Genomic DNA, 50,672 nt, shown 5'->3' with positions numbered 1-50,672 from the left:
ATTGTTGATAGTTGAACCAATCGGGCTTTTACGGTCAGTTGATGTCCGCTTTTCTTATCTTGATCTTGAGGCGGGCGGCTTACTGACCGTTATAGCAGGATAAAGTGAAACTTCTATCGATGGGCCGCATTTTCCCCATTGTTGATAGTTGAACCAATCGGGCTTTTACGGTCAGTTGATGTCCGCTTTTCTTATCTTGATCTTGAGGCGGGCGGCTTACTGACCGTTATAGCGGGATAAAAAAAAACTGGTATTCACCAGTTCTATAACTCTATATTAAAATCTCCATAATTCGTTTTCATAAAATCAAAATCTAATTTATGTTTGAGTATAGAATAACTTACATACTTATTATCTTTGTTCGCATAACCGGTATCATATTTATTTGCAACTTTTTCTAATAGCTCTTTGTCTAGGGTTTTCACATCATTATCTTTTAGCATTTCCCACAAATACCACATCATACCTGAAATCTGTATCGTACTAGCTATTAAATTACTATTGTCAAAGATTGTTTTGGCTAAATCCAATGCTCTATTCCCGAAAGAAGCTCTCAGTTGAATATCACTACTTTTTGAATTTGCTTTCTTAAATATATAGGTATTGTCAGTAAAGTATTTTTGACCTTGTTTCGGTGTCAAACTAGTAGATGATATTTTGTCCAATTTTTCAAGCTTCCAATAAAGATCTTCGGTTATTTCTATTTTTCTTCGAGATCCTTTATTATTTGTCAATCTAGCAAAGCAAACCCCATTGTCATTACTCAAATCATTCATTTTTAAATTCAAAATTTCGCTGTAGCCTTCTCCTTTTATCCCCTCAAATAAACATAATAAGAAAACAGCATGCCGTTGATCATCAAACAACCGCATATAAGTTATCAATTGTTCTCTTGTATACCTGACGATTGACGCTTTATAAATAAATCTACTACAATATTCAATATCAATTATACTCGGTAACCTTTGTGAACGATTTTCTGTATAACCATTCATAATTGCCCAATCTATATACCTTGAGATAAAACCAATGGAGGCACTTATAGGTTGTGGACTAGGTGATTTTAAACTATAAAATAATTCTTCCAGTTCCACTTTATTCATATCAAAAATATCCTTATTTTTTTGATTTTCTATCATAGTTGCTTTATTAAAGAGTGATAAATATGTAGTTAAACTATTATCTTTTACATCTAAAGATTTTAAATACCACTCTTTTATATCCTTATTAAATACATTATCTTTAAGCATCAATTGTACACCTCATTATTTAATGAAATCTTCAAATACTTTTTGAAGTTTTTTTCTATTTCGTGTGCTTAGTCCGCCATACTGTAAAATACCAAGCTCCTCCCATAACGAATTATGGATTGAGAAGTCAATGTGATCTAAATAATTATTTAAAATTACAAAAGGAATATTTTTTTCATGCATCCTTGCAGCTAATTCAATATGGCCAACAAACATTCTATTTTTAAACATTAATGAATTTTTATCCGTTAAATTATCCTTGTAATAAGCGAAAAGATACATCATATATTCGTTAATCACTTTTACAACCTGACCTACTTGTAAACGACTCTCTATTTTAAAACTGTTATCTATGGCATTGGATAATTCCGAAAAAGTAACTACTTCCCCAAATGAATATTTAACATTGGAACTAGAAGTAATCTTTCCTTTTAATTCCCCATCAACCTTTAACTCAATAACAACCTCATCTGACAATTTATCTTTAGCTAATTCCTGCAGTCTTGGCTTAGGGATGGGGTTAGCTTTTGCCATATCTACTTGCACGCGTTTACATTGAGCCTCTGTCATATTTGAAAATATAACGATCATATTACCTTGCAGATCCGTTTTTTTCATGTAAGCATTATAAATAGAAAAAGTACGATGTGCCCCATCTAAAACATCTAGTGTAGTTCCTTCTAATACAGTAAGGGATTGTTCTTTTTCATCATAATATAATTCTAAACCGTCATTACCCGTACCAACTTTTGCATTGTATCTTAAAGTTGATGTGATTAAATCTCCATTTAATGTTTGTTTTTCAATTTCACGTAATGATTTTGGATTTAAATTCATCACTTCTATAATTTCATTTCTTAGTTTCTTCTTTTTTGCTTGTCGCTGTATATTTGGGTTATACATAGAAATACCACTCATCCAAAGCTTGCCGATAGTTGCATTGGGAAGCACAGCTGCAAACTCATGATGCCCTGTTTTTACAACATGTTCAAAAGTATATGGCAACGTTATAATGTCTTCATATGGAGATTCTCTTTTATAAAATCTTAATTCTTTGATTTCAGAAGGATTTAACCATTCATTCATCCACTCAATATTATTCTCATCAAATTTTATATTAAGTTGTTCACCTAATAATAATAATTCACTTAAATTTGCTTCTCTTAGCACATCTTTATCATTAATCATCTCTAAAATATTGCCTATATTAATGTTATATCTATTCAGTTGGATCGATATCTCATCTAAAATTAAATCATGTTGAACTAACAATGGAATTTTAGCTTTAATATCTTCAATTAATAATTCTCGGGTTTTACCAATTTTCAAACTTTCCACTCCCTTGTTTTTCCATTAAAAATATGATTATTTCAATAGTACCATACGGTAAATTAAAATGTAACTATTATAAATGAATTAATGATATGTACAATTTGATTTTGGTGTGGAAATATTCTCTTTAGAAAGAAATATTAAATTGGTTATTAAATAGGAAGAAACAATAAATAAAAGTATATGAACGAAGATTAATAAATGAATTAATGAAAAATATATTGATTTATAAATTCTACCAATTATAATAGGGTTAAGTGTAATCGAATATTTACATACAAGGAGATGACAGTTAATGGCCTTTCAAACAGTTAAAGATACAAAATATCAACATTTAGTATTATCAGATGAAACTGTAATTAAAGAATTATTGACGTTTAGAGGTTCAATAGATGATACGATGTTAAATGGCAGTCATGGTGTGTGTGCAACAAATACTTTAAAAATGAATACGGATGTAATTAGTTTATTTGCAGATTTAGATGAATTAATGAAAAAATGTTTAAATGAGGAACAGCTGAAATTACTTGAATATATTGCTAAAGACTTTACTAATTATAACATTGGACAACTTTTAGGGATTCCAGTAAAAACAGTGGGACGAAGGTTTCATACAATTTGTCTTCAAATAAAACAAGAAAATGATAGGCAATGGAGAAAGGTAGTATATACAAAGAAGTTGAACTTAAAAACCAAAAGATGTAGTAAATGTAAAGAACAACTACCTGCTACCGACGAGTTTTTCAGTTTAAATAATAGCAGTAAAGATTTATATCATTCACAGTGTAAGAAATGTAAAAAGTAGCTTCAAAAAATCACTTGGGCGGAAATAGTAGCTTTTTAGATACACTAGTCAACCTAATAAGTAGAAGGAGCAATAATATGAAACTACAATTACCTCACAGAATGGTAGAATTGAAGTTAGACCTCCCAATAGAGGAAAGAGTTCAAACTATAAGATTTATGCTTGAAAATGAAAAAATTGTTTATCAAGGTGAAGAGATACCTTTAGAATTATATTTCAGTATAACCTCACATGCATACAATACGATTATTTTATTAGATATGATAGGTTATTATATGACAAAAGGTTATTTTACTAAAGCCGAATTGTTATTAGAAGAAGAGAATTTAAAATTCATTAAGGAAGCTAAAAAACGTAATAACAGACGTAGAGAAATTACAAAATTACTTAGAAATCAAAGTGCACAGCATCAATTGCAAGATAACTATGTTTTATCTCATCATAAACAAAAAGAAATCAAAAAAGGTTCAATCAGACATAACACATTTTCAAATACTTCTTATTTAGAAGCGATCACCTTCGGAATTGAAGAAGTCGAATAAGATCATATTTAATAAATGAATTAATCTAAAAATACATAATTTAAATGAAATTTTCTAATGTATCTATGCGGAGGCATGGATACATCATGAAGGTTTCATGTACTTCAAAAGAGGTTTATAAAGGGAATACATAATATGAGAACAGTCTGGGACTTTAATCGCAAACTGCAATTAACTGTAAGTGCTTGTTTCTCAAATCGAAAATATAGTAGGTGATGACAATTGGATGTATAAAGTGAAACTCAGTCATTGGGGATTTTCTTCATCCCCAATGATTGTTAGTTGAAGCAATCGGGCTTTTACGGTCAGTTGATCGCCCTCTTCTTTCAACTTAAGGTGAGCGTCTTACTGACCGTTAATGCGGGATAAAGTGAAACTCAATCACTAGGGATTTTCTTCATCCCCAATGATTGTTAGTTGAAGCAATCGGAATTATAGATGAATTAATGTAAAAAATATTATAATACCCTCTTTTATATCATGAAAGCAAAACCTTCAAAAATGCAACCTTCTTTAGGAAGTGAGGACAAAGGAGAATGAAAATTGTAAATAATTTAGCCAAGTTTTATAAGTCATTGAAAGATGATGAGAAATTACTTCGATTACTGTATTACATGCCAAAAGATCATTTAGATGATCCTTTGGATGAGTCAAAATTGGATATTTCTAAGTTACCTGAAAAAGACCTTATTATGAATAATATATTAGTAATTGGGGATAAAACAAGCGATTTAAAAATGGATGCCAATTTTTCTCGCATTTGTTTATATACTGGTTCTCGAACGCCTCAAAAGCATTATCTCAAAAACACAAATCAATTTACTGATAATCCTTACTCTAGCACACAACAATATATCTTTGATATATACACGCCGCATGCTATCAATAATGTAGATTTTCGACTCGATTGGCTAGGTGAAGTGCTAAATGAAGTACTATTTCACGAGGATATTGAAGAATTTGGAGATTTGAGATTCCACAGTGGGATCCCTATTTTAAATACACCTGAAGGATTTGTAGGGTATCGCTGGATTTATATTATTCCTTCGGGTCAAGGGGCAAGAGGTTTTAAATCATGAGCTTTTCAACTAAAAAAGCATTTGGCAAGTCTACTCCTTATAAAGGATTGAATATTTTCCCTGTTCGCATGGTTGATGCAGATGAATTTTATGATTATGTGCAATGCTTATTATTGCCTAAAAGTGATTTTCAAGAACCCGAAGTCATTAGAATGTCTTATTTCATGTTTTTGCTTGCCCTCTCTCAAAACAAAGATGGCCCTGATTTATTAGCAAAATTAATCGCTTTATATCGTTTGATTTTCAAAACGGAAGACATCCAATTCACAATCAATGAAAAAGGTATGGCGTTTATCATCATCGATGGTATTTCACTGCATGAACGTGATTTCGATAAAATTAAAACCATCATCAGTGAGCAAAATCTCATCGATTTAGATGATGAATTTATCGATCCAGGCACTAAAAAGGCCATTCAAGAAGCACGAGCATTTATGGCAAAAAGAAAAACGAAACAAGCAAATTTAGAACAGCAAATTGTCGCTTATCATTGCAAATCTGGACTTCCCTACCATGAGATTGAAAATTTAACGCTTTATCAATTTCATAAAGGTTTAATTCGTATGGATTATATAGTCAGCAGTGATGCCATTCTGAATGCACGTTACTCTGGAATGGTTGAATTTAAAAATGAGCAAGACCTTCCTCATTGGCTTGGCCATATTGACGAGCCACAGAAAAATGAGGATGTCATTATGACAAAGTCAGCATTTGACAAACAAATGAAACAGCTAGGACTTGATTCTAGTTCAATTAAAAAACAATAACTTAAAAGGATGGTAATTTATTATGACACAACAAAATCAATTTTTAACTTCAGTAGCAAACGTACGTTTATTTGATCGTTTAACGGATGAATTAATTCTTAACGGTAAAACTTTATTGAATTCTTCGATGACACAAGCAATCCAAACGCAAGCAATTCATGCAGGTAAAGGCTCGAAAAAAGTATATGAACTTAACTACCAAAAAGAATTAACGTTCTCAATTGAAGATGCTGCATTCGATACAGCTTATATTGCATTACAAAATGGTACAGAAATCAATCACCAATTAGCTGAATTCTATACGGATGAAATCATTTTACTTGATGCGAGTGGTAAAGGAACATTAGCTGACACGCCTATTGGCAAAGTGCATGTGGAACAAGTAAATGGTACATTCTCACAATACGCTCCTACTGGCAAAGAAATTTCTGTTCCAGCATTAGCGGGCAAAGAAGTACAAGTTGTCTATGCTGTTCAGGAAATGATGGATACAATTGAAATCTCTGCTGATTCATTCCCAAAAGCTGTTCGTATGGAATTAAATGTTGATATTCGCTCTAATAACGGAAAAACTGGCGAAGTGATTATCGAGGTACCTAACTTTAAACCAAATGGTGCAGTAGAAATTTCTATGACACATGAAGGTGTTGCCTCTTCTTCTCTTGCAGGTAGCTCACTAGCCGACAAAAAAGGAAACTATGCTTACATTAAACTTCGTAATCTAGCTGATGAAAAAGTACAAGTTACAGCATTAGCTTCAAATCCATCTCGTCTCGTGCTTGATTCTGCTGTTGCAGGTGATGCTCAACGCATCGCAGTACTAGGTATCCGAGGTGCAGGGTACAGCAATGTACTTTTACAAAATAGTGATTTAACTTGGACTTCTAAGAACCCAACAATCGCAAGTGTTGATGCAAATGGTGTCATTACTTTAGGTGCCTCTGCAGCAGCCAATGACCAAACAATCATTGAAGTAACTGATGGTACATACCTTGAAACAATTGTTGTTGATGTAATTTAAATGAATTAATTTAAAATGAGGCTGTCTAAAAAGTTCTTCAAACAATAACGCCTGTCTTCCTATATGGTAAAAATCCGCTTCGCTTTCCGTAGGCAAGGCATGAGCCGCATCGCTCGCTAACGCTCCCTGCTGGGTCTCATGCTCTTGCTTTTCCCACAGGAGTCTACGCGGATTCTTACCTTTATATCAGGAAGAGTATCTCTAAGCTTATTGTTTTTACTTTTAGGACAGCCCATCTTTAATTAAAAAAAGGAGTCTAAAAATGGCTAAACGTGAAACGAAACTAACATTAGCAGATATTCAACAAAATGCGGATGAGCTCAATAAAAAACAAAAATTTCACATTGATAAAGACCAGGGTAAATTCATTTATTACTATCCAAAATTCAGTAAACGCAAAGTAACGATATTAATAAATGACTTAGCAAGCACTATCGACTATGTTCAGCAAAATAACTTAGATTTCTTTAAGAATGACCATGAACTACAACACTATGTCCTCTTTTTAGTAATCAAGCATTTTACCGATTTAAAATCAGAATTAAAAGATAAACCTATTGAAAGTCATTTTGCTACGATGAATAATCTAGTAGAGATTGGATGGTATGACCTATTCTTAACGGAAATGTTTACGATGCAGGAAATCTCAAATGTGCTAGAAGAAATTAGTAAACGACTAAATTTAAGTATGCAGTTTTTAGAACTCGAAAAAGAGCTAATCCATAAAATCGAGTCTACTGACAAAGACAAACTAGTAATAGAGCCTTCACTTATCAATCGTTAAAATTTTGAACTACTCCCCTACCTTTTTAGGTGGGTACTTGAACATTTTAGGATATTCAACCATATTCGAAAAAATAAAACGATAAACTGATGATTACAGCTACTGTTAAAGTTGCTGTTTTTTTATGTTTATCTATAAATTAGGAGGGAAAATCGATTGAGTACTGGTGGTGGACAATCAAAAAAACCAATGGACTTATTAGTCGCTCTAGGAGTCAATGACGAGGTTTCAAGAAAAAATATACATACATACATAAAGAGATTAAAAAACTTAGATGCTCTAACGATAAATTTAGATGTAAAAGGTCACAATACGCAACTATTCATGGAATACGAAAAGCAAATTCATACACTCCAACAACATTTAGACGCGTTAAACCAAAAATTACAGGATGTTGGAACTGGATCATCCCCTCCCCTGTCACTATTCGATGAATTCAAACAGCAAGTGACCACTTCAGTAAAATCAATAGACCAGCTAAATGAAGCAATCGGTGATGCAAATCTAAATGTAAAATCATTTTACAAGCGTTTAGCAAGCATTCCCAGCGGCGACTTACAATCACTAGAGCAGCTATTGACACAACTGAAAACAGAAATAGAAACAATTAATTTCAACCAATTTAAACTAAATGGTATTCAAGAAACCCAACAAAACCTGCAAGCACTCGAAGCAAATTTATATAATATTTACGAGTTAAATAAAGCCTACGCAAACAACACCGATTTCGAACAATTAACCTACCAAATTTCAGATTTAAATACTCAAATCAACAATATTCAATTTGGTGAAGGGTTAACTATTGCAGGCATCTCCGACATCCCAAGCCAACTAGAAAACATTAATCAAGCTATTGTGGAGTTTAGCAAGAATACTAAAGAAGCCTCACAAAGTTCAACGTCTCTTATTGATAACTTAGTGAACATGTTTGAGTTATCAAAAACAGCGAAGGAAGCATTTAAAGGCATTGCTGAGGCTGGAACAGGTATTGCAGCATTCGGGAAAGGTCTGCTTTCAACGATTGGACCTGGCTTAGCTCTAGCAGGTATCGATTTTGTGATTGGAAAAATAATTGAAAGCAGCGAGAAAGCAAAACAAAAAACAGCAGAATTAGCGGCTGAACAAAAGAATATTTTGGATACTTTTACTTCAAATGCTACAGAAATTGATACATTATCTACTAGATACGCTGAATTAGAAAATGCCATGGCATTAGGCAATACAGACTCCTCTGTACTTGCCGAATATCGTGAAATTTCTAATCAACTGGGCGAGATTTTACCAAACATTGTTACAGGTGAAGACGAATTCGGAAATAAAATCATTGGTTCATCGGAAGCATTAAAGATAAAAATAGGTCTACTTAAAGAACAACAGGCATTAGAAGCACAGAGTGCTGAACAAGTCGCACAAGAAGAACGTGACGACAATATTAAAACACGAAAAAAAACAATTTCTAGCCTTGAAAAAGAACAAAAAAATATAGCGCATAATGCTGCCGTCACCTTAACCCATAGTACAGACATGAGCCAAAGCATTAAAGATAAAGTTACTTTTTGGGATAACAAAGGAAATCCTTTACTTAAATCAACAGAGGATTATGAAAATAAAATAAAAGAATTAAATAAACTTCAATCTAGTGCTGAGAAAAGTGGCAATAGTGATTTAGCAGATTACTATGAGAGACTAAGTAATAACGTCAAACACTTCAAAGAGGAAATTGTTAAAAATGAGAGAGAACTTAATCAGGAAGTTTTAGCACAAAAATCTGACTATATCTCTAATATTGCCCATATAATAGGCGAAAATGATAAATTAACTGATAGTGTAAAAAACAATGCGGCAGGTTTTGCTGCACAATTAATTGACGTAACAGATGCAAGTGATTTAGATACTTTACAAGAATCGTTAACATCATTATTTTCAAACGATAACGCCGATACATTAATAAATGATATGATAGCTTCTTTCCAAAACATGGAGAATGCTACCTCTGACACTTTTGACTCAATGGCTAATGAAACAAAAGATAAAATATCAAATATGACTGCTGAACTGACAAAGTTAGGATTAAGCGAAGATGAAGTAAGTAGTATTATGAAGTCTTTAAAACAACAATTCGATGATACTACTAAAACTCAAAAAGAAGTATCAATTGAAATGAAGGCTAATAACTTAACATTCGCTGAAGCAAAAGCAAAAGTTTTTGACTATAAGGAAGAAGTAGAAAAACTTACAACTACTTATGAACAACTAGCAGGGGTATCACAGAAAAAAGTAAATGATACTTCGGATTTATTATTCCACTATGAAATGTTAACGAATCAATTGAAGGGATATACAGAAGAAGAGCTACGGAACCTTAGTCAAAAAAGTAATTTAACAGCGGAAGAACAGCAACTTGTAGATACTTTAAATTCTCGTGATTTGATCATGAATAGCCTGAATACACTCTACCCTTTTCTTCTTGATAATGACGGTAAAGCAATAGCCTTAAGTGAAGAAAAAATTAATGCTATTCAAGCAGAAAACCATGCAAATGAAACACTATTAAAAGCATATAAATTAGCTCGCGAAGGAAAATTATCTGTTGAACAACAAATGACAGTAGATTCTGCAAAAGCTATTAAAGAACGAATTGAACTAAAGAGAGCTGAAATCCAGTCTCTCCTAACATTAAATTTAGCTTTACAAGAAGTAATTGATAAACAGAACAAAGGTTCTGAAATGACTAATGGTGAAGGTCTTGCAGCAATGAGGGCTTCAATGATTCAATCCTCTAATAACGATAAAATTACAGATCTTACTAGTGTATTAAATGACTACCAAAAACAATTAGATGGTAATATATCAACCATCGATAAATTTATATCAGCTAAAGATAATTCAAAAAAGTCATCAAAAGCTGATAATAAAACAACCAAAGATTCAATCTATATTACAAATAAATACAAACAGACCCTAGAAGATTTAAATCTTGAGATTGAAAAGCAAGTTAAAGTTCAATCTTCCCTACCAAAGCATTCCGAAGAGTATCGAAAATCACTTCAAGCACAAATCGAACTCGAAAAGAGAAAGCTTACTTTAATTGAGGATCAAGAAAAATCTATAAAATCTCAAATTGCTGCAGGAAAGATTAATAAAACAGGGACTGTTTCAGGTAATAATGCAACAACTTCCGCGACCTCTTCTAAATTAAATGGTTGGAATGGTCCAATTACAAGCAATTACGGCAATCGTACACTAAATGGAAAAAAGGATTTTCATCTAGGCGTAGATATCGATGGCTCCATGGGGCAACGATTAGACTCCCCTATCAATGGAAAAGTTATTAAAAGTGGTGACGCAGTTAAAAACGGAGAGCATGAATCATATGGAAATATTGTCATGATTCAGGATGACAATGGCATAAAGCACCTATTCGCTCATATGAATGAAACTCTCGTAAAAATCGGAGACAATATTACAGCAGGAACCAAAATTGGAACAATTGGTAATTCGGGGAATGTTTATAAAGGTTCAAGTGATGGCTCTCATTTACATTACGAAGTCAGAAAGAACGATAAAACTATTAATCCTACTGACTACTTGAACAATGCAAAATCAGGAATTATTAGCTCTAGCAGCTCGACTGCTGTAGAAACAACGCAACAAGCAATCGACCAAGCAAAATCCGAGTTGCTCAAAATACAAAGTGACATTCTTAATCAAAAAGAGCTAATTGCTAAAATTGAAAAAGACATTATAGACTCTCAGTTATCTCATTTTGATTGGAAGCGAGGAAATATACAATCTAATTTAGATTATGAGGATTCCAAGCTAAAATTGGTTGATAAAAGTTCGAGTCGATATACAAAAACAATCGATCTACAAACGAAATATTTAGAGCAAAAGCAAACCGTAAATAATCAGGAACTTGTCTATTTAGAAGGATTAATTAAAAATGGCTCTCTTTCAGCTATCACGCTAGATGAAATGAAAAGTAGATTATTGGAATTGAAAACCGAAATGTTAGACACCAATAATGCCATTTCACAATTGGCATTGAACAAACTCGATACGTTTGACTATCAACGCAGCATGCCAGAATCACAGCTAGAATATGAAAATGCTAAAATACAAGAATTAGATACCAATTCCGCTAGATATGCAAAGACATTGCAGTTGATGACCATTTACATGAATCAAAAACAAAAGGTCAATCGAAGCGAGTTACAATATTTACAACAGCAGATTGCAGGCGGCAAGCATTCGGGCGAAGTTTTAGAGCAACTCAAAGAGCGATATGCACAGCTAACAACTGAAATAAAATTGCTAGATATTGAAATTCGTGAAAAGAATTATGAAATATTGATTAATATTAAGACTCGATATGATGAGAAAAATAATAATATTGAGTTTTCAATCGAGAGAAGCAAAATTATCCAATCCATGTTTGACAAAGGCTCCGATGAAGATATTCGTGAAAGTAAATTCCAAAAAGAACAGCAAAAAAATTTAATAAAAAATTATAAAGACGAAATAAACACCACCCAAAATAATATATTACAACTCAGTTTGCTTCCTGAGGATTTAAAAAAAGCAGAGGCAAACCTTGAAGCTTTGGCTCTTAAAAAGGCTAGTTTAATAGCGGAACTTGCAGAAGACGAAAAGAAAAAACAAGAAGAATTAGCAAATAAATTAATTGATGCCTATAAAGAATACATACAAGAAAAACGGGATGCACATATAAAAAGTATCGATGACGAGATAAAGCGGGAAAATGATCGTCACGACACTGTCATGGACAATTATAAAGATGAAATGGATTTATTTAGAAAAAATATCCAAGATAAATTAAAGCTAATTGACCAGCAAGAATCCCAGCGTGATTATGATCAGGATATTACTAAACTTGAAAAAGAGCGCAATGATATCCAAGGACAATACAATTTATTGCTGCTAGATAATTCTCACGAGGCTAAATCTAAACGAAAAAATTTACAAGAGCAACTTGCTCAAATTGACGAGGAAATTTCAGAGAAACGCCATGACCGTGAAATAGAATTACGGAAAGAATCATTAAATGAGCAATTAGAAGCAAAAGAAACTGAAATGAGTCAAAAGGAAGAGCTGGAAAATGAATATCACGAAAAAGAATTAAACTTAATAGATGAGAAAAAGAAATATTGGGAACAGTTCTATACTGATAGACTAAATGATGAACGTAAATTCGAAGAAATAAGAAAGAAAATTCGAGATGGAGAATTCGCTTCATTAAAACAGGAATTTGGCGATTTTAAAAATTGGTTAGACAAAAGCATGCCCGATTTAGAGCTGACACTAACAGGAACCTTCGAAAATGTTGGAACCTCTATCAGACAAAATATTATTGAGAAATTAGAAAAAGCATTAGATTTAATGAATCAGGTTGAAAATTCATCAAAAATAGAAAATGGTGAGTATGGTTCTTCGAATGATATTAGCAATAATAAAAACAAATCTTCACTGATTGAAGGTGATATGCAAGTACTTTTAGGGAAGTTTATGACCGATGTTCTTGCTGAGAATGAACCAAACACTGTACGTAAAGCAAGTATTAGAGAAAAGGCTCACAATCTGGCCCAAGAAGGCAGAAAAAATAATTCTGAGATTCCCACAGATATCGATTTTACTAATTACATAAAAACAAAACTATCTGATGATGATCTACTTAAATTAAGTAACTATTTTATGGAGCAAGCGAAGCATGTAGTCATAACTCCCCAACTTCAGGACCTTATCATAGAAAAAGCAAATGCCTTAAGAATAGCCGGGACTCAGTACAGTTTTAATAACTCTGCTTCTGCCTTACAAGGAGGTATGACAAATTTTTCCGGTCAAGGTATTGACGGTTTAGGTGGGAAAGCGATGATTGTCCATCCAAATGAATTAATTCATTCCCCTATCGACACTAAAAACTTACTTTCAATGGCCAATATAATGGATAGAGCTAGCTTATTCTTCCGACCAATATTAGATAGAATCCCGCAATTTAGCAATACCTTCCGTACAGTTCAAGCCGCTTCTGCTTCAACATACGGAGACATCAACATCGAATTTAACATCGATAAAATGAATGGTGATATGAATGATCTCAATAAATTTAGCAAAATGATTAACGATGACTTATTACGTAAGAAAGGGATGAGAAATTAGTGTTAGAATCTATTCATTTTATGTATGATAATATCTCATCAAAGGATATGGGCGTTACGATAGGATGGTCTTCAGGTAATTTATTTGAAGAGAATTTTTTACCGCCACGGCGAATAATCGAAAAGAAAATCGCAAATAATGAAACACCTTACTTTCAGAGAGTGGAACATGAGCCACTCTCTTTTAAATTGTCCTTTTATCTAGATGATTGGGTAAACGATAGTGATTTAAGAAAAATTGCACGCTGGCTCTTCCAACCCTATTATAAACCACTAGTATTTGATCATAATCCTAATAGAGTCATGTATGCACTTGTAGAAGGTGATTCAACATTCATACATAATGGGCTCAAACAGGGTTATGTAGAATTAAAGATTCGATGCGACTCACCTTATACCTATTCGCACGAACATATACTAGATAAGATAGAGTTCCGAGAATCGAATAAAAGTTACTTATTAAAGGATGATATCACTACATTTGCGGAAGGAGAATGCCATAATATGAAAATTACTTCAAATGGATTGACAATTGATGCACTGAATAACACATGGGGCATATTGTATGCCAACACTACGAAATGGGGTGACAATTGAAATGGAAACTACAAATAAACTAAGCTTAAAAATTGTAACTGAAACAACATTTGAGCAGGATGACATCAAGGAAACTATTGTCAAATATGGTGAAAATTTCAGTAAACTTGAAAAATACTTATCATCGTCTGCACAATCTATTGAAGAATTGAATGATAACACGATTTATCCGATTGGTTATATTGTATGGAACAAAACACCTGCCATTAGCGGCCATATTGGTTGGGTTGCCACAAGAGAAGGCATCCACGCTAAAACCTGGAAACCAAACAAGAATTATGTCGTAGGAGATTTAGTAAAGGCTGTGCCTGATAATGGTGGTTTATATGAATGTGTAGTGGATGGAAAAAGTTCGACTAGCTCCCCTACCTTCCTTACAGGATTACATCAAGAATTTTATGATGCTAATGGTAGTAATTGGCGCAAGGAGTATAACTATGAAGTTGGGGATATTGTTTATCCTACTAATGGTAGCAAACAATACTACTACATTTGTGAAACAGCCGGATTGTCTTCAGTAAATGAACCCGTATGGTCTTCCATTCAAAATGAAACTGCCTCCATTGATAACTCTGTCGTTTGGCGAAAAGCGAAGACCATTAAATGGAAACGCATTGGAAACAGCTGTGAATTTAGGCCATTTGGCAAAATAGAATAGAGGTGCTTAAATGACAAATTGGGGTTCCATTTCAACGGTAAAAGGCTCGTATATCTCCAACATACATTCTATTTCTACTAATGCCCAAAAATATTTGACAACGATGGCAGCTAATATTGTAAATGTATATGCTAAACAAGTCGAATTCTATTATTCAGTATCCTACGATACGCTTAAGTGGACCGCATGGCAGCCAATAAATTTCAATGATACTGGTCTATTAGATCAATATAGTCTCAAAGGAATGTCCTTTAGATATAAAATCGTCATGAGTGCTACTAAAGAGCATGAAAAACCTTATATCCAAACATTCTCTATTAGTTTTGATCCATGTGCTGTTTTAGAAAACTTAGGTGATTTTACGATAAAGCCTAAAGTATGGATTAGAAAAAAGAACGGCAATGGAAACGTAGAAATAACGAATACTATGACAAATCAAAAGATGCAATTACATAATTTAATTGATAACGAAGAAGTTTTTATTCATTGTCAGAAAGAAGAAATAGTATCAAATCGACAAAATTTAGGCGTCTATCGCTATGATGATCACAATGATGAATTTTTGGAACTAATGATTGGGAACAACTACATCCAGGCAAATGGAGATTTTGATATGCATGTTAGATACCAACATGTATTTATTCAACAATAAATTTCAGCGAAAGGGGGTGATAAAGTGAAATTAGGTGACATTAATTATGATTTAAAAGCTGCACAACCGAGAATTTTCCTTTGTAAACCCGATAAAAAAACAATTGCACTTCTTAGTGAAGCTTATGATATTAGCTATAATACGAAGTTAAATGTATTAAATGAATTATCTTTCAAGATACCGACAGTTATTTTGCAAGATGGTGTTGCAACTGACAACCCCAATATACAAACGATTAAAAATCGATATTTATTTAAGCTGAAGTTCGGTCCTGTAACGGAATACTTCTTATTGAATGAATCCACCAAATCTTATAGCGATGATGAATATATTCAATACTCTGCCCTATCGTTGGGTGTGCAACTGAGCGATAAAAATATTAGAGATTTCGAAGTAGTCAGTAAAACGCTCGCACAAATTACAAACGAAATATTATCCTCAGCAAATACTAATTGGAAAATTGGTTATGTCGATAGCTTTTTCGAGACCTATCGTAGCTATGAAGTATCCTCAAATAATATTCTAGAAATTATTTATGATTTAGCAAACCTATGGAATGCTCTAATTGTTTGGGACACGCTTAAATGTGAAATAAACTACTATAGACCTGATAACATCGGCAACAATAAAGGATTTTATATCCGTGATGGCAAATATTTAGAAAGCTTTAATTTGTCTACTAACACGATTGATACGATCACTCGATTAAAGGTTTATGGTCAAGATGGACTGACAATACATAGATTGAATCCTACAGGTCAGGCTTATTTAGAAGATTTTAGATTCTACCTCTACCCCTTTAAACGTGAAAATGGGGTCGTCATTAGCCATTCGGAGTACTTAAGTGATGACTTATGTATTGCATTAGAAAATTATCATGCTTTAGTAGAGTCATTAGCAGAAAAATTCACTCATTTAACGAGTTCTATCACTACGCAGAATTCCATTATTCAAACTGAAGAACAGCGTCTTAGCAGTCTACAAACACAAAGAATTATCATAGAAGATGAATTAGATTTATCCAATGCTAATTTTCAATCGAACTCCCCTTCTCACCTGGATATCATTAACCGACTAGAAGCAAAAAGAGCTGAGATTGCCAATCAAGAAGCCTTTATTCGGGACTTAAACTATCAATTAAGCAATTATCAAGATGAGTTAGAACGATTAAGAAGTAAATTACTTAGAGAGAATAATTTCTCAAAAGAACAGTTAGCTGAATTATCCAATTTCGAAATCGACAAAGAATATACAAATGACTCGATTGTCGATGATCAAGATTTGTTAGAAGAAGCACAAGAAATTTTCAAACAATACTTACAACCTAAAATAAAATTAGACATGAATATGATTGATTTTTTAGCAGTCGTGGAATGTCAAAATGATTGGGACAAACTCAATTTAGGTGATATCGTCAGTGTTCGTTATGACCGATTGCAGGTAGATATTAAAGCTAAAATAACGGAAATTACATATGATTTTGAAAGAGAAAGTATTTCAGTTATTATCACCAACGAAATTGATGAAAAAAATACCTGGTTAGAGCAGCTTAGTAAGGCTGGCAATACCTCTACCCTCGTCCAAATGGAAAAATGGAAATGGAATCTTTCCGAAAAAAACAATGGGGCCATCAACGACATCATTAACAATAAATGGGACTCATTGAAAAATGCTGTAATGGCTGGATATAACCAGCAAATTGAGATCAATGAGCGCGGCATTACAGTAAAAGATTTAACCGACCCTTTAAGCTGGCTAGTGATTCAAAATGGATTTTTAGCTATCACAAACGATAACGGCAACTCATGGAAGCACGCCATTTCGAAAGATGGCATTTTTGGCGAGAGAATTTTCGGTAAAATAATTTCGGGTGTGAATTTAATCATTGAAGACGAATCAGGTGTTTGGCTGACACAAGGCTCACGGACCACTATTTATAATCGTAATGGTGATGAAGTCATGCGGTTAGGGCTTGTATCAGACAATGAAAAAGATAAAGACGGAAATTTAATTCCTCAAGAATCTGAATGTTTTGGTCTTGTTTCATGGAATACGATAACAAAAGTAGCGTTGACAACTTGTGAAGGTTTTTCAGTCAGTAAAAAAGACGGCGACGATTGGAAAAAAGTACTATGGGCTAATACAGATGGGACGCTGTATTCTCGAAATATGGTGGCTGAAAATATTAAAATCGTAAATAACCTAGACCAATTAATTTTAGATGCTGAAAATAATTACTTTGATATTGGCTTATTTGACAAGATTGTGGCAGACGGAAAGTTGACTACGCTTGAAAAATTAGAGCTTATTAAAGAATTATATAAAATACATTCAGACTATAAACTCCTTCTTCAACAAGCGCAAAAGTATATTAGAAGTGAACGAGATAATAAGACAGATGTTGATGGCGAATTTTATACAGATACTCAAACGTTCCGTACTGTCTATTCTATTACTGACAGATACTCCACAAATGCTTTAAAAGGTGCTTATTTAGCACTCATGAATTATATTTCAAGCTATATTAGGATTCTTAATAACGGCTATTCGGAAGCACAAAATTTGAATATTGATATGACTGACCCACTGACAGAATCCACGAGTCCGATTGAGAATCGTGGTATTTTTGTGCAAAGATTTAAAGATTATTATGATGAGGCTACTCGCCTTCGACAAGCTATTGAAGACTCCTTGTTCTATTCAGGTATTCACATGGGTGCGTATAATAATAATTTAATTATGAATGAGTTTGGTTTTATAGCTGTGCGCAGTGATGGCAAATATCGAGCTTTCCTGAATGCTACTAATGGTCTTGCTCTGCAAAAGTGGGAGAATGATAAATGGGTCAGTAAATTATTTGCTACATTAAATGACGATAAATGGGAAGATGGCACACTGTATGCTGAAGGTTTAGTCACAAAAAACTTACGCATTGTAGATGGCAACTTAGGCGACGCCATTATTCTTGATTGGGAAGATGGCATCACTATCTTTGGTAGAAATGGCGAAGAGATAAGGCTAAACGCAAACGAAGCCATTTCAATTTATGTTAACGGCAATAGAAAATTCTACGTTGACACAGATGGTAGGCTTTATGCCAAAGATATTACTACCCATAATTTAAAAATTGTTGACGGTTTTTTAGGAGAGAAAATAACTTTCGACCACGATAAAGGTATTACGATTAACGGCAACAAGGGCGAACAAATACGCCTAAATGCCAATGAAGGCATCGCCATTGATGCTAATGGTGAAAAGCGTATTTGGATTGGGAAAGATGGCCTTATCTACGCTAAAAAACTTCTTATTATGGGTAATGATAGTGAAGAAATGATAAAAGATGTGGATGGAAGTTATATTTCCGATTTGACGGTCAATAAATTAAAGACACTGAATTCCAACCAACCACAAGATTTTATTCATATTAAGGATAATTTCTTTAAGATCAAAACAAATTATGGCGGTTCTGAAAAAGACAAGCTCACAATCACAGTGAAAGAAACTGGAGATGCTGCTTACCCCCATATGACTTGGGGCGCAGGCGGTGATGCAGGCGCAGGAAACAATGTCGGATACCAGTACAAAAAAAGTGATGGCTTCTATTTTGACTATGTGGGCACGGATGGTCAAAAACGAGAATTTGCTCTTAAAAATGGCGATGAATCCATTTTAATGAAAACACCTCACTCCATGAACTTCGATGGCAAAAATATTAATTTCAAAGCTTCCAATGCCATTACTTTAGCTGTAGGAGAAAATAAAATTGTCATCAGCACTTCGGGAGTTAAGGTAAATGGGTCTCGAATCGACCTCAACTAAGGAGGAAATAACATGCCTGAAGTATCAGTGAAAGGAAATAAAATTCAAAATAGCACAGCAACGGGGCATATCAAGGTAAAAAAACCAAATGAATATACTTGTGAAGCAGGTTATATGAACGGTGAGTTTTATTCAGGATATTGGTCAGGTGGAATATGCTACGGTGTTCTAACTCCCCCTTCATCCTCTCACTCATACGATTACATTAGTGCAACGATTGAAGGGCAAATAAACGAAGGTAGCTCCAATGTATTCGTCAATGGAAAAGAAGCGGTGTATTCAGGAGCAAAAACGTCAGAAAAAGACACCTACTCAGTTCCGAGTGGTTGGTCTTATGACAGTGGTTCTCATACAAGTGCCACTGGTTCTGTTACTGGAGGAAGTTCGACTGTGTTCGTTAATGGCAAGCCACTAGCCAGAAAAAGCGACAAAGTGACTACTCATGGAGGCTCTACACCTACAATAAGTGAAGGTTCCAGCAACGTATTCTCAGGTTGAAGAAAAATGAAGAAAGAAGGTGAGTAATTGTCATTACCTATTAATTATTTAGAATTTAATAATCCTATCCATATTGTTTGGAGAAAAGGAACGCCCAACGACCCTTTTATCGATAGACTTGATATTGCACGAGTAGTAAATCAACGAATATTCTTATTAGAAATTCCTGACGAGATGTTTAAAGTACGCATTGCAGGCATGTTTGAGATAAACTACGAAGCCTTTATAAAACACAACCTCGATAAAAATGAATTTTATGTTGACTATACGAACGGCTTTGTTTATGTCCATGAATCTAAAGAAGCGGAGACGCTTTCCATTATATATAAAGGAAGAGGCCTTATCCTCTACCCTTCTAGTCGTATCATTCATTATGATGGAACAACCGCTACTGAATCTTTGCATGAAATCATTGAAAAAAGTAAATCGCAAGTACAAGAATTAATAGATAGAACAGATACTTATGAAGAATATTTAAAACGTCTTGTCATTGCTATTAACAATTCCAATATCGCCACAGACCAGGCTTTAATTGCTACACAGCAAGCAAAAGATGCTACCGAATTAGTAAAAGACGCATATGAAACAACCGTTCTAATTTATCAGCCTTTTGTCAATACATATAACGATATTGCGAAAAAGTTCCCTTACCCTGAAGTTGGATGGACTACGCAAGTTTTTGATACAGGCATTCGCTATAGATGGAACGGCAAAGACTGGATTCCTATCGATGCATTAGGGGGCAACATTCCTCTAGCAAGTGAGCTTTTAAACGGATTAATGAGCAAAGAGCATTATATGAAACTTAAAGGCATTACTGAATTTGTTAATGAGAAAACAATTGTATTCATCATTCCAAAAGATATCTTAGAAGGCGTTCAAGACCCTCACGTTGTCTTTGATTACGAAGGTGAAATTGTAGAAGTAAAAGCTTCTGTCACATCAAAAGGCGCACAACCAACTCCCGTTAAAATTCAAAAATCTGCTAATTTTACGGACTGGCTCGATATCACGGATAACCCAATTATGATTGGCGAAAACCACTATCTTGATGACAATACACATGCTTTAACAGAACGTAAAGTGAAGAAAGGTGATATTTTCAGATTAACTATCCCCTCTTTTTCTGTCGATGCACAAAACTTATCGGTCAATATAAAAATAGTGTTAAACGACTCTCTAAATCTTCATTGATTCGGAGAGTTTTTTACTATAAAAAATCAAAATTAACTAGGAAGAAGGAATTTAATAATGACAAACCCACCTGTAGTATCATGGTATGAAGAAACAAACGAAAAATCAAAACTAGTACAAACGACAATAAATTACGGAACGGTTGACGCAGATTCAGAGTCTCCACATAAAACATTCTATATTTGGAATAATAGAGAGGGTAAATCTGATTGTTCAAAAATGGAGGAAGTGACATTTACAACTCGCGACCGCGAAGGTGGTCCTGGGGATTCAGTTGGTAAAGTTGTTGAAGCTGTACGTGATAACTGGTTCCATGTACGAGTTGACACTTTAAATGAAACTAAATTTACGCCTGTAGGTAAAGGCGGTACTGCGAATCCATTAGGTACTAAAGATTTAGGTACAAATGGTACTACAACTAACAAAAACGCTAAAAATGCTTCTGTGTGGTCAAAAAACACTATTTTAGTTTTAGATACTTATGTACAACCTACAGTAGCAAATGGTTTTATTTATAAAGTAGTTAAAGCTGGTACAACAGATGTAACAGAACCATCATGGGTACAAGTGGAAGGCAATTTAGTACCTGACAATGACATTGAGTATATCGCTATCAAAATTGATAAAACACCTGCTGCTAAGGAAATATTAGGGTTGGCACATGACACATTAGATGATGGAAGCAATGCAGATCTTGCAGGCGGTAACTTTGTAAAAGTTACTGTCTATGCAGATGTACCAATTACAGCCAGCGCAGGTAAAAACCTATTAGTGCAACGTGTTTCTTACCGTTACGTATAAGATTCATAGGCATGAATTCAACGATTTTTCATCAGGGTATGGGGGCTCTCCCCTACCCTCTTTTTTATGGAAAAATAACTCAATACAATGAGGTGAACAGTAATGTTATTTTCAAGTTCAGGAAATTTACAAGCAATCGACATCCCTTTTAACTGGAACGCTGATTATGTAAATGGTAAAAACTATGCTGAGTACGACCTACTTACGCATAAGAAAAATGATTTTTATTTAATTCAGAGAAATCAGGTTATTCGTTTTGGTTTGTTTGGTCAAGGGATGAAATTTTTCTTCGAAATGTCGGATGGTTCTTTCAATTTAAGAGGTAGAAGAATTGAGATTGACTATATTGATGAAGATGGAAAAACTTATCATTTAACAACAAATTTTGAAAACAAAGACCTTATCACATATAAAGAAGCCTTTACTGATTTCAGTAATGTGCAAGGTATTCAGAAATCAAACTTAAAGTCAATTAATTTTGGCTACAAAACAACTTACAAGAAAGATGAAATTCAATTATTCTTTCAGCCTGTTGTTTCACTTCCTTTCAATGAGAGTGCTTTTATTGAAGTTAAATTAACTTCAAACAAACCAATGAATGGTCATTTGGTATTTAAGTCTAGAGGGATTGAAGTAGAACGCTTCTACGCCCCTTTAGAAGCCAATAGAGCAGGTCAGATGAATTGGACTATCAAATAATTAACTAGGCGAGGAAATGGTATTATGAAAAGATTTTGGCTATATCTACCTGATAAAAATGATTCTTTAGAAATAACAACAGCTAACAACAAGCTTTCTTTATTCGAATCTTCAAATGAGAAAGTCTACACAATAAACACAGGAAAATACTCAATTCAAATGCTAGTAGATAAACTAGTTAGCAAAGGTTTAGACGCTAAAGTTGGAGAAATTAAATCACCTAAAAACTCAAAGTTCATTGTGTTGTTTTTAGATAATTCATTTACAAACGTAAGTGGTAGTTTTATTACTTTTATTGGTGGTATTGAGTCGATTGATACAGGAGATAGACAAGAAGGTAATATAATTCATATTTAATAATAAGAAAGGAAAATGCTCATATGGCTCTTATAGGCGGTAATACAGAAAAGAAAGAAATAGGCTTACCTATTGGTGTCTCAGGAACCCATGACAATACTGAAATTAACAAGACAACAGGATTTCTTCAACTAGTGGAAGTTGATGTTGATGGTCAAGGAAACCCTATTTACACAGAAGAAGGTTCATGGACTTCTGATGCTATTGATTTAGGAGATGTTTTTCAAGACTTCGAAAAAATATTCACAACTAATATAAACAATGGAGCAAGCTCATTCGCAGTATTAACAAGAGTTTCAGACAATGGTAGAGATTGGTCTGATTGGGTTGCGATTGCGGAAGATGGGGCAATTCAGTCTGACACTAAGCAGTACATTCAAGTCAGAATAGATTTATTTGCAGGGTTTGTTACGGATGTTTTTACTATAGCGAACAGTGATTTCAATACGAATGAATTTATTGAAGAAAAAGAAGTTAAAGTAGGTAGTTATATAGTCCCTAGATTAACATCAAATACATCTTCCTCAGAAGGTTTTGCTTTTGCAGAAACAGAGTATAGTAGTAGTTATTCAGCTTGGTATGCTTTTGATAAAGCAGACAAAGCAGAAGGTTATCTTTCTAGAAATGGTTTTCTAACAGGTTTTGTAGGATTCTATTTTAACAATCCTGTTAGAGTTAGCAAATATAAGGTAAGAAGCGCAGGTGGTACTAGTGGTCAGCTATCAGGTATGGTTAAGTCATGGGTTCTTCAAGGAAGCTTAGACACTACAAATGGTACTAATGGAACGTGGGTAGACTTAGATACTCAAACTAAGCAATCATGGACAGCAAGTTATCAAGACAAAGAATATTCTATTTTAAACAATGATACTTATAAAGCATATAGACTTAAATTTTCTGAAAACAATGGACATGCTTCATACGCAGGCTTAGGAGAATTGGATTTCTATGAAGATGGCACAACTTCACTAAGTCTTAAACGTGAATATCAACATGATATGACACTTGATTCAACTTGGTCTGATACTGGAAGTTTACACAGAAAGAAAATTACTCGTGAAGATTGGGTAAGAATTGATAAGATGGAGGTGCGCTAAATATGGAGAAAATAACGTTAAATCCAAACGACAAATATTCTACGATACAATTATCTAATAATAACATGACAATGAATGGGAATACTTCAACAGGCTATGGAGGGGTTAAATCTGTTAGGCAAAGCAAAAAATTTGATTTCTACTTTGAAGTAAAAATAGATAATCTCAGTAGTAGAATTCTTGTTGGTGTATCGACTCCTGCGACAGATACCAGTGTAAGCATTGGCACTAGCGCAACTAAATTTCCATCAACAGTGAAAGGTTTAATGAACACTGGATACACATATTCACCAGAGACCAAAGTTAACACAACGTTTGCTACTAATGATGTTATTGGAATAGCTGTAAGCTACACAACAAACACATTAATTTTTTATAAAAACGGAGCGCTAGCAGAGACGATAGCTGGATTAATAGATGATATTTGGATTCCATATTTAAGCTCAACTACTGCTAATGATAGAGCAACAGTAGCTTTTATTAAGAGAGATTTTAAATATCCGATACCAACAGGATTTGAAGCATATCAACCACCAATTAATAAATCTCTTATTTTACATGATGGTGAGTATAAGAAATATAAAGAAAAAAAAGAAGCCACTAATGAGACATATACAAATAATCTAATACCAAAGATGACCTCTAATACAGCTCCATCTGGAAGGGCTTTTGCTTCAAGTACAACTTCTGGATCTGGCTATGCTCCTTGGAAAGCATTTGACGAAGTACCTTATGAGTATCACGAAAATGGTACTCCTTTTGAACCTTATAACTTAGGATATATATTTTTCAACAACGAAAAAAAGAAAGTCAAAGCATTCTCTTTGACACCTGCTCAATCAATTAATATGTATAAGAACTTTATATTGCAAGGCAGCAATGATACAGTTAATGGTCAAGATGGAACATGGGTTGACATAAAGGAATATGTAGATATTTCTTGGTCTAACAGTACTTTAAAAACATTTATTTTAGAGCATGAAGTGGAATATTACGCTTACAGAGTATATGTTAAGAGCACTGGCAGAGCATCTTATAATACAGATGAATTTAAACTATATGGCATTCTAGATCACGGAGCGCCAGAGGTATTAGCAGGATGGGAAGATATTTCTAGCGTTTTACCAACCCAGACTCAATTTATATCAGATGGTATGGACTCACTTTCTCCACTATTAGACCGTACAGTATTAAAATTAGAACCTGTGCCAATGACAGATAGAAGCGACATTTTAGAATCAGGTGATATAGGCAAAGTGTTTAGTAAGACAGTTGACTTAAAGAGATATTTTGATATTAGAAGTATTAAAGTTGAGGTGAAGTAATCAAAATGGTAAATTACACCGATAATATTATACCAAAAATGACAAGTAACAATACGGACGGTTTTATTGCGGCGGCTAGCAGCGTATATAGCACTAACTATCCAGCTTGGGGAGCATTTGATAGAGGAGATAACTATTGGTCTGCATCAAGTGGTGCTTCTAATGGTTGGATTTCATGTGAATTTCCAACATCTAGAAAAATCGTAAAGTTTACTATTAAAAGTAGGACTGTTGCATCTTCGCCCAAGATCTTCTCATTCGATGGATTTGATGGATCTAATTGGATAGTTTTATTCAAAGAAGATAATGCGCCGAATTGGAAAGATGGAGAAAAAAGAGAATACTTCATTAATAATACTAATGAGTATAATCGCTATAGAGTTAATGTTTCTCAATCTCAATCTGCTGGCAGATACCCAGAAATAAGTGAAATTGAAATGATGGAAGAGTTAATTCATAAAAAAACACTTCTTCAATCAAATAACAAAACATATTCACTAGAATCAAATGACGCTTGGTACGAAACAAAAATGACTTCTAATAATGCACCATCTCCGTTTATTGCTAGTGCGAGTAGTGTTCATAGCTCAGGCACGTTCCCTGCTTGGAAAGCTTTTAACGGAACTGACATTGGAACTCAAGATGTTTGGATTTCTGCAAATAGTGTTTTAAAAGCTTGGATTCAAATAGATTACGGAAAAACAATGAATGTTAATAAATTGGCACTTATATCTTCAAATTATGCAAGCTATTCAGAATCTAGCCCAAGGAGTTTTGATATTTTATATTCTAATGATGGCATTAACTTCAATAAATCTCTATCAGTGAAAAATCAGTCTAATTGGTCTACGTCTGAAACTAGAGAGTTTCATTTTAAAGAGGTGGAAGCAAGATATTTCAGAATTGATATAAGCGAATCTAATAATTCTACTTTTATAGCAATTGGAGAAATTTCATTTGGATATAAAAACACTAATCTGATACAAGTACCTAGTATATCTATAAAAAATCTTGTTAAGTATGGCGTTAATAAATTAGATAAGTTAGATACAACTTTATCTAACAAAAACTACATTTTACAAGACACCATCTCAGAAAATTCAGATGGATTATGGACAACACAATTAGACAGAAAGCCGCTCAGCATTAAGTTTGAATAGTGCTTAGATATTATTGAGAAATAAATTAGTAGAAAGGATTGATAGTTAATGAGCAATGTAATTTGGCACGAAACAAAAATGACTTCCAACAATACCCCATCGCCATTGGTCGCAAGCGCTAGCAGCGTTTATCCTTCTACTGTGGCAGCATGGAAAGCTTTTAATGGAACAACGAGTGATAATCAGGATGCTTGGGCTTCTACGTCCGGTGTGACAGACGCATATGTTATCTTAGATTATGGAAAAGAATATGTCATAGACAGAGTAAAAATAACCAGTGTTAATGGAGCAGTAACATTTGGCACAAAAAACTTTGAAGTTTTCGGTTCAAACAATAATACAGAATGGACTTTGCTATCTTCTGAGTTAAATATTCCTGTATGGGGAAAAGCAGAAGCCAGAGAGTTCATATTTAATAAAAAAGGAAATTTTAGATATTTAAAACTGAGGACTTGGGGAACTTACCAAACAGTTGAAAACTATGTTGGAATAGGAGATATTCAATATGGCTCAGATATTGATAAAAAACTAGCAATCAAAAACTATGTAACAAATAAACACTATTCCATGTCAGATAACACTATAATTCACTTGCCTGACAACTCAACTAAAAACATGATTTTACATGGAATTGAGCAAGGTAAAGAGATTCAATTAGATGTACCTTTTGATAAACATACTTATATTAATGATAAACCTGTTGCTAGTGTAAGTGGCAAAGTATTTACACAAGATATTGGGATAATTAACACACTGAATATCAGAGAAAACAGAGAAGAAAAAAGCATTGTAACCACTTGGCATGAAACTAAAATGACCTCCAATAATACGCCTACTCCTCTAGTTGCAAGTGCTAATAGTATTTATAGTTCAACATATGATGCTTTTATGGCTTTTAATGGTGGAGCAAATATAACAGGTGATGGATGGGCTGCTGCAATAGGCACTACAGATGCCTATTTAACTTTAGACTATGGTAGTAGTAGAGAGATAAATTGTGTAAAGATTCAATATATGAACAATAATGATATTACATTTGCACCAAAAAACATTATCATTAGCTGTTCAAGCAATGATAATGATTGGAAAGATATCGGAAATTTCACAAATCTATCATTTGCTCAAAATGAGATTAAAATATTTAACTTACAGTCAAACATATCTAGATTTCTAAGAATTAGAATGTCTATGAGCAACGGAGCTAATTATATAGCCATAGGAGAGATCACCTTTGGGAAACGGTCAGAAAAGGAAGTGAAATAAGAATGGCAACTACAGAGCAATTAATGTTAAAACATGGTGTCGCATGGTTTGGTTTCGATGAGCAAAGTGGAAATGTTTATGATAAATTAGGCAGCGATTATATTGGTGCAGTTACAGGCGCAACAAGAGTTGAAGGTTGGAATGGCGAAGGAAGAGCGATAAATTTCAATGGGACTAATCAATATATCCAATTCAATAGTAGCGTTATTCCTAGAGGTGAAAAAACTATTAGATTCAAAATGAAAAGTGGTCAAACAACATCTGGACGAATTTTAGTTGACTACGCTATAGCGAACTCTATTGGATGGTTCATTCATGTAACAGATTCTAAGTTAACAGTTGAAGTCTATACTGGGGTAAGTAATATAGCTTCCTATGTTATCTCGGACAATTTTTGGCATGATGTTTTTATAACTTATGATGGTAATAAGCTAAAATTATATGTTGACGACATGATTAACCCGAAGCAAATTGTTAATACCATAGAAATGAATTGGACTACAACACTTTGCAGAATAGGAACTGGCAGCAATGAGCGGTATTATAGTGGTCAATTAGATGATTTGCAAATCTATAATAAAGCTTTATCTCCTTCTGATTTCACTCAAAAACGTTTGGCGATTAAAACAGCAGATAATAAAAACCTTGTTTTATCCCCTACTTCAAATCGTGTAAAAGAGATTCCTAACACAGCAGAATATATGATGTTAGCTCAAGGTGGAATAGTAAAAGAGATTGATTCAGCAATTGATAGACCACCAATTGATTTCACTAAATCTACAACTGAATATGAGATTGTGACTAATAACAGAACACCCTTAGGGAAGGGAAGAATACTTACTATTCCTATTAGTGGTGATTTTAAAACAGCAATGATTGAGGACAACTATTAAATTAGATGTCCTTTTAATATGGAAAAATATTGGAGGTCAATACAATGGCTAATAGCAAAGATAATTTAAGTAAATATGGTAAAACCTTTATTGGTTTCGATGAACCTAGTGGCAATGCTATGGATTCTATAAGCGGTTACACAGGAACTTTAGTTAATTCACCTACTCGTGTAACAGGATGGAATGGCAATGGGTATGCTATGAGTTTTAATGGTAGTAGTCAGTATATTAAATTTAATAGTAGCATCTTTCCAATAGGCGCTAAAACGATAAGATTTAAATTTAAGAGAGATAATCAGCCAAGCTCCATATCGGCAATATTGAGTAATGCATATATAACGGCGTCTGAACATGGTGACCAAGTATCAATAAGACCAAGTGGAGGTAAGCTTGGATGGCACTCTTTAAGAGCTTCTAGTACTGCTAGGTTTTATATAGAGTCTGATATTGATATTTGTGATGGAAAGTGGCATGACATTATGTTAGTTTGGGATGGGACTATTAATAATAATAGTGTGAAAATGTATATAGATGATATGATGATTCCTCATAAAACAGGAACAGCATTATCTCAAGAAACGGTGCAACCAAAAAATTTAAATATAGGGTGTGCCCTTAGTAATGGGTCTTATATTTCATTTCTAAAAGGTGATTTAGACCAAATCGAAATATACGATAGAGTAATCTCCCCTATTCCTGACAAATATTTTGTGAATCACAATTCACAATACAAATACCATGATAGTACTGCATGGCAATCGACCACTGCAACAGAATCAAACTTCAAACAATATGGTATGAATAACTTAGACCATATCACAGAAGCTCAATGGAATGAGTTATCAGGAAACAAATCAGTTGTTATGTGGTCTGATTTTGAAGACAAGCAGTTTGCTTCTGTTGTGTTAAACAAAGAGGATTTCAAAGCACAAGATCTTTTAGGTGAAACACCACAAGCAATTTACTTCACTGATTCAGATACTTCGCTAGTATCATTTGAAACAGGTGTTGAACCTTACTCAGTCTATGACGATATTGGCGAACTTCCTGAGGTTCTAGTGTACACAGAGACTACAGATGATATTATCGTATCCACAACTACTGAACCATTTGATATTTATGATGAATTTGGCGACAGTGTTGAGGTTCTTTATTACACAGATGATGAAACTGTAACAAACGCTGACTTAATCCTAGAAGCTAATTGGTCACCTATTGATGAACTTGAAGGTGACTTTGAGGTTGTAACATGGACTGACGAAGCCCCTGAGACTGCTCAGAGAGTGCTTGAAATGACAGCAATACCAAAACCTCAGTTCATTAAATTAGTGAATCCTAAACGTGTCTATGGCTCTTTAGATGATGTGTTTGTAAATGATATATCTCAATCATATCGTGATGATGCTCGTTACTTTGTTGGAGGAGAAACACCTGATAAATGGTATGTGTGGGATAAAAAACTAGAAAAGTTTGTTGTCTCTGATGCATCTACTGAACAAGCAATCTTAGATAACGGTATGAAACACACAGACCTAAACAATATTACAGATACTCAGTGGCGTACTTGGAAAGAAAAGTATTTGAACATTGGTGTCTTCTTAAAAGACAATCCTCGTGACACTATTGTTTCTGTTGTGGAGAGTGTTTCATATGAAGACTATCTTCCTAGAAATACATCTACTATCGAAGACACAAATCTTTATATCTTAAACACTACTGCAAAAATTGATATTTCATTTAATGGTAATGTTCTTAAAGGTATTCTAAGTGATGATGATTTAACTCGTGTTCAATATCGTGTGTTGTTAAACAACGGTCACTTCTACCCTTCTGATGGAAGTTTTACGAAGTTAGGAGAATCACCTCAAAATATTGAATTAGTAATTGGTAGTAAAGATATTAGAATTGATGATTGGAACACTCTAAAAGTAGAGTTTCAAGATTTCTTTGGAACTACTGATTATTGGTCAACTCAGTTCATTGGAACATATTCAGGTCTTATGTTCAAAGATGTATATGGTCAATACTTCTCTAGTGAGATTGGTGAAGTTCTGCAATATCTTGATTTTGGTATTATTATTGCAGGTCAAACTACAATTGAGCATGAAGTAATACTTAAAAACCAATATGGCTATGATGTTAAGAATGTACACTTGTACGCTAACACAGCAAATTTCCCTACAGGAATGACATGTCAATTTAGTACAAGCCTTTCTCCTTTCACACCTCAACCTGACCTAAGACTAAGTGGTGTGTTAAAAAACAACGAAGAAATGTCATTCTTCATTCGACTAAAATCTGAATTAGGTGCAACGCCTGACGCTAACGGTTCATTTGACATAATCGTGAGAGCAGACAAAGCCTAATCACAATACAATGTGATAAGGAAGTGAAATTATGGAGGAAAATAATTTAAATGAAGGAGTTACCAATCCCCCGCTACAACAGAATACGGGTGAAATAGTAATAGCATCCTTCCACACTGATTCACCCCCTCGCAACGGCTTTAAAGCCAAATATTCTCTAATTGCTGTTGGAAACAATGACGTATTTACAGAAATTATTGCGAGACCTGCTGAAAACGCAGATATTAATACATATATTATCCCTCGGGCCTATGATGAGACTTCAAAAGAGATTTACATAAACATTATGTATCGTGGTAATTCAGAAATTCTGACTGAGATTCAACCAATTGGATACAACACCCTAGAAGCTGAAATAGAAATACCTCCACATAATCGAATGTCAGCTCTCTACGAAATTCAACAACCGCCCATTATTACAGACATTTTCAACCCCACCCAAGACGCTTTCACTCGTGAAAAAATTGACTATCAAACAATTAACTACGGTGGCTATTCTTCTATGGTGGTTGGTCGCAGTCACGATGATATTTGGCGTTCATTTGTACAATTTGACTTATCTCCCATTAACCCATCTTATATACTTACGGATGCAAATTTAAGGTTGTACTACAGTAGCAGTATCCCACAAAATATTACTCTAGAGCTTTTAAATGCTGATAACTCATGGTCTGAATATGGTATTACGCACTTAAATAGACCCACTCCGATTGAGCTGATTACCAATCAATTTACTGTCAATAAGCAGGCAGGTTACGTTGAATTTAATGTATTTGATATCGTAAAAAATTGGGTGGCACTTACTCAAATAAATAATGGCTTTATCATTCGTGTATCTAATGAAATAACGGATGGACAAGTTACATTTAAAACTAGAGAATCCAAACTCCCTCCAGAGTTAGTAGTAGAATACTATGACTCCAGGATATTTAGTTTTGGTAGAAGTCAGCATATTACTGAAATCTTCGTATATAAGCGGCAAAATTCAGATAAAAACACTGAAATAACTGTTCATTCAACATTCGAATCTTCTGATCAAAAAACATATCTTTACGTGCACCAATCAGAAGTGCCTTTAGATGAAGATATATATGTTGAAATCACAGCAAATAAGCCTTATGTGCCAACTGAGCTAATAGTAGCTATTCCGAAAGATAGCGATATTACAACAGAGATTAGTGTTAGAAATCCAAGAGATAGTCGCATTTTGATTGAAATAATCGTCAACAAACCTACTATTCCTATTGAGATATCAGCTTCAAGAAGAAAAGAAGACGAACTTGAAACAGAGTTAGTTGTTACTAAACCTTGCACACATGTTGAAATTACTATTCCAACTTATAGGAATAGCGATATTAAAACTGAAATTGATATTAACACCATTTATGCAAGTGTTGTTGACACTGAGATTATAGTAAGCAAGGAAACTATCCCAACAGAAATTACTCCGCGAGTTACTAAAGATAATAACTTATATACTGAAATATCAGTTTCAAAACCAAAAATTTACATAGAAATTGAAGTAAAATATCGCAGCGATATTTGGGTCGAAATTGAACCGAATATTAAGAGTGATATACCAATTGAAATTGTTGTATCTAAGCCTACTGTTGAAGCTTTAGTTACTGCTAGAGTAAATCGAGATGCTGATTCGCATGCTGAAATTTTTGTAGCCTACGTAAGTGAACTAAACACTGAAATTATTGCACGTAAAATAAGTCAAATTTTTACTGAAATTACTAGTAAAGCTGTCAGTCAAATTAACACTGAATTATCTGTAACGAAGCCAAATGTCCTTGTTGAAATTACTGTTCCGACTTGGGACGATTCAGATATTTTAACAACTATCGAACCCCGTATACTAATGGTTCATAACGTTGACACAGTAATTGTGGTGAATGGCGGCGTTACTGGCTATGCATTTATTATGTAAAATAGTGTGAACAAAAGGAGAAATTGAGATGATTATAAAAAATTATGAAATCGGTGAATTACAAGCTTTTCTTTTTAACCTCATTTTAAAAGGGAAAGAATCACGAATGAGAACTCGCTTTATCAAATTGTTAGAACAACAATTGAATCTAGTAAATCAAGAAAGACAACAATTGGTTGATGAGTATGCGGAAAAAGATAAGGATGGAGAGATTATATATACTATAGAAATTGTAGATGGAAAAGAAATTGAGATGCCCCTCTTTAGTGAAGAAGCTGAAAAAGAAGTCCAACAACAAATTTTGACGCTCCTACACGAAGATTTTATTATTGAAGAATCCGCAGAAAAAATTGAAATGTTGCATATTTTACAGGACATTGTCTTAAATTGTGATTTAGAATTCACAGGTAAGAAAGCAACTTTATATGATAGATTCTGTGAAATTTTTGAGGATATTACATTACTTGAAAACTAAATGAAATAAGCAGTCAGTTCAGGATAGGTGTGGACCTTGTCGTCCTCCTATCCTTTTATTATTTATATAAAGTCGGTGATTAAATTGCAAAATGACAAGCTAGGTGAACGATTGGCTAGTGTTGAAGTTGAAATCAAGAATCAGGATAGCCGAATTTCAAAACTTGAAGGTAATCATGAATTATTATATCGCTTAACAGTCGTGTCAGAACAACAACAAGAAATGAATAAACACCAACAAATTCAATTAAATAGAATGGATAAAACCTTCAATAATATAAATATTAATCTCACTAAATTAAACATGTCGCAAGGTGAACTGCAAGATGATGTAAAGGGTATTGGAAAACGAGTGGATAGTATTGAAGAGGATTTAAAACAGGAATCTGCAAAAGATAATCTTTCAATTAGTGATACGATCAAACAATCTCTACATTGGTGGATCATCTTACCAACAACAATTATAGGTGCACTTATACTAAAATGGCTAGGTTTATAAAGAAAGGAACTGATAACTATGAAAATCAACTGGAAAGTTCGCATTCGCAACCCGCAATTTTGGGTGACCTTTGGATTATCGATTATTACCCCCCTATTCGCCTACTACGGCATCACAGGCGCTGATTTGACTACCTGGGAAAGCGTCTGGGCATTAATTGTCAATGCGCTTGCTAACCCTTACATATTAGCTTTAATGGCAGTCAGTACATATAACGCAATTTTAGATCCGACCACGGCCAATGTTAGTGATTCAAAAAGAGCCTTGGCTTATGTGAAACCGAAACGAGATGATTTTATTGACTATAAACATTAAACAAAATTTACTATCCCCCTCAAAATACACTATAAAGTGTCCTTATCACATGGATGCACAATTTGTAACCATACATAATACAGCCAATGATGCAGCAGCGTCGAACGAGATTCGTTATATGATTAGTAATCACAATCAAGTGTCCTATCATTTTGCTGTGGATGATCAAGAAGTTATCCAAGGTTTACCTTTAAATCGTACTGGATGGCATTGTGGAGATGGTAAAGGCAACGGTAACATGAAATCCATCGGTATTGAGATTTGCTACTCTAAATCAGGTGGTGAACGCTATGCAAGGGCTGAAGAATTAGCTGTTCAACTTACAGCACAGCTTTTGCATGAACGCGGTTGGAAAATTGATAGAGTGAGAAAGCATCAGGATTGGAATGGTAAAAACTGCCCCCATCTTATTCTGGATGAAGGAAGATGGCCATCGTTCTTAAATAGAGTGCAAAAGGAATTGACTAGACTGGCGGGTAACAAGGGAGGTTTCACGATGTCACAATATGATGAATTAAAAGCGGAGAATCAAGCTATACAACAACAATTAGCATTCATTAAAAAGTCGTTAGGATTAGAGGAACGACCTGTTAGTGAAACCCATGAAGCGGGCTGGCAGTGGGCTAAAAAGCAAGGCCTACTGAATGGTCTAAATCCACAAAAACCTCTTACACGGGAGCAATTTGCAACTGTCATGTTTCGACAGATAAATAAAAAATAAATCTAACTCGTTCCCTCTCACTGTTCTTTATAGCGAATGGTGTAGAGGGAACTATTTGTGTTTATTTGCTCCCCACTACCATTTTAGTTATGAGCAACAATATCCTTTACGTTTTTTATTTTCAACAGCTAGAACCATGTTACAATAGAAAGGAACATTTGGTTCAAAGGAGACATTACATGAAGCTTTCAAGCATTTTAAATTTTAGTATTCTTGTATTTTTCACACTACTATTCGTCAATGATTTTTTCCCTGCAACTACTTTAGCAGAGGTATTATCAAAGAAAATCATCCTTGTCATATTAATAGTCCTCGTCATTATTCAAATCACGACGGCAAAGGGTACATATAAGAGGCTATCTAAAAAGGCATATGTGGGTGTAACCCTCTACACAGTGGGTCTGTGGATTGTATTATCATTACTTGGAGGTGAATCACAATTCGGTTTATCTTTTAACAGCCCCATTTTTTATATTATCTTGGTGTTACTGGCATTCGATTTATTACGCGTCAATCGTCAGTCGAAACTTGAAAAAGCTGAAGAAAAAGCAAAACAACAATAAAAAGCATGTTTGCCCATTGAAGCTACAAATTGAGCTCAATCGGCAACATGCTTTTTTCATTTGGACTCCAAATCTACGTTGGGTGATTATGATTCTAATGCACCTAATATGACATCGAGCTCATTGACAGCGTGATCTAAGCGTTCCTTCGCCTCGATATTTTGCTGTTTTAATTGACTAAACTCTAGCAAATTCTTCTCATGCTTCAATTTTATCGCAGACAAACGCTCGATTCGTGACTCTACCTTTTCAATTGTCTGCTCACAAACTGATGTCCATAACTTTTCCGACTGTTGCATCTCATTTGTAGACGGATTGTGCTGACGCATAATGCGCATATAGACCGCTTCAATATGTTCAATCAATTCTGTGTAAAAATGACGCTCTACTCGTGTTGTTTGGAATGTTGGGTGTTCTACCTCTTTTGCATAGGGAGTAATTTGACGCAGTAGTTTCCCAGCATTTTCTCCAAATCCGTGCGATAAATTCAGTACATTCATCAATTGCAATAGTAAACGTATTTCTTCGAGATTAATAAGTTGAGCATCGATGTTTTCCTTTAACTTTAACGATTCCATATAGCGTCGATCGAAATGCTCAATTTCACCATTGCGTTGTTCCACTAAATGATCACTAGCATTTTCTTTCAAACTTTCAATATATCGGATTGCATGGCGTCTTAGCTCTTCCAACGACAGCATGTTGTCATTATCTTGTTGTGGTTTACCTCGTTGAACATACGCAAATGCATCCACTTTTTTTGGCCATTGTGCTTTAGGGGTTTCTTCTGAGACATTGTAGCGTATATAAATTCCGTGCATTCCATATCCTCCAAGTCCAATTAACAAGTATCTCTAAAGACAATAAATCGAATACAGCTTTTTTTCAAGTAAAAAACTTTCAAAGTTGTAAAAAATTTTTCCAAAGCTAGATTAACATGCACTAAATCCATTATATTGAGCACTATTTTATTCTTTCACGTCTTCCTGCGTCAAGAGTCACTCATTTCAGACTACCTCTAAAACTGCCCAATCTGTGCTTTTCATTGTTATTGGACAGCCTTTTTACTGTTTATGAACCTAGACGTATTTCTTCAATGCTTTTTCCTTCTGTAAATGCGTGAATCGATGTGACTGAACCAACTGATTTGAAATTCAACTTTGCATAGACCCTTGCAACTGGCTCACTTATAGGCATAATCCAAAGGTTCTCTATTCCTGCTTTCACAGATTGTTTTTGAATATGCTGCAACAAATAACCAATCAATCCACGTCCACGGAAGCTTTTAATAGTAGCTACACTCTCCACTCTACCTTGATTGCCGGATACAAAAATATTGGCGGTGCAACAAGCTTCACCGTTAACTCTTAATAAATAATACGTAAAGTGCGGTGATTGATATGTTTTATAGAATGCCTCTTTTATTAAAGCAGGCTCACCGAATGTGGAAATACTCATTTCTACTGCCAATGCATCCTGTACATTCATATCCGTTACACGTTCAAACTGAATCGTTGGATTTGCTGGGAGCTGAACAAACTCGCCATTCCAGCATTGTACGTCAGCTGAAAAGGTCTCATATTGAAAACCATGCGCATGTAATTTCTCTATGCATTGTTGATTGTCCTCTACATTGTATAAATACATTCTTGGTATAAGATCTTTTGAAACATAAAATTTCTTTATGCCCGTTAAAAACGAATCTACATGCTCAATCTTCTGCCATATATGCGCATGATTAGCATCATAATATGTCGGCATTTCCTTATTGTAAAACAATATTCCTGCTGAACACTTCTCCATCTCACTAAAACTTTTTATATAATCAATATCCAATTGTATCATTTGCTCTAGCTTATGCATGTTCTGAACCTCCTTCTAACCATCTTTCAAATAAAGCCTCAAGTTGTTGCTCGAATTTATGTCGTTGTTCTTTGGCAAGTTTCGGTTCTTTTAATTTCATTTCTAACTTCTCGATTTGCGCTTCAATGGGTATTTCTTTTTTACTGTGCTCTATTTTCTTTTGTACTGTTTCTATTAGTGGTACTTTCGCTAAAGACAAGCGCTTCATTCTCGCCCACTCATAATCGCCCTCATACACCTGGATACGTGCATGTTCAATCCACGCAATTTTTGAAAAGATCTTTTGTAAGAAATAGCGGTCATGGGATACGCCAATGATTGTGCCTTCGAAGGATTCAAGGGTGTCCTCCAACACTTCTCTTGCTTCAATATCTAAGTGGTTGGTCGGCTCATCCAGTACAAGTAAATTGATATCCTCGTGCATTAACTGAGCTAGTCGCAGTCGCATTTTTTCACCGCCACTTAAATCCCTTACTTTTTTGAATACATCATACCCGTAAAATAGGAACTGCGCGAGTATATGACGGGCCTCTGCCTCCGAAACAGCAACGCGCTCACGAAAGGCATCGATTAGTCGAATTGCTGGATTTTCATGTTCAAATTGTTGTGATAAATAACCAATTTTCACACTACTCCCTACTTTACAATGGCCCTTACTCGGTACAATTTCTCCTAAAATCATTTTTAATAGTGTTGTTTTACCACTACCATTGTCCCCTACAATCGCCAATCGTTCTCCAAAATAAACCGCTAGATTACTTTCCTTCAATAATGGCTTTTCAAATGCATGGCTAATTTCCTGCATCTGAACTACTTCCTTGCCACTACGTTCAGCCATCGTTAAAGCCAAATTCATTTTTTTCTTCGTCATGGGCCTTTTTACGCGCGCTAGGCGAGCCAGTGCCTTTTCCATACTTTTCGCGCGGCGATGCAAGGATGCACTAGGAGGATTCGCTTCATTTGCCCACTGTTTTAAACGTTTAATGGCTTCTTGCATTTTTTTAATCTTCTTTTGTTGTTCTTCAAATTCCGCAAATTGTTGTTCAATTTTCGCCTCTTTTTGTGCAACAAAAGCGTCGTAATTCCCCTGATAAGTAAATGCCTCGCCATCTTCAATTTCTATAATTTTTTGCGCCACTTGATTCATAAACTGGCGATCATGCGATACCGCGATAATAATCCCAGCAAAGTTTTGCACATAATTTTCTAGCCATTCAATCGCTTGCATATCCAAATGATTAGTCGGTTCATCTAATAATAGTATTGAGGGATTACTTAATAGGATTTGCCCTAACATGACCTTTGTTTTTTCGCCACCGCTTAAGTTTGCAAAGGGCTGTGTGAGCAATGGTGTAATACCAAGCCCATTTGCAATCATCGCTAATTGTGCGTCAACCTCATAGCCCCCCTGTTGCATATACAACTCCTGAATATGGCCATATTGTTCCAACACTTTGTCAGTAACATTTTCCTGCATCTCATGCTCTAGCTTTATCATTTTTGCTTTTAAAGCATAGATAGCTGCAAATGCCTCCTCAAGTACCTCTTTTGCTGTGTGCTTAGGATAACTTGGGATTTGATGTAAATAACCAATCGTCGCTTCCTTGCTTTTAATAATACGACCTACATCAGGTGTATCTGTACCTGCTAACAACTGCAGTAATGTCGTTTTCCCACAGCCATTTACACCAACAATCGCCACATGCTCTCCTGTATTGACTTCCAGTTGAAGTCCTTCAAATAATACGTTCCCACCCATAACTTTTTGTATTTGTTCAGCTTTAATTTGCATCGTTTTTTCCTCCATGAAACGTGCGGAAAACACTCTACTCTATTACACACTGACAAAATTGTGTCCAGATTTTGCACGAACGCTCTACTGCGCACCACACACAACTATGACATCTGCCTGAAGAATTCACATTTTTAGAGATGTTTAAAGATTCACTCATTAAAGGTAGACAACAAAAAAGACTGCTTCATTAACAAGCAGTCTTTTTCCTCATTATTTGTGAAAAAGAATGGTTAATCCGCTACGTTTAGTATTTGATTTTGCTTAAAAAATGACAGACCTATCCCGTTGTTAGCAAAATCGAAAGTAAGTCCACGTGCAAAATACATCGCTTTATCTGCATTTACACCTGTTCTCGTAGCGTTTTGATTCATTCCTTTTCACCTCCGTTCATCTTAGTTAGCATTATAATAGCATATTTCATAGAAATTGGAAACAAAAAAATAGCATCAGCTTTCATTTTTTAAATATACAAACATCTCTAGTGGCTATATACTTTAAAAATAGAAGAAGGTTTCTTCACTAGCGACGCATTAAAATAACTGAATTTTAAGAATATTACGAAACCGATTCATTACCAAAAGAAAGATGTGCTTCCTCTGCCGAGCTTTCTGCAACAGCTGGTTCTACAACAAGAACAACGGAACAATTAACGGCCAAAATGGTGGAATTAGCAAATGGTGCCAGTACACAAAAACATAGTGCCAACGAAAACGTGGAAGCCATGCAGGACATTGCAGGTGGTATTCAACTTGTAACGGAAACAAATAGTGAAGTCTCAATTTATACATCGGATGCCTTTGACACAGCGCAACATGGTGAAGATTCTGCACAAGCAATGCAGACTCAAATGCATGCCATGACAGCAGCGGTTCAGAAGAGTGCAAATTCCATTACATCACTTGACACACACGCAAATAAAATAGGCGATCGTCGAAGTCATTCATGCAATAGCTGACCAAACAAACTTACTTGCACTAAAACGCCTCGATAGAAGCGGCTCGTGCTGGTGAGCATGGAAAGGGCTTTGCAGTTGTAGCAGAAGAAGTTCGTAAATTAGCTGAACAATCTAAAACATCCGCTGCTCAAATCACTGACACTATTCATACCATGCAGCAGCTTTCCAAAGAAGCAAGCGAGCAAATGCAACTTAGTGAAAAAGAAGCAACTTCGAGTGTTGAGGTTGTTCATACAACAAACGTTTCATTTGAAGACATTACGACAAAAGTTTCACTTGTCACTAGTAAAATTCGAGAGGTTTCTGGCATTGCCGAGGAATTATATGCTCGCATTGAGCAAGCTAATGCCTCGACACAAATTATGGCTGAAATTGCAGTAGATGCCCACGAGCAGTCAAAAGTAGTCACACAGATTACTGAGGCAAACCTCTATTCAATGGAGGACATTAGTAACGCAGCAACACAGCTTACAAAAAATGCAGAAACGCTACAAAATTTAATCCGTCAGTTTAAATACTAACTTCTCATTGAGCATATTCACTTCAAAGTAGTACTAATAATAAAGATCTTTCAGCGAAGATAGATGTTGTTCTATCGGCGATATTTAAGGCGCTATCAGCGGAAGTAGCGGGTCTATCAGCGATATTGAAGGTCCTATCAGCGATTAGCTCTTTTCACGCTGATTAATAAATACTAATCATCATAAGGTTGTTCATCTATCAGATAGCTGATAGATGAACAATCTTTCTTTCGTGAAGTGGCTTAATATCTGTAATCAACAGCCTTTTTAGGTTTTCACCTTTTTCACGAACACCTTCACTAAAGGGACAAGTAAAATGGATACAATCAGTAACCTGAATAGCTGAAATGCTGTGACTACGGTTACATTTGCGTGAACGGAAGCGGCAATAATCCCCATTTGGTCAAGCCCACCTGGTACAATACTTAAAAAACCTGTTTGAAAATCAAGCTCGTACAATCTCTTCAAGATAAAAGTTAAACCATAGGCAGTACCGATAAAAATTCCCGCTGATACAAATGCATAAAACACATGCTTCCTCGACAAATGTAAATCTTCTTTTTTCAATAAAAGCCCAATATAAATTCCAATAAATAGCTGCGCAATATGAAGAAGGGACAATGGCATTTTAGGTACATCAAGCCCAACTAAATTCAAACCCATTAGTAAAAATACTGGCCCAAGCATATAGCCTGTCGGGATTCTCCCCCATTGTGCAAGCCAGCCCGCAAGTCCACAAATAGCAAGAAAGCCTGCTAGTCCCCATGTCCAGCCGCCATCTACAATCATAGCATTCTCACTAGAGCCTGCCACCATTAATGGCACAAAGCCAACAATCAGTAGCACACGCAAAACCTGATAAAATGTAATAACGGCAATATCCATATCCCCCTGCTCCTCAGCGAAGGCAACAACTTGTGCCATTCCCCCAGGTACGCAGCATGTCAAGGCCGTCGGGAAATCTAGATCCGTTCGTCTTGCTACTAAAAAACTAATAGCAAGAAACAACACGATAAAGATCACATTCAGCACAATCATACTGCCTAAAAACTGCTTAATATCCTGAACCGCTTGTGGCGTAAAAGCAAAGCCAATGGAATAGCCCGCAACGACTAAACCAAAATTGCGAAAATGTTTATGCCATTTCAATTGAACTTTTGTAAATAGCTGTACACAAAGCACTGCTGTAATGGCCCCAAGTAACCACGGCATCGGAATATGTAAAAACTGAAAAATAAGCGCCCCTATAAACCCAATACATAATGTCATGAACATTGGCTTAAAAAACTCATACATATCAAGCACCCCCTTACGACGTGAATAGTTCCATTATGCAGTGAACAAAGTCAATTTACCACTTCACCACATTTCAAGTCGCACCATATGTTTAAAAACGAACCTGTTATGAATTAATTACAACCTCTTATTGAAGAATCTATCCTATCCAAAAATTTCTATGCTACATTAATATTATCCTGATTCACTAGATGGTAGCTATCAGCAAGAATGCAGGGACAGTTACGTTAAGATGTAATTGATTGTAAGGGGGCCTCCTATGAAAATTCATTTAACGATTAATAACGCGCTTGAAGAAACAGAGATTCATATACACGCGAAGGAATACAATGAGCAAATTGAAAAACTAATGAAGCAATTGCAAATAGCCCAAACGACGATGCTTGACGGCTATTTGCAGCAGGAAATTCACCTATTGAAAATTACTGATATTTATTCAATTTATGCAGAGGGCGCTAAGGTGTTTTTGCAAACAGAAGAACAGGAATTCGAATCGAAGCGCAAATTATATGAGCTTGAAACGCAACTGGCAAAAGACTTTGCTAGAGTGAGTAAATCAACACTCGTCAATATTAATAAAATTACTTCTATTCAGATGGGCAAAATTGGCGCAACAGAATTACTCCTCGATAACGATGTGTCCATTCATGTCAGCCGTAAATATTTAAAAGAATTAAAGCGCCAATTAGGTATTGGGAGGGATTTATAACATGAGAATTTTAAGCATGATGATTATCGGTCTACTGATTTCACTTAGCTCTTCCTACATCCTTGTAACACTGAGTATAGTATCTAAAAATACAGTGGTTACAGGACCGGAATTACTAGAGCAAATTATGATCGCCGCTATACTTGGTATTGTCATTGGCCTACTATCCCTAATTTTTGAATTAGAGCGTTTATTATTTACAATTCAACTTACTCTTCACTTTAGTGCGGTTACACTTTGCGTTTTCACAGCTGGCTACTTCGGCCGTTGGTTTGAACATTCTAGCATTTTCTATGTGTTTATCTCTGAGGTCATCATTTACTTCATCGTCTGGTGCATTTTATATGTACTACAAAAAATTGATATTCAAGAAATCAATAATGCCATACAAAAAAGGAAGAACTAAACATGATGAAATTTGCTATTCAAGTAGATAATTTACGCAAGCAATACGGTGAACATGGGGCCGTAAAAGGCATTTCCTTTACGGTCGAGCAAGGCTCCCTCTTCGCCTTTTTAGGGGCGAATGGTGCTGGTAAATCAACGACTATAGAAATATTATGTACTTTATTAAAAAAATCAAGTGGCGCCGTTCGCATTAACGGTCATACACTCGATCAAAATAATCATAATGCAGAAATTCGAAAATCCATCGGTGTTGTCTTCCAGCAAAGCTTACTCGACGAACGATTAACGGTGCATGAAAACATTATCCATCGAGGAAAAACGTACGGACTATCAAAAACTGAGCTTGCAGCAAACTATCAATTCGTTTCAAATTACTTACATTTGAAAGATATAGAAAAACGAAAATACGGCACATTATCAGGCGGTCAAAAGCGACGCGCTGACATCGCAAGAGCACTCATTCATCGGCCACAAATTTTATTTTTAGATGAACCTACAACAGGTCTCGATCCACAAACTCGCCAATTCGTTTGGCAAGCCATTAAGCAGCTCCAAACTGAAACCAATATGACCGTATTTCTAACAACACATTATATGGAGGAAGCGGCTGTGGCCCATCAGGTTATCGTGTTAAAAGAAGGTCAAATTGTGGCTGAGGGCACACCTGATGCACTGAAGACGCAATATGCCTACGATCAGATGGCGCTTGTTTTTCATGATATTGCGAAAGGGGAAAATTGGCTCCAAGAAAATGCCATCGTTTACACAGAAAAGCAAGGTATCTTCGCTGTTCGAGTGACGTCAACTCTTCACGCGCTCACGCTATTAAAAAGTGCAGAACCACTTATAGCCTCCTTTGAGGTCATCAAAGGCACTATGGATGACGTCTTCATTCATATTATGGCGGAAGGAGATGTAGCTTAATGGAAGCATTAATTAGCTTAGTACAGCGAAACAACAAAGTGTTCAGACGTGATAAAACACAAGTCTTCTTCTCACTGCTATCCGTTATTATCGTAATCGTCCTATACGCTGTCTTTCTTCAAAAAATGCAAATAGATGCGATTGAGCAAATGACTGAGGCTACACCTGGAATGGTGACGATGGTCAATGAATGGCTTGTGGCAGGTCTATTATCCATGATTGCTGTCTCCACAACATTGGCCGCATTTGGCATTGCCGTGAAAGATACAGAATCGAAGGCAACGGCAGATTTTTTAACAGCACCTATCTCACGGGCAACGATTCAGTTTAGCTATGTATTGAATGCATTTGTCATTGGCTGTATCTTCTCTTTCATCGCCCTGATCGGCTGTGAAATTTTCATTGTGGCGACTGGCGGCGAACTACTTAACTTTGGCGCTTTAATCAAAGTAGTTGGCATTTTACTGTTATCCGTGTTACTGGCCAGCGTTTTTAATGTTTTTCTCGTCCTATTTGTACACACACAAAATTCTTTTTCCACACTTAGTACAATTGTCGGTACAGCACTCGGTTTTTTATGTGGTGTCTACGTACCTGTTGGCGTCCTACCAAGCTTTGCTCAAAATCTTGTCATGTACTTCCCAATCAGTCATACAACATTACTATTACGAAATGCCTTTATGGAGAACTCCATCACGAAGGTGTTTGACGGTGTACCTGTTACACATGTGGCAACATATAAGGTGAATTACGGTATTGTTTATGACCTTAATGGAAATTTACTGAGCTCGACAACTAGTTTACTCGTTATTTTAGTAACCATCGTCGTGCTAGCAATGCTATCAATCATTATTTTTATAAAGAAGAATAAATAATAAAAAAAAGCATGTCTTCGTCTTCGGTACTTGCTAAGTAACCGTTATCCAAAACATGCTTTTTTATGTTTTAAGGATAACCAATTATCCTTAATAATGTATGGTTTTGATATGCAAAAGATTGAGAAAATTAGCATTTGCTCTTGCTGTTTGCAGCTCAACAAACTGCCCCTTAATTGCCCTCACACTTCCGCTATGATTTTCCTTCTCTCCTAAATTAAAGACAACAAATTTATCTTTCATCGTTTCAATTTGCATTTGGAATGTATTTGGCAATTCTTGTGGTATAGATTGTATTGTGAAATCTTGTTTAGATAATCCATACGGTTTTTCGGTGTGATTATATGGAATCAGCCATTTTAAATGTTCTATTCCAATATACATTGTTTTATATACGGGGGATTGGAATACAAAGTAGTCACTCATTATATTAGAAATATATCCATGGAGGGATTGATTACCCGTCACATAGATTTCGCTATAAATATCCACAGCAAGTGCAAGAACCCTGTCAAATGTTAGTTCATCTTGCGTTTTGTTTAACAATCCCGTGGTCTCTGAAGGCATACTAATGCCGTCTTCATTGACATAATCAATCTGAAATTGATGGATATGAGCAATCGGGATGTAAAAATAGTCTTTGCCATCGAAAAGGACAAAAACATCACTACCTACTTCAACAATAATTCCTTTAAGCGTTTTTTTACCTGGAATTTCTATCTTAATAATTTCTTTATCAAGGTATTGAATCTGCTTTTTCACCTTCCCCCTCCTCTCGTCCTCTATAATACTGCTGATCATTACTTGTATTATCTTCTTCTGTTATTTTTCGTATTACGGTTTTTATTTTGCATTGCTTCAGATGCTCTATTGTTATTATCACCGTTGTTGTCGTTGTCGTTGTCATTACTATCCTTTTTTTCATTCTTATTTTCTTCTTTTTCAACTTTTACAGAATAGCTAATGTTTCTTACATGGAACATAGCAAGACGGATTATTTCTTCTTTCGAAATAATCGTAATAAAATCATCCGTAACATCATCCATGACGCCCTCTAACATTTCGGGACCTCCACGATTAACTTTCACCCACTGATGCTTTAAACTCCCTACGATGGATTTAAAATCTTCAGCAATTGAATACTCAAAATTCTCTGGGATTTCTACGTTAAATTCCATACCATCTTTTGAATCAACCGTAATACTCTTAATGTGTTGCGTTTTGTAATAAACAACGCCATCTGTTTCAGTCAGTAATGCAATATGGTCATCTTCTGCCGATAGTAACTTTCCAATTCGTGACTCAGGTCCTCCACGATCTACTCTTATAACTTTATTTATTAATGAAAGTAGAAGTTCTTTATTCATTTTTTTACCCCCCATTTTAATTGTCTTGTTATCTATATGTTTTTTTGAATACCAAACCTATGATAAGCGCCTAACTTAGAAAATCCGCTTAGTATTCGGTTTATCTCTGTATAATATGACACTCATGTAAGAATATGCTTATTCACCGTCATTTACTAAAATAAATATAAATACAAACAAAAATACTTTTTCGTTGTTTTTATACAAACATTTTGATATATTGTTTGTAAGTAAAATAACATTATATAAAGGATGAGCTATATGGATTTATCTCAAAAATTTTGGCAAGCTTCAATCGGTGATATAAAGCAAGGCTATACAGATGAAGGCACCATCTTCACTTGCTTGCTTTGTGGAGAGACAATCGAAAAAGGAATTATTTATCCGCACGAGGATGTATTTTATGAGGCTGAAAAATATATGCAACATCATATCAGTGCAACGCACCAATCCGTTTTTCATTACCTAAATGGATTGAATAAAAAAATGACAGGCTTAACGGATCATCAAAGCCATATTTTGCGCCTATTTTATGAAGGTAAAACGGATCAAGAAATTAAAGAAGAGTTAGAAATAGGCAGTGCGACAACTATTCGTCACCACCGTTTTGCTTTAAAGGAAAAAGAACGTCAAGCAAAAACATTCCTTGCAATGATGGAGTTATTAAAAGAGCAAGATCAAAAAGGCGATTCTTTTGTGCCCATTCACAAAACTGCAACGATGGTAGATGATCGCTATAATATTACACTTGTGGAAGAACAACAGTTACTTGAAAAATACTTCCCTCATGGTCTTGACAAAGAGCTTGTCCGCTTCCCAAAACGGGAAAAGCATAAAATTGTTGTACTTCGAGCCATTACAAAACTTCTGGATGAGTCAAAACAGTATACAGAAAAAGAATTAAATGCGATTCTTCAGCCTGTTTACGAGGACTTTGTGCAAATACGGCGCTATTTAATTGAATATGGATTCATGAATCGCAAAGATGATGGCAGTGCTTATTGGGTAAAAAAATAAGAGAGTAGGGTTTAGAGTGGATCATAAAAAAGAATTGAAAGAGTCCTATAAAGAAATAAAAATTGAAGCTGGTGTTTTCACGATGACCAACAAACAAAATAACAAAGTGTTTGTTAGTAGCTTCAATAATTTAAAACGTTTAAACGGTTTCCAGTTTATGCTAAAAACAAATACACACAGCAATAAGGCATTGCAGGCTGACTACAATACATTCGGTATGGAGGCTTTTGAAATTGAAGTTGTTGAGTATTTAAAGAAAAAAGAAGAAGGTTATTTCGATGCTAAAAAAGAACTCGAAAAGCTTGAGCAAAAATGGCTCGACAAGCTACAACCCTTTGGCGAGCAAGGTTATAATTCTCCAAAAAACTAAAACTAGCATAGGGAATTTGAATCGGAAAGAATGAAAAACTCAGAAAAACGATAAAATTAGTTGATTGAAGTGCAGACGGCGACTCCTTGGGGGACTAGCGAACAGCTTGAGACCCCGCAGGAGCGTTAGCGACGAGGAGGCTCAAGGTTCGCCCTCAGGAAAGCGTCCGCCGAAACGGAAATCAACGGCATCGAAGAAAAAGCCATGGCAGAAACGATTAATCGTTTCCGCTATGGCTAAAATTTTTTATGGACTTTTTCAGTACCCCATCCAAATAAATAGATGGGATTTTATTTTTGAAGAAATCATTGTTCCTTTCGCGCAATCATTTGTTGTTGCACTTTTTTTGGCAGCTTTCCGAAAACTAAATCATATGAATGCTGAATAAGATGTTCAACTACATCCATCGGTATATTTGAATTCATGTAAATAGAGTTCCAATGTGTTTTATTCATATAATAACCAGGGATGATATCCTCATAGGTTTCTCTTAGCTCCTCCGCACGAATAGGTTCGCATTTTAATGTGAGAACTGGCTTTCCTGTGGCATTTCCGCCGATCATGGCATAGAGCTTATCCCCAATTTGATAACGATCTGCCGCCCACTCTACTTTATAATCATGTGATGTTCCTGTAAGCTTTAAACAATAATTATGTATCGTGTCCTTGTCCATTGGTTTCACTCCATTTCAAAAATACTAGTATAAAAACACACGTTCGATTATAACTATTATAATCCGTAACGTGTGTTTAATCAATTGTAACTGCGCGTATTTGACGCCTTCTGTATTTAGCAAGAGTTTGTATGTTGTGGTTGAAACTTCGCTTTCGCGACAGCAAACATCTGTAAAATAATGTTAAATCCTCTTTCATAAACAGCACAATTGCTCATTTGGAGACGCGATCAAACATACCGATCACTTCGGTCGTTTGTAGAATATTCACAAATGCTTTGTTATCTGTTTCTTTAATCATACTTTTCACTTCAGCAAGCTGGTAGCGTGTTATAACAGTAATTAGTACTTTACGCCCCTCCCCTGAGTAGGCTCCTTTGGCGTCAATAATCGTTACCCCTCGAGGAAGCTTCGCTAACAGCTGTTGCCTTACTTCTTCCCCTTTACCTGTGATAATCATCAGTGTTAATTTAATATGACTCGTATGAATTGTGTCTACAACCTTCCCAGTCGCATAAATGGATACGAGCGTAAGTAAAGCGGCATCCCAGCTAAAAACAAATCCAGAAATCGCAACAACGACTGCATTCATCCCAGAAAGTAACACGCCTAATGGAAAATCTCGTTTGCGACTTAACAACATGGCTACAATATCAAAGCCCCCTGAAGAACCAGAGGCACGAAAAATCATACCGGCTCCAAAGCCCACAATGACACCACCAAACAAAGATGCAAGAATTGGCTCCTGTGTTGCTTTATAGATGGGAATAACATAAAGGCTTACTGACAAAACGACTACTGAAAGAATCGTATACCCTATAAAACGTTTGCCCAACTTCATAACACCTATAATCAGCAATGGTAAATTTAATAAAAGATTCAATATCCCTGTATTCAAAGGTGTGACAATCCCAAGCATGATGGCAATCCCGCTTAATCCGCCACTCAAAATTTCATGGGGAATTAACAAAAGATTATAAGCAAAGCCTACTAATATGGATGCCAGCGTAATAATGACAATATTGCGCATAAAAAGTCCCCCACCATTCTAAAACGAACAAGTTTTGATACATCTTATCCTTAGAATACCCAACTTATTCGCCTGAAAAACCTGCATAAATCCTTTCTTACCACAACAACCGCACTTGGGTATTTATTTCTTTGGCTCTTCTTTTTTCTGTTCTTCTTTAATTGGTGTTCCTTGTTGCTGTCCATCTTTTTCAGCCACCTTATAAATACGGTCGAGCATAGGCGGATGGGTATATCGGAACCATTTTACAAGAAGCTGTGGATTGACTTCACTGAGGCCAGATTTGGTTAGCTTTTGGAATGCGGTCACTGCGGACGCCTGATCCCCCATTAATGCGATTGCATACTGGTCTGCTCTTGTTTCCTGATATCTTGATATATAGGTAGATAGTGGACTCGATGCAAATAATAAAATAGATGTAATGAGTAGAAACAATGGTAACGAATGAATGTCGCTGATTTTAGTAATTTTTAATATGTGTCCATAGCGCGTAATGAGCCATCTCATACATTTCGATGTCAGCCACAGACCTATCAATGTCATTAAAAGATAGCCTGCGATTCCAAAATAAATATGCTTCTCTACGTAATGTCCCATCTCATGTGCCATAATGAACAAAATTTCATTGTCAGATAGGCGATTTAAAGTTGTATCCCACAACACAATTCTCGAATTGCTACCAACCCCCGTCACATAGGCATTTAAAGCATTGGTCTTTGCCGCCATATTGACTTCATAAACATGCTCTGCTGGAATATTGGCTTGTTCAGCAACTGCTAAGATTTTGGTCTCCAGCTCTTTATTTTTCAGCGGATAAAAATCATTGTATAACGGATCAATGACAACTGGTTGGATAAACATGACAAAAATCGTAAATGGAATCGTTAATAACCACGCATACAACCACCATCTCTTAGCACTCTTTCTGATGAGCCAATAGAGTACGGACACAATAAGGAAGGTCATCCCAAAGTTCACCCAAAAATCAATGACACCATCTCGCATCCATGAAGAAAAACCTTGTGTACTTATGCCATAGCTTTTACTTAGATAATAACGATAATATTCGATTGGATATAGTACTACATAAAGCACAATCGATAATAAAAACAAATAAGCTGCATTTTGAACAATTTTCCATTTCGTTTGTGCTGTCGAAACCTTCTCAAAATAACGTGATAATCCCATTAATAATATAACGAGATAAACAAGCCATTCAAAAGGTGTA

47 protein-coding genes and 1 pseudogene (1 of these 48 only partly in view) are annotated in these 50,672 nt (G+C 35.2%); 36 read left to right on the top strand and 12 right to left on the bottom strand.

Annotated features, from left to right (window positions below; translation table 11 throughout):
- Positions 1–263: 263 nt before the first annotated feature.
- Together ACQKII_RS11585 and ACQKII_RS11580 are read right to left on the bottom strand one after the other, a co-directional pair.
- Positions 264–1,250: a hypothetical protein gene (locus tag ACQKII_RS11585; protein WP_427459340.1), complete on the bottom strand. Its 987-nt coding sequence runs from the start codon at positions 1,248–1,250 to the stop codon at positions 264–266.
- A gap of 15 nt (positions 1,251–1,265) precedes the next feature.
- A complete protein-coding gene (locus tag ACQKII_RS11580) occupies positions 1,266–2,579 on the bottom strand; it encodes a hypothetical protein (protein ID WP_427459338.1) in 1,314 nt (437 codons plus the stop codon).
- 298 nt (positions 2,580–2,877) lie between these two features.
- Between ACQKII_RS11580 and ACQKII_RS11575 the strand changes: the two genes are divergently transcribed.
- The 28 genes and pseudogenes from ACQKII_RS11575 (at position 2,878) to ACQKII_RS11440 (ending at position 35,640) form a co-directional block, all read left to right on the top strand.
- Entirely contained in the window at positions 2,878–3,387 is a 510-nt protein-coding gene (locus ACQKII_RS11575; RefSeq protein WP_427459336.1) for a hypothetical protein, read from the top strand.
- A 77-nt stretch (positions 3,388–3,464) separates the two neighbouring features.
- Positions 3,465–3,929 carry a hypothetical protein gene (locus ACQKII_RS11570; protein ID WP_427459334.1) on the top strand — a complete coding sequence of 155 codons (465 nt, stop codon included), beginning with the start codon at positions 3,465–3,467 and terminating at the stop codon, positions 3,927–3,929.
- 536 nt (positions 3,930–4,465) lie between these two features.
- Positions 4,466–5,008 carry a hypothetical protein gene (locus ACQKII_RS11565; protein ID WP_427459332.1) on the top strand — a complete coding sequence of 181 codons (543 nt, stop codon included), beginning with the start codon at positions 4,466–4,468 and terminating at the stop codon, positions 5,006–5,008.
- Positions 5,005–5,775 carry a hypothetical protein gene (locus ACQKII_RS11560; RefSeq protein WP_427459330.1) on the top strand — a complete coding sequence of 257 codons (771 nt, stop codon included), beginning with the start codon at positions 5,005–5,007 and terminating at the stop codon, positions 5,773–5,775. Before ACQKII_RS11565 ends, ACQKII_RS11560 begins: the two co-directional genes overlap by 4 nt.
- Positions 5,776–5,797: 22 nt before the next feature.
- On the top strand, positions 5,798–6,796 hold the full coding sequence (locus tag ACQKII_RS11555) for a hypothetical protein (RefSeq protein ID WP_010858762.1): 999 nt from the start codon (positions 5,798–5,800) through the stop codon (positions 6,794–6,796).
- Positions 6,797–7,058: 262 nt separating this feature from the next.
- Complete coding sequence (locus ACQKII_RS11550) at positions 7,059–7,580, top strand: hypothetical protein (RefSeq protein ID WP_427459328.1); 522 nt, start codon at positions 7,059–7,061, stop codon at positions 7,578–7,580.
- Between the two features lie 156 nt (positions 7,581–7,736).
- Positions 7,737–13,757 carry a peptidoglycan DD-metalloendopeptidase family protein gene (locus ACQKII_RS11545; protein ID WP_427459326.1) on the top strand — a complete coding sequence of 2,007 codons (6,021 nt, stop codon included), beginning with the start codon at positions 7,737–7,739 and terminating at the stop codon, positions 13,755–13,757.
- Complete coding sequence (locus ACQKII_RS11540) at positions 13,757–14,353, top strand: distal tail protein Dit (RefSeq protein WP_427459324.1); 597 nt, start codon at positions 13,757–13,759, stop codon at positions 14,351–14,353. Before ACQKII_RS11545 ends, ACQKII_RS11540 begins: the two co-directional genes overlap by 1 nt.
- On the top strand, positions 14,322–15,011 hold the full coding sequence (locus tag ACQKII_RS11535) for a hypothetical protein (RefSeq protein WP_427459322.1): 690 nt from the start codon (positions 14,322–14,324) through the stop codon (positions 15,009–15,011). The genes ACQKII_RS11540 and ACQKII_RS11535 overlap by 32 nt, the downstream gene beginning before the upstream one ends.
- 10 nt (positions 15,012–15,021) lie before the next feature.
- On the top strand, positions 15,022–15,663 hold the full coding sequence (locus ACQKII_RS11530; protein WP_427459320.1) for a phage distal tail protein: 642 nt from the start codon (positions 15,022–15,024) through the stop codon (positions 15,661–15,663).
- Positions 15,664–15,687: 24 nt separating this feature from the next.
- Positions 15,688–19,482, top strand: coding sequence for a phage tail spike protein (locus ACQKII_RS11525; RefSeq protein ID WP_427459318.1), 3,795 nt, complete (start codon positions 15,688–15,690; stop codon positions 19,480–19,482).
- 12 nt (positions 19,483–19,494) lie between these two features.
- Positions 19,495–19,980: a PAAR domain-containing protein gene (locus ACQKII_RS11520; protein ID WP_427459316.1), complete on the top strand. Its 486-nt coding sequence runs from the start codon at positions 19,495–19,497 to the stop codon at positions 19,978–19,980.
- A gap of 27 nt (positions 19,981–20,007) precedes the next feature.
- Positions 20,008–21,174: a hypothetical protein gene (locus tag ACQKII_RS11515; protein ID WP_427459314.1), complete on the top strand. Its 1,167-nt coding sequence runs from the start codon at positions 20,008–20,010 to the stop codon at positions 21,172–21,174.
- A gap of 57 nt (positions 21,175–21,231) precedes the next feature.
- Positions 21,232–21,975 (top strand): hypothetical protein, encoded by a 744-nt coding sequence (locus ACQKII_RS11510; RefSeq protein WP_427459312.1) that lies wholly within the window; start codon positions 21,232–21,234, stop codon positions 21,973–21,975.
- A gap of 102 nt (positions 21,976–22,077) precedes the next feature.
- Positions 22,078–22,674 carry a hypothetical protein gene (locus ACQKII_RS11505; RefSeq protein ID WP_427459310.1) on the top strand — a complete coding sequence of 199 codons (597 nt, stop codon included), beginning with the start codon at positions 22,078–22,080 and terminating at the stop codon, positions 22,672–22,674.
- 24 nt (positions 22,675–22,698) lie between these two features.
- On the top strand, positions 22,699–23,031 hold the full coding sequence (locus ACQKII_RS11500; protein WP_427459309.1) for a hypothetical protein: 333 nt from the start codon (positions 22,699–22,701) through the stop codon (positions 23,029–23,031).
- Positions 23,032–23,054: 23 nt separating this feature from the next.
- Complete coding sequence (locus ACQKII_RS11495; RefSeq protein WP_427459307.1) at positions 23,055–24,128, top strand: hypothetical protein; 1,074 nt, start codon at positions 23,055–23,057, stop codon at positions 24,126–24,128.
- Positions 24,129–24,130: 2 nt separating this feature from the next.
- Positions 24,131–25,453 carry an SPRY domain-containing protein gene (locus ACQKII_RS11490; RefSeq protein WP_427459305.1) on the top strand — a complete coding sequence of 441 codons (1,323 nt, stop codon included), beginning with the start codon at positions 24,131–24,133 and terminating at the stop codon, positions 25,451–25,453.
- Positions 25,454–25,458: 5 nt separating this feature from the next.
- On the top strand, positions 25,459–26,613 hold the full coding sequence (locus ACQKII_RS11485) for a discoidin domain-containing protein (RefSeq protein ID WP_427459303.1): 1,155 nt from the start codon (positions 25,459–25,461) through the stop codon (positions 26,611–26,613).
- Between the two features lie 48 nt (positions 26,614–26,661).
- Positions 26,662–27,876, top strand: a complete 1,215-nt coding sequence (locus tag ACQKII_RS11480; protein ID WP_427459301.1) for a discoidin domain-containing protein — start codon at positions 26,662–26,664, stop codon at positions 27,874–27,876.
- 2 nt (positions 27,877–27,878) lie between these two features.
- Entirely contained in the window at positions 27,879–28,769 is an 891-nt protein-coding gene (locus tag ACQKII_RS11475; protein WP_427459299.1) for a LamG domain-containing protein, read from the top strand.
- 44 nt (positions 28,770–28,813) lie between these two features.
- Positions 28,814–31,135, top strand: coding sequence for a LamG-like jellyroll fold domain-containing protein (locus ACQKII_RS11470; protein WP_427459297.1), 2,322 nt, complete (start codon positions 28,814–28,816; stop codon positions 31,133–31,135).
- Between the two features lie 31 nt (positions 31,136–31,166).
- On the top strand, positions 31,167–33,068 hold the full coding sequence (locus ACQKII_RS11465) for a DNRLRE domain-containing protein (RefSeq protein WP_427459295.1): 1,902 nt from the start codon (positions 31,167–31,169) through the stop codon (positions 33,066–33,068).
- Positions 33,069–33,096: 28 nt separating this feature from the next.
- On the top strand, positions 33,097–33,543 hold the full coding sequence (locus ACQKII_RS11460) for a hypothetical protein (protein WP_427459293.1): 447 nt from the start codon (positions 33,097–33,099) through the stop codon (positions 33,541–33,543).
- A gap of 36 nt (positions 33,544–33,579) precedes the next feature.
- Positions 33,580–34,041 (top strand): hypothetical protein, encoded by a 462-nt coding sequence (locus tag ACQKII_RS11455; protein WP_427459291.1) that lies wholly within the window; start codon positions 33,580–33,582, stop codon positions 34,039–34,041.
- A gap of 18 nt (positions 34,042–34,059) precedes the next feature.
- The gene (locus ACQKII_RS11450) at positions 34,060–34,356 is read left to right on the top strand and encodes a phage holin (RefSeq protein WP_427459289.1); all 297 of its coding nucleotides are present in this window, start codon (positions 34,060–34,062) and stop codon (positions 34,354–34,356) included.
- Positions 34,340–34,834: pseudogene (locus tag ACQKII_RS11445) on the top strand (peptidoglycan recognition protein family protein); the annotation flags it as partial. The gene ACQKII_RS11450 and the pseudogene ACQKII_RS11445, both read left to right, overlap by 17 nt.
- Positions 34,835–35,256: 422 nt before the next feature.
- Positions 35,257–35,640: a hypothetical protein gene (locus ACQKII_RS11440; protein WP_427459287.1), complete on the top strand. Its 384-nt coding sequence runs from the start codon at positions 35,257–35,259 to the stop codon at positions 35,638–35,640.
- A gap of 86 nt (positions 35,641–35,726) precedes the next feature.
- Here the strand turns inward: ACQKII_RS11440 and ACQKII_RS11435 are convergent, their stop codons facing one another.
- The 4 genes from ACQKII_RS11435 to ACQKII_RS11420 all read right to left on the bottom strand — a co-directional run bounded on the left by ACQKII_RS11435 (position 35,727) and on the right by ACQKII_RS11420 (position 39,669).
- A complete protein-coding gene (locus ACQKII_RS11435; protein WP_427459285.1) occupies positions 35,727–36,461 on the bottom strand; it encodes a hypothetical protein in 735 nt (244 codons plus the stop codon).
- A 250-nt stretch (positions 36,462–36,711) separates the two neighbouring features.
- A complete protein-coding gene (locus ACQKII_RS11430; protein WP_427459284.1) occupies positions 36,712–37,503 on the bottom strand; it encodes a GNAT family N-acetyltransferase in 792 nt (263 codons plus the stop codon).
- Positions 37,496–39,295, bottom strand: coding sequence for a ribosomal protection-like ABC-F family protein (gene abc-f, locus ACQKII_RS11425; protein WP_427459282.1), 1,800 nt, complete (start codon positions 39,293–39,295; stop codon positions 37,496–37,498). Before abc-f ends, ACQKII_RS11430 begins: the two co-directional genes overlap by 8 nt.
- Positions 39,296–39,528: 233 nt before the next feature.
- Complete coding sequence (locus ACQKII_RS11420) at positions 39,529–39,669, bottom strand: RAxF-45 family protein (protein ID WP_427459280.1); 141 nt, start codon at positions 39,667–39,669, stop codon at positions 39,529–39,531.
- Between the two features lie 287 nt (positions 39,670–39,956).
- Here ACQKII_RS11420 and ACQKII_RS11415 point away from each other — a divergent pair, with 287 nt between their 5' ends.
- Together ACQKII_RS11415 and ACQKII_RS11410 are read left to right on the top strand one after the other, a co-directional pair.
- A complete protein-coding gene (locus ACQKII_RS11415; protein ID WP_427459278.1) occupies positions 39,957–40,253 on the top strand; it encodes a hypothetical protein in 297 nt (98 codons plus the stop codon).
- Positions 40,254–40,285: 32 nt separating this feature from the next.
- Positions 40,286–40,774, top strand: a complete 489-nt coding sequence (locus ACQKII_RS11410) for a methyl-accepting chemotaxis protein (protein WP_427459378.1) — start codon at positions 40,286–40,288, stop codon at positions 40,772–40,774.
- Positions 40,775–41,041: 267 nt separating this feature from the next.
- On the opposite strand, the gene ACQKII_RS11405 is transcribed toward ACQKII_RS11410, so the two are convergent.
- Positions 41,042–42,070 (bottom strand): AbrB family transcriptional regulator, encoded by a 1,029-nt coding sequence (locus ACQKII_RS11405; RefSeq protein ID WP_427459276.1) that lies wholly within the window; start codon positions 42,068–42,070, stop codon positions 41,042–41,044.
- A gap of 259 nt (positions 42,071–42,329) precedes the next feature.
- Here ACQKII_RS11405 and ACQKII_RS11400 point away from each other — a divergent pair, with 259 nt between their 5' ends.
- From ACQKII_RS11400 to ACQKII_RS11385, 4 genes are read left to right on the top strand one after another with little or no spacing between them, the layout of a single operon-like run.
- Positions 42,330–42,779, top strand: coding sequence for a LytTR family DNA-binding domain-containing protein (locus ACQKII_RS11400; RefSeq protein WP_427459274.1), 450 nt, complete (start codon positions 42,330–42,332; stop codon positions 42,777–42,779).
- A 1-nt stretch (position 42,780) separates the two neighbouring features.
- Positions 42,781–43,185, top strand: coding sequence for a DUF3021 domain-containing protein (locus ACQKII_RS11395; protein ID WP_427459272.1), 405 nt, complete (start codon positions 42,781–42,783; stop codon positions 43,183–43,185).
- A gap of 5 nt (positions 43,186–43,190) precedes the next feature.
- Positions 43,191–44,111, top strand: a complete 921-nt coding sequence (locus tag ACQKII_RS11390; protein WP_427459376.1) for an ATP-binding cassette domain-containing protein — start codon at positions 43,191–43,193, stop codon at positions 44,109–44,111.
- Entirely contained in the window at positions 44,111–44,986 is an 876-nt protein-coding gene (locus ACQKII_RS11385) for an ABC transporter permease (protein ID WP_427459270.1), read from the top strand. Before ACQKII_RS11390 ends, ACQKII_RS11385 begins: the two co-directional genes overlap by 1 nt.
- Positions 44,987–45,076: 90 nt before the next feature.
- Here ACQKII_RS11385 and ACQKII_RS11380 read toward each other — a convergent pair whose 3' ends face one another.
- Together ACQKII_RS11380 and ACQKII_RS11375 are read right to left on the bottom strand one after the other, a co-directional pair.
- Entirely contained in the window at positions 45,077–45,748 is a 672-nt protein-coding gene (locus ACQKII_RS11380; protein ID WP_427459268.1) for a DUF2642 domain-containing protein, read from the bottom strand.
- A gap of 47 nt (positions 45,749–45,795) precedes the next feature.
- Positions 45,796–46,353 (bottom strand): hypothetical protein, encoded by a 558-nt coding sequence (locus ACQKII_RS11375; protein WP_427459266.1) that lies wholly within the window; start codon positions 46,351–46,353, stop codon positions 45,796–45,798.
- Between the two features lie 261 nt (positions 46,354–46,614).
- On the opposite strand from ACQKII_RS11375, the gene ACQKII_RS11370 reads away from it, so the two are divergent.
- Positions 46,615–47,370, top strand: a complete 756-nt coding sequence (locus ACQKII_RS11370) for a DUF2087 domain-containing protein (protein WP_427459264.1) — start codon at positions 46,615–46,617, stop codon at positions 47,368–47,370.
- Between the two features lie 16 nt (positions 47,371–47,386).
- Positions 47,387–47,740, top strand: coding sequence for a GIY-YIG nuclease family protein (locus ACQKII_RS11365; protein WP_427459262.1), 354 nt, complete (start codon positions 47,387–47,389; stop codon positions 47,738–47,740).
- Between the two features lie 305 nt (positions 47,741–48,045).
- On the opposite strand, the gene ACQKII_RS11360 is transcribed toward ACQKII_RS11365, so the two are convergent.
- The 3 genes from ACQKII_RS11360 to ACQKII_RS11350 all read right to left on the bottom strand — a co-directional run.
- Positions 48,046–48,414: an MmcQ/YjbR family DNA-binding protein gene (locus tag ACQKII_RS11360; RefSeq protein WP_427459260.1), complete on the bottom strand. Its 369-nt coding sequence runs from the start codon at positions 48,412–48,414 to the stop codon at positions 48,046–48,048.
- Positions 48,415–48,628: 214 nt separating this feature from the next.
- On the bottom strand, positions 48,629–49,444 hold the full coding sequence (locus tag ACQKII_RS11355; protein WP_427459258.1) for a YitT family protein: 816 nt from the start codon (positions 49,442–49,444) through the stop codon (positions 48,629–48,631).
- 123 nt (positions 49,445–49,567) lie between these two features.
- Positions 49,568–50,672, bottom strand: partial view of a M48 family metallopeptidase gene (locus ACQKII_RS11350; RefSeq protein ID WP_427459374.1) — the 3' portion only. The gene runs 206 nt beyond the window's last position; only the last 1,105 of its 1,311 coding nucleotides appear in the window; its start codon lies beyond the right edge, outside the window — the gene reads right to left on this strand; it ends in the stop codon at positions 49,568–49,570.

Origin of the sequence: Lysinibacillus sp. NPDC048646 (assembly GCF_050272295.1) — a bacterium.
GTDB lineage: Bacteria > Bacillota > Bacilli > Bacillales_A > Planococcaceae > Lysinibacillus.
Note: the sequence above shows the minus strand (reverse complement) of the source record. Positions and strands in the feature narration are given on the sequence as shown.

Bases quoted from the DNA above. Each gene is read 5' to 3' on its own strand.
- ACQKII_RS11395 (WP_427459272.1), top strand. From the start codon at position 42,781: ATGAGAATTTTAAGCATGATGATTATCGGTCTACTGATTTCACTTAGC.
- abc-f (WP_427459282.1), bottom strand. From the start codon at position 39,295: ATGCAAATTAAAGCTGAACAAATACAAAAAGTTATGGGTGGGAACGTA.
- ACQKII_RS11565 (WP_427459332.1), top strand. From the start codon at position 4,466: ATGAAAATTGTAAATAATTTAGCCAAGTTTTATAAGTCATTGAAAGAT.
- ACQKII_RS11355 (WP_427459258.1), bottom strand. From the start codon at position 49,444: ATGCGCAATATTGTCATTATTACGCTGGCATCCATATTAGTAGGCTTT.
- ACQKII_RS11375 (WP_427459266.1), bottom strand. From the start codon at position 46,353: ATGAATAAAGAACTTCTACTTTCATTAATAAATAAAGTTATAAGAGTA.
- ACQKII_RS11390 (WP_427459376.1), top strand. From the start codon at position 43,191: ATGAAATTTGCTATTCAAGTAGATAATTTACGCAAGCAATACGGTGAA.
- ACQKII_RS11435 (WP_427459285.1), bottom strand. From the start codon at position 36,461: ATGCACGGAATTTATATACGCTACAATGTCTCAGAAGAAACCCCTAAA.
- ACQKII_RS11370 (WP_427459264.1), top strand. From the start codon at position 46,615: ATGGATTTATCTCAAAAATTTTGGCAAGCTTCAATCGGTGATATAAAG.
- ACQKII_RS11485 (WP_427459303.1), top strand. From the start codon at position 25,459: ATGGTAAATTACACCGATAATATTATACCAAAAATGACAAGTAACAAT.
- ACQKII_RS11405 (WP_427459276.1), bottom strand. From the start codon at position 42,070: ATGTATGAGTTTTTTAAGCCAATGTTCATGACATTATGTATTGGGTTT.
- ACQKII_RS11470 (WP_427459297.1), top strand. From the start codon at position 28,814: ATGGCTAATAGCAAAGATAATTTAAGTAAATATGGTAAAACCTTTATT.
- ACQKII_RS11450 (WP_427459289.1), top strand. From the start codon at position 34,060: ATGAAAATCAACTGGAAAGTTCGCATTCGCAACCCGCAATTTTGGGTG.
- ACQKII_RS11420 (WP_427459280.1), bottom strand. From the start codon at position 39,669: ATGAATCAAAACGCTACGAGAACAGGTGTAAATGCAGATAAAGCGATG.
- ACQKII_RS11480 (WP_427459301.1), top strand. From the start codon at position 26,662: ATGAGCAATGTAATTTGGCACGAAACAAAAATGACTTCCAACAATACC.
- ACQKII_RS11550 (WP_427459328.1), top strand. From the start codon at position 7,059: ATGGCTAAACGTGAAACGAAACTAACATTAGCAGATATTCAACAAAAT.
- ACQKII_RS11585 (WP_427459340.1), bottom strand. From the start codon at position 1,250: ATGCTTAAAGATAATGTATTTAATAAGGATATAAAAGAGTGGTATTTA.
- ACQKII_RS11500 (WP_427459309.1), top strand. From the start codon at position 22,699: ATGAAAAGATTTTGGCTATATCTACCTGATAAAAATGATTCTTTAGAA.
- ACQKII_RS11430 (WP_427459284.1), bottom strand. From the start codon at position 37,503: ATGCATAAGCTAGAGCAAATGATACAATTGGATATTGATTATATAAAA.
- ACQKII_RS11555 (WP_010858762.1), top strand. From the start codon at position 5,798: ATGACACAACAAAATCAATTTTTAACTTCAGTAGCAAACGTACGTTTA.
- ACQKII_RS11475 (WP_427459299.1), top strand. From the start codon at position 27,879: ATGGCAACTACAGAGCAATTAATGTTAAAACATGGTGTCGCATGGTTT.
- ACQKII_RS11385 (WP_427459270.1), top strand. From the start codon at position 44,111: ATGGAAGCATTAATTAGCTTAGTACAGCGAAACAACAAAGTGTTCAGA.
- ACQKII_RS11530 (WP_427459320.1), top strand. From the start codon at position 15,022: ATGACAAATTGGGGTTCCATTTCAACGGTAAAAGGCTCGTATATCTCC.
- ACQKII_RS11520 (WP_427459316.1), top strand. From the start codon at position 19,495: ATGCCTGAAGTATCAGTGAAAGGAAATAAAATTCAAAATAGCACAGCA.
- ACQKII_RS11570 (WP_427459334.1), top strand. From the start codon at position 3,465: ATGAAACTACAATTACCTCACAGAATGGTAGAATTGAAGTTAGACCTC.
- ACQKII_RS11535 (WP_427459322.1), top strand. From the start codon at position 14,322: ATGCCAACACTACGAAATGGGGTGACAATTGAAATGGAAACTACAAAT.
- ACQKII_RS11490 (WP_427459305.1), top strand. From the start codon at position 24,131: ATGGAGAAAATAACGTTAAATCCAAACGACAAATATTCTACGATACAA.
- ACQKII_RS11510 (WP_427459312.1), top strand. From the start codon at position 21,232: ATGACAAACCCACCTGTAGTATCATGGTATGAAGAAACAAACGAAAAA.
- ACQKII_RS11465 (WP_427459295.1), top strand. From the start codon at position 31,167: ATGGAGGAAAATAATTTAAATGAAGGAGTTACCAATCCCCCGCTACAA.
- ACQKII_RS11415 (WP_427459278.1), top strand. From the start codon at position 39,957: ATGGTGGAATTAGCAAATGGTGCCAGTACACAAAAACATAGTGCCAAC.
- ACQKII_RS11400 (WP_427459274.1), top strand. From the start codon at position 42,330: ATGAAAATTCATTTAACGATTAATAACGCGCTTGAAGAAACAGAGATT.
- ACQKII_RS11460 (WP_427459293.1), top strand. From the start codon at position 33,097: ATGATTATAAAAAATTATGAAATCGGTGAATTACAAGCTTTTCTTTTT.
- ACQKII_RS11575 (WP_427459336.1), top strand. From the start codon at position 2,878: ATGGCCTTTCAAACAGTTAAAGATACAAAATATCAACATTTAGTATTA.
- ACQKII_RS11560 (WP_427459330.1), top strand. From the start codon at position 5,005: ATGAGCTTTTCAACTAAAAAAGCATTTGGCAAGTCTACTCCTTATAAA.
- ACQKII_RS11505 (WP_427459310.1), top strand. From the start codon at position 22,078: ATGTTATTTTCAAGTTCAGGAAATTTACAAGCAATCGACATCCCTTTT.
- ACQKII_RS11495 (WP_427459307.1), top strand. From the start codon at position 23,055: ATGGCTCTTATAGGCGGTAATACAGAAAAGAAAGAAATAGGCTTACCT.
- ACQKII_RS11440 (WP_427459287.1), top strand. From the start codon at position 35,257: ATGAAGCTTTCAAGCATTTTAAATTTTAGTATTCTTGTATTTTTCACA.
- ACQKII_RS11360 (WP_427459260.1), bottom strand. From the start codon at position 48,414: ATGGACAAGGACACGATACATAATTATTGTTTAAAGCTTACAGGAACA.